Annotated in this window: 42 protein-coding genes (2 of these 42 cut by a window edge); 23 read left to right on the top strand and 19 right to left on the bottom strand. The window is 41.1% G+C overall.

The window, feature by feature from the left end; genetic code table 11:
- The 5 genes from AB1Z56_RS21295 to AB1Z56_RS21275 form a co-directional block, all read right to left on the bottom strand.
- Positions 1 to 753: the 5' portion of an NAD-dependent epimerase/dehydratase family protein gene (locus tag AB1Z56_RS21295; RefSeq protein WP_426790062.1), read on the bottom strand. The gene continues 249 nt to the left of window position 1, outside the view; 753 of the gene's 1,002 nt are visible here — the first part of the coding sequence; the start codon lies at positions 751 to 753; the stop codon falls past the left edge of the window.
- Positions 754 to 769: 16 nt separating this feature from the next.
- Positions 770 to 1,918, bottom strand: a complete 1,149-nt coding sequence (locus tag AB1Z56_RS21290; RefSeq protein WP_426790061.1) for an MraY family glycosyltransferase — start codon at positions 1,916 to 1,918, stop codon at positions 770 to 772.
- Between the two features lie 69 nt (positions 1,919 to 1,987).
- On the bottom strand, positions 1,988 to 2,494 hold the full coding sequence (locus AB1Z56_RS21285; RefSeq protein WP_426790060.1) for a thioredoxin family protein: 507 nt from the start codon (positions 2,492 to 2,494) through the stop codon (positions 1,988 to 1,990).
- A 31-nt stretch (positions 2,495 to 2,525) separates the two neighbouring features.
- Entirely contained in the window at positions 2,526 to 3,731 is a 1,206-nt protein-coding gene (locus AB1Z56_RS21280; protein ID WP_426790059.1) for an OmpA family protein, read from the bottom strand.
- Positions 3,732 to 4,384: 653 nt separating this feature from the next.
- Positions 4,385 to 4,969, bottom strand: coding sequence for a helix-turn-helix domain-containing protein (locus AB1Z56_RS21275; RefSeq protein ID WP_426790058.1), 585 nt, complete (start codon positions 4,967 to 4,969; stop codon positions 4,385 to 4,387).
- 593 nt (positions 4,970 to 5,562) lie between these two features.
- Between AB1Z56_RS21275 and AB1Z56_RS21270 the strand changes: the two genes are divergently transcribed.
- The 4 genes from AB1Z56_RS21270 to AB1Z56_RS21255 all read left to right on the top strand — a co-directional run bounded on the left by AB1Z56_RS21270 (position 5,563) and on the right by AB1Z56_RS21255 (position 9,062).
- Positions 5,563 to 5,751 (top strand): hypothetical protein, encoded by a 189-nt coding sequence (locus AB1Z56_RS21270; protein ID WP_367329681.1) that lies wholly within the window; start codon positions 5,563 to 5,565, stop codon positions 5,749 to 5,751.
- Between the two features lie 85 nt (positions 5,752 to 5,836).
- On the top strand, positions 5,837 to 7,534 hold the full coding sequence (locus AB1Z56_RS21265; RefSeq protein WP_426790057.1) for a hypothetical protein: 1,698 nt from the start codon (positions 5,837 to 5,839) through the stop codon (positions 7,532 to 7,534).
- A gap of 221 nt (positions 7,535 to 7,755) precedes the next feature.
- Positions 7,756 to 7,971, top strand: a complete 216-nt coding sequence (locus AB1Z56_RS21260) for a hypothetical protein (protein WP_172840626.1) — start codon at positions 7,756 to 7,758, stop codon at positions 7,969 to 7,971.
- Positions 7,972 to 8,147: 176 nt separating this feature from the next.
- Positions 8,148 to 9,062 (top strand): hypothetical protein, encoded by a 915-nt coding sequence (locus AB1Z56_RS21255; protein WP_426790056.1) that lies wholly within the window; start codon positions 8,148 to 8,150, stop codon positions 9,060 to 9,062.
- A 247-nt stretch (positions 9,063 to 9,309) separates the two neighbouring features.
- Here AB1Z56_RS21255 and AB1Z56_RS21250 read toward each other — a convergent pair whose 3' ends face one another.
- Entirely contained in the window at positions 9,310 to 10,812 is a 1,503-nt protein-coding gene (locus AB1Z56_RS21250) for a S41 family peptidase (RefSeq protein WP_426790055.1), read from the bottom strand.
- Positions 10,813 to 11,077: 265 nt separating this feature from the next.
- Here AB1Z56_RS21250 and AB1Z56_RS21245 point away from each other — a divergent pair, with 265 nt between their 5' ends.
- From AB1Z56_RS21245 to AB1Z56_RS21225, 5 genes are all read left to right on the top strand, one after another.
- Positions 11,078 to 13,420, top strand: coding sequence for a TonB-dependent receptor (locus AB1Z56_RS21245; RefSeq protein ID WP_426790054.1), 2,343 nt, complete (start codon positions 11,078 to 11,080; stop codon positions 13,418 to 13,420).
- A 20-nt stretch (positions 13,421 to 13,440) separates the two neighbouring features.
- Positions 13,441 to 14,700 carry a DUF4374 domain-containing protein gene (locus AB1Z56_RS21240; RefSeq protein WP_426790053.1) on the top strand — a complete coding sequence of 420 codons (1,260 nt, stop codon included), beginning with the start codon at positions 13,441 to 13,443 and terminating at the stop codon, positions 14,698 to 14,700.
- A gap of 85 nt (positions 14,701 to 14,785) precedes the next feature.
- Positions 14,786 to 15,118: a hypothetical protein gene (locus AB1Z56_RS21235; RefSeq protein WP_426790052.1), complete on the top strand. Its 333-nt coding sequence runs from the start codon at positions 14,786 to 14,788 to the stop codon at positions 15,116 to 15,118.
- 3 nt (positions 15,119 to 15,121) lie between these two features.
- Entirely contained in the window at positions 15,122 to 15,397 is a 276-nt protein-coding gene (locus AB1Z56_RS21230) for a hypothetical protein (protein WP_426790051.1), read from the top strand.
- A gap of 11 nt (positions 15,398 to 15,408) precedes the next feature.
- The gene (locus tag AB1Z56_RS21225) at positions 15,409 to 17,226 is read left to right on the top strand and encodes a PepSY-associated TM helix domain-containing protein (protein WP_426790050.1); all 1,818 of its coding nucleotides are present in this window, start codon (positions 15,409 to 15,411) and stop codon (positions 17,224 to 17,226) included.
- A 60-nt stretch (positions 17,227 to 17,286) separates the two neighbouring features.
- Here the strand turns inward: AB1Z56_RS21225 and AB1Z56_RS21220 are convergent, their stop codons facing one another.
- Positions 17,287 to 18,567 carry a replication-associated recombination protein A gene (locus tag AB1Z56_RS21220; RefSeq protein WP_426790049.1) on the bottom strand — a complete coding sequence of 427 codons (1,281 nt, stop codon included), beginning with the start codon at positions 18,565 to 18,567 and terminating at the stop codon, positions 17,287 to 17,289.
- Between the two features lie 314 nt (positions 18,568 to 18,881).
- On the opposite strand from AB1Z56_RS21220, the gene AB1Z56_RS21215 reads away from it, so the two are divergent.
- The 3 genes from AB1Z56_RS21215 (at position 18,882) to AB1Z56_RS21205 (ending at position 23,491) form a co-directional block, all read left to right on the top strand.
- Positions 18,882 to 19,985: a tetratricopeptide repeat protein gene (locus AB1Z56_RS21215; protein ID WP_426790048.1), complete on the top strand. Its 1,104-nt coding sequence runs from the start codon at positions 18,882 to 18,884 to the stop codon at positions 19,983 to 19,985.
- Between the two features lie 207 nt (positions 19,986 to 20,192).
- On the top strand, positions 20,193 to 22,319 hold the full coding sequence (locus AB1Z56_RS21210; protein WP_309367328.1) for a carboxy terminal-processing peptidase: 2,127 nt from the start codon (positions 20,193 to 20,195) through the stop codon (positions 22,317 to 22,319).
- Positions 22,320 to 22,660: 341 nt separating this feature from the next.
- The gene (locus AB1Z56_RS21205) at positions 22,661 to 23,491 is read left to right on the top strand and encodes a universal stress protein (protein ID WP_426790047.1); all 831 of its coding nucleotides are present in this window, start codon (positions 22,661 to 22,663) and stop codon (positions 23,489 to 23,491) included.
- Between the two features lie 122 nt (positions 23,492 to 23,613).
- Here AB1Z56_RS21205 and AB1Z56_RS21200 read toward each other — a convergent pair whose 3' ends face one another.
- The gene (locus AB1Z56_RS21200) at positions 23,614 to 24,021 is read right to left on the bottom strand and encodes a DoxX family protein (protein ID WP_046673771.1); all 408 of its coding nucleotides are present in this window, start codon (positions 24,019 to 24,021) and stop codon (positions 23,614 to 23,616) included.
- Positions 24,022 to 24,261: 240 nt separating this feature from the next.
- Here AB1Z56_RS21200 and AB1Z56_RS21195 point away from each other — a divergent pair, with 240 nt between their 5' ends.
- A complete protein-coding gene (locus AB1Z56_RS21195) occupies positions 24,262 to 25,092 on the top strand; it encodes a universal stress protein (protein WP_426790046.1) in 831 nt (276 codons plus the stop codon).
- Positions 25,093 to 25,146: 54 nt separating this feature from the next.
- Here AB1Z56_RS21195 and AB1Z56_RS21190 read toward each other — a convergent pair whose 3' ends face one another.
- A complete protein-coding gene (locus tag AB1Z56_RS21190; RefSeq protein ID WP_309367325.1) occupies positions 25,147 to 26,049 on the bottom strand; it encodes a S66 peptidase family protein in 903 nt (300 codons plus the stop codon).
- 378 nt (positions 26,050 to 26,427) lie between these two features.
- Here AB1Z56_RS21190 and metG point away from each other — a divergent pair, with 378 nt between their 5' ends.
- Complete coding sequence (metG, locus tag AB1Z56_RS21185) at positions 26,428 to 28,497, top strand: methionine--tRNA ligase (RefSeq protein WP_426790045.1); 2,070 nt, start codon at positions 26,428 to 26,430, stop codon at positions 28,495 to 28,497.
- Between the two features lie 107 nt (positions 28,498 to 28,604).
- On the opposite strand, the gene AB1Z56_RS21180 is transcribed toward metG, so the two are convergent.
- From AB1Z56_RS21180 to uvrA, 5 genes are all read right to left on the bottom strand, one after another.
- Positions 28,605 to 29,399 (bottom strand): GLPGLI family protein, encoded by a 795-nt coding sequence (locus AB1Z56_RS21180; RefSeq protein WP_426790044.1) that lies wholly within the window; start codon positions 29,397 to 29,399, stop codon positions 28,605 to 28,607.
- Positions 29,396 to 32,185: an outer membrane beta-barrel protein gene (locus tag AB1Z56_RS21175; protein WP_426790043.1), complete on the bottom strand. Its 2,790-nt coding sequence runs from the start codon at positions 32,183 to 32,185 to the stop codon at positions 29,396 to 29,398. The genes AB1Z56_RS21180 and AB1Z56_RS21175 overlap by 4 nt, the downstream gene beginning before the upstream one ends.
- A gap of 217 nt (positions 32,186 to 32,402) precedes the next feature.
- The gene (locus tag AB1Z56_RS21170) at positions 32,403 to 32,843 is read right to left on the bottom strand and encodes an RrF2 family transcriptional regulator (protein WP_046673766.1); all 441 of its coding nucleotides are present in this window, start codon (positions 32,841 to 32,843) and stop codon (positions 32,403 to 32,405) included.
- Between the two features lie 151 nt (positions 32,844 to 32,994).
- Positions 32,995 to 34,638, bottom strand: coding sequence for an alkaline phosphatase PafA (pafA, locus tag AB1Z56_RS21165; protein ID WP_426790042.1), 1,644 nt, complete (start codon positions 34,636 to 34,638; stop codon positions 32,995 to 32,997).
- A gap of 141 nt (positions 34,639 to 34,779) precedes the next feature.
- On the bottom strand, positions 34,780 to 37,581 hold the full coding sequence (uvrA, locus tag AB1Z56_RS21160) for an excinuclease ABC subunit UvrA (protein WP_426790041.1): 2,802 nt from the start codon (positions 37,579 to 37,581) through the stop codon (positions 34,780 to 34,782).
- 410 nt (positions 37,582 to 37,991) lie between these two features.
- On the opposite strand from uvrA, the gene AB1Z56_RS21155 reads away from it, so the two are divergent.
- Entirely contained in the window at positions 37,992 to 38,498 is a 507-nt protein-coding gene (locus AB1Z56_RS21155; RefSeq protein WP_309367319.1) for an ecotin family protein, read from the top strand.
- Between the two features lie 104 nt (positions 38,499 to 38,602).
- Here AB1Z56_RS21155 and typA read toward each other — a convergent pair whose 3' ends face one another.
- The 4 genes from typA to AB1Z56_RS21135 all read right to left on the bottom strand — a co-directional run bounded on the left by typA (position 38,603) and on the right by AB1Z56_RS21135 (position 43,844).
- Positions 38,603 to 40,408, bottom strand: coding sequence for a translational GTPase TypA (gene typA / locus AB1Z56_RS21150; protein WP_120335699.1), 1,806 nt, complete (start codon positions 40,406 to 40,408; stop codon positions 38,603 to 38,605).
- A gap of 78 nt (positions 40,409 to 40,486) precedes the next feature.
- Positions 40,487 to 41,677 (bottom strand): glycine C-acetyltransferase, encoded by a 1,191-nt coding sequence (gene kbl / locus AB1Z56_RS21145; RefSeq protein WP_309367318.1) that lies wholly within the window; start codon positions 41,675 to 41,677, stop codon positions 40,487 to 40,489.
- Positions 41,678 to 42,017: 340 nt separating this feature from the next.
- Positions 42,018 to 43,265 carry an ABC transporter permease gene (locus AB1Z56_RS21140; protein WP_313264756.1) on the bottom strand — a complete coding sequence of 416 codons (1,248 nt, stop codon included), beginning with the start codon at positions 43,263 to 43,265 and terminating at the stop codon, positions 42,018 to 42,020.
- A 153-nt stretch (positions 43,266 to 43,418) separates the two neighbouring features.
- On the bottom strand, positions 43,419 to 43,844 hold the full coding sequence (locus AB1Z56_RS21135) for a DUF2147 domain-containing protein (RefSeq protein WP_309367316.1): 426 nt from the start codon (positions 43,842 to 43,844) through the stop codon (positions 43,419 to 43,421).
- 532 nt (positions 43,845 to 44,376) lie between these two features.
- On the opposite strand from AB1Z56_RS21135, the gene AB1Z56_RS21130 reads away from it, so the two are divergent.
- Complete coding sequence (locus AB1Z56_RS21130; protein ID WP_075990513.1) at positions 44,377 to 44,718, top strand: phage holin family protein; 342 nt, start codon at positions 44,377 to 44,379, stop codon at positions 44,716 to 44,718.
- A gap of 235 nt (positions 44,719 to 44,953) precedes the next feature.
- Positions 44,954 to 46,870 carry a heavy metal translocating P-type ATPase gene (locus tag AB1Z56_RS21125; RefSeq protein WP_309367315.1) on the top strand — a complete coding sequence of 639 codons (1,917 nt, stop codon included), beginning with the start codon at positions 44,954 to 44,956 and terminating at the stop codon, positions 46,868 to 46,870.
- A 163-nt stretch (positions 46,871 to 47,033) separates the two neighbouring features.
- On the opposite strand, the gene pgi is transcribed toward AB1Z56_RS21125, so the two are convergent.
- Entirely contained in the window at positions 47,034 to 48,701 is a 1,668-nt protein-coding gene (gene pgi / locus AB1Z56_RS21120; protein ID WP_426790040.1) for a glucose-6-phosphate isomerase, read from the bottom strand.
- 218 nt (positions 48,702 to 48,919) lie between these two features.
- Here pgi and prfB point away from each other — a divergent pair.
- The 6 genes from prfB to AB1Z56_RS21090 form a co-directional block, all read left to right on the top strand.
- Positions 48,920 to 50,003, top strand: a protein-coding gene (gene prfB, locus AB1Z56_RS21115; protein WP_309367313.1) for a peptide chain release factor 2 whose coding sequence is annotated in 2 segments (ribosomal slippage) — positions 48,920 to 48,979 and positions 48,981 to 50,003 — 1,083 coding nt in all. Because the reading frame shifts where the segments join, the coding sequence is not laid out codon by codon here.
- 454 nt (positions 50,004 to 50,457) lie between these two features.
- Positions 50,458 to 51,903: a glycosyltransferase gene (locus AB1Z56_RS21110; RefSeq protein WP_426790039.1), complete on the top strand. Its 1,446-nt coding sequence runs from the start codon at positions 50,458 to 50,460 to the stop codon at positions 51,901 to 51,903.
- Positions 51,904 to 52,103: 200 nt separating this feature from the next.
- Entirely contained in the window at positions 52,104 to 52,646 is a 543-nt protein-coding gene (locus AB1Z56_RS21105) for an RNA polymerase sigma factor (RefSeq protein WP_426790038.1), read from the top strand.
- A 129-nt stretch (positions 52,647 to 52,775) separates the two neighbouring features.
- Positions 52,776 to 53,897, top strand: a complete 1,122-nt coding sequence (locus AB1Z56_RS21100) for a FecR family protein (RefSeq protein ID WP_426790037.1) — start codon at positions 52,776 to 52,778, stop codon at positions 53,895 to 53,897.
- 236 nt (positions 53,898 to 54,133) lie between these two features.
- The gene (locus AB1Z56_RS21095) at positions 54,134 to 57,532 is read left to right on the top strand and encodes a TonB-dependent receptor (protein ID WP_426790036.1); all 3,399 of its coding nucleotides are present in this window, start codon (positions 54,134 to 54,136) and stop codon (positions 57,530 to 57,532) included.
- Between the two features lie 11 nt (positions 57,533 to 57,543).
- Positions 57,544 to 57,671 carry the beginning of a RagB/SusD family nutrient uptake outer membrane protein gene (locus tag AB1Z56_RS21090; RefSeq protein ID WP_309367308.1) on the top strand. 1,678 nt of this gene lie beyond the right edge of the window, so 128 of the gene's 1,806 nt are visible here — the first part of the coding sequence; the start codon lies at positions 57,544 to 57,546; the stop codon falls past the right edge of the window.

Genomic DNA, 57,671 nt, shown 5'->3' with positions numbered 1-57,671 from the left:
AGGTATACGTAGTGTAGGAATATTTTTACCTAACACTTTACCTGTATAATACACCAAATCATTGGTGGTCAAATCGGGTTTATCGCCATAATTATACAGATTGAACCCAATGGATTCTTCCGCAATTAGATAGGCAATGAAAGCAACAATATTGCCGATGTAAGACATGGACTTTTGATTGTTCCCTTTACCGATCATCATAAATCGGCCGAAGGCGATCTGCTGCAACAGGTTATATACATTGCCACGATTGCCCTCGCCAAAAATTACCGTAGGCCGGATCACCTGGATGTTCCAATCAGCATGGGTTCCGTACCAATTTTCCAGAACTTTTTCGGCCTGTAGCTTGCTCTCGCCATAGGCATTGAAAGGAGCTACCGCCGTAGCCTCATTCGGATTTTCTTTGCCTAATCCATACACGGCAACAGAACTTGTAAATACAATGCGCGTAATGGCATTGGCTTCCATGGCGTACAGGGTATTTTCCATCCCCTTGACGTTGACCTCATAATATTTTGATAGTGGGGTAACGTCATCCCGGTGCTCTGCCGCGAGTAGTACCACCTGGTGTACCCCCTGAAGAAGACCACACAAAGCATCCCGATCCAGCACATTTCCGATTCGGGTAAGCTTGGGGTATTTTTCACTTATTACTTTATCTATAATCACGACTTCGTGATCTGTCGAATGAAGCAGTAGTTCGGTCAGTCTCGTTCCCAAGAAACCTGACCCTCCAATTAGGGCTATTTTCATCTTTAATGTTTACTTGCTATAGATTGATAAATAATTGCAGTCTGGCGATGAGCTGCCTTTTTTCCAGTAAATTGAACAGGTAATGAAAGCCTCCCCAAAAGAGCAGATCGATCAGCACAACCAGGTTGTTACTGACGTACTGTACTGCCACTGTGTTAAATAGACAGAAAAGCAGCGTCATCAGGAGGATAAAAATGAGAGCACTATGGCGACTCAATCCCGCCCGTAGCAACTTGTGGTGGAGGTGATTGCGATCGGGTTTAAAGATCGGCTTACCAGTACGCCAACGTACAAACATCACCCGAGCCACATCCAGTACCGGCACGATCAAGGTCGAAAAAGCGACCACAATGGCTCCCTCCGAAAAAGGTTTGATAAAATGATTGTTCATAGCGAAACTGACCACCAGAAAAGCAATGGAAAACCCCAGCGTCATACTTCCGGTATCCCCCATAAATATGCGCCGCCTGCGCCTTACCGTCCCAAAAACATTGAAATAGAAGAAAGGAAGTAGCACGGCAACGGTGATAAACGCAAAAATTGCATGAAGCCAAGCGCCATAATAGGAGAAAAGAATTCCCAAAACAGCCACCCCTATCGTCACCACACCGGAACATAGACCATCTATCCCATCAATCAGATTAATGGCATTGATAATCAGTACTACAACAAATACCGTAAATGGCATCCCTATCCAGGCCGGAATACTAATAATAAAGCCCAACCCATATAGGTCGTTAATCCATACACCACTTAGTGGCAGGAGGCAGCCTACCATAATCTGGGCGACAAATTTCCATTTGTAACTGACCCCGATCAGGTCGTCGCCGATACCGATCATAAATAGGATAACAAGACCACAGACTAATAAAGCCATACTTGGCAGGATGATCCAAGAAGCTACCTGTAGATCGACATTGCCGATATTGAGCTTATACAGACTGACAAAAGTGATGACAAGTATACAGCACTGAATAGGCGCAAAAGCTACCCCCCCAAGCCTGGGGATGATATGCTGGTGCAATTTTCGCGAATCTACGGGATCGAACAAACGTTTTCTGTAAGAAATCAGCAAGATATAGGGGAGCATCCCCCAGCTCAATAGCATGGCACAAAGAAAAGGCAAAAGCACAGCCCCATACTTCATCAACTCCAAACTGTTCATGTTTATCTAAATCTATTGGTATAAAAATTCTAGGTCAATGCCCGTTTATATCTACTTTTCTTTATATATCTACTTTTCAAGGAGAGCAATCAGCGAATCATGACTCACCGCCATTTTAACCAGCTCGTTCTTATCATCCAATAAGACCAGCCGAGGAAAGGAATTGATCCCAAAATAGGATTTCATACGAGTTTCCCCTTTGATATCGAATCCATTGATCCACCGAGATGGAATATGCTTCTGATATGTACTCCAAAAACTTAGATCGCCAGAGGCACAGATAGCCAGCACATTTACCTTGCCCGATGCCATTAAATGTGCCAAAGGCACAGATTGCTTCATGGCAACAATTTCCTGCTGACTTTCCACAGCAGCAGGATCATAAAATAACAGTAGCTTGTACTTTCCCCTAATATCTTTCAGCAGGTGCCTTGTACCTTCAATGTCTATAAATTCATACGCCGACGGTGAAGCTTTCAATTTTCCCTGCTGCGCATCAGGATAACGGCCATTGCCCTGACAGGCGAACAAGGAAATTGAAAGCATACAAGCGAGATATAAATAGATTGACTTCATTTGAATAGATAAAGGCTACTTTGGAAACAGATTATTTGGCTATGGTAATGACTGCGCGGCTTAGACGTGGATCATCATAGTACATATTCTCGACACCTCCTTCATGCCCCAGCTCAAGCTGCTGCGGTGACACATGAAACTCTTGCACCAATACATCATAAATAGCCTTGGCGCGCTCACGGCTCAAACGATCGTTGATAGCTTTGGTACCTGTCCCTTTATCGGCATATCCCGTCACTTTATACGTAATATTTTTATTCCCTGCCTGAATCACTTTCGCAAAAAAGCCTAAGTTGACACGGGCTTCATTGCTCACAACACTTTGATTGATCGGGAAGGTCACGAGTATAGGTGCTGCCAATATTTTTTCCTCCACCCGGATATCGGTAATGGTTTTGCCCTGCGATGATGCCAATTGTGCTTTTAACGATTCGTTGTCTTCAGAAAGCTTGCGTACCCTTTCGCGCAGACTATTTAAAAGTTCATCACTATAAGTGATCACAACAGCGCTCGGTTTTTCCCAGCCCCGCTTTTTGAATTTGTACGTAAGTCCAAGTGCAGCACTCAAATTTCCGTCTTGGCTACGGTTACCGGTTTCACCATCAAATCGATCGTTCACCATGGCTCCGCGGACGTCAAATGTTAGATCAAGGGCATCACTGAGCCTAAAACTGTTGTATATACCAATGTTGGCGCTTACTTCTTTTTGAGAAGGGGCATCGTTTGTAACCATCCAGCCCAGTCCTAGGTAAGGACTGATATTATAAAAACGATCTTCTTTGTAGCCTGAGAAGATATTGGATAAATTGAATAATACATCTCCATGGATGTGGAAATAATTAAATTCCTGATTGTATAGCCAATATCCGTCCCAAGGTTTTCCTGTATACTGAACACCGGTGGAATGGCTTCCATTTTGTGTCAGTCCCTTCACTTTAAAGCCCGTAACACCTGCCCTCACTCCAATTCCTGGGCTGAACCATTTGCCAAGGTTGAATTCAAAACTAGGTGTCAGCCGTTCGGAAAATTTCATTTGCTTATCGTGATCACCAAAATAAATTTGCGCACCAGCCCCGGCATTCATATACCAGTTGTCCCAGAAGCGGTTTGTTTCGATCTGATAGCGATCTTTAGATACGGAAACTACCGTATCTGGCTTTACATCAATTTGCTGGGACAGGGCGACCTTGGCACCTGCGACAGCTAAAAGCATTAAGAGTGTCTTTTTCAAAATCATCTTCGGTCAAAATAGTTGTTTAATAATAGTTGATAATATTGCTTTGTTATCAGCAACAAAATTGGCCAAAACAAATTTTTAATACGCTATGGTGCCTAATGTCTTTGGCTTTCCATTTTCAGAAAAAAATAAAGAGAACAAGGTTTAATTTAAAGGAAATCACGCTTTAAACATCGAATTGAAGAAATTTAAAACATATATTTACCTATTAGCAAAGACATTTTTTCCTTTAATGGAAATCAAATTTCGGCCAGTGGTAAGCCTTTAAAACAGCTATAAATCATAACACACTCACAATGTAGCGTTTAAGCCACAAAACAGAAACAAGCTCCTTGCGGAATAATTTTTTAGTTTACCAGACTGGACTAGATTAGCGAACGGATTTCCGCTCACTATAACGTATGGTTAAATAAGAGAAACTATATCATCGTTTTATCCCGTTGGTAAAATAGAATAACGACATATATTGTGATATCTGATAGTTCGGATTCCGTTTAATTGAGTCTATTAATAGGGATAATAAAAAGAATATAGTACTTAAATTGATTTCTATTTTTCACTCTTGAAAAAATAGAAATAATATGTGCTAGAGGGAATAAAACTTTAAAAGTTACAGTAAAGAAGAGAGAAGTCTTTAAATGTGCAGTGAGCCACTATAATGACATGCGCAAACGTTGAAAATATTCCGAGGGCGGAATACCCTTTACCGCTTTGAATACAGAAGAGAATTTGCTAATGCTTGAAAACCCAGCCTTTTCGGCCAAAACCGAAAATTTGACGTTAAGCAGGTCCGGATCACGCTCGACACAATGAATCAAATATTCAATGCGGGCCTGCTGTATATAATTGTTAAAATCCTGTCCAACATAACGATTTAATATATAAGATACATATCGCTGGTTGGTCCCCAACAAATCAGCCAAGTCTTGCAAACTGACGCCCTTTTTTAGGAAAAACCTGGCGGCCTGCGCTTTCTCAAACTGCTCAACCAAGCGATCTTCCGTCACCTTACTCATGAGAACTTCTGTGCGCTTGAGCTCGTCTCTCACACATGTTATCTCTGGTTCTTTGCTGTTGTCCGTAACATTTTCGTCAACCAGTGGAATAGAACTCGTATTAAGGTTTTGCCGAGATTGCTTATAGCGTAGTACAAAAAATATCAACAACATAAAGTTCACCACTGAAAGAATACAGTTAATCAGCGTAAATAAGTCGTTATAATCCATTTTCAAGTCCATTTTCTATCTTCAATTTGGGTTGTGATTAGCTTAATAGTTCGCTCTATTTGTGGCAACTTAGGGTTCCCATAATAATATAGACGATACTAATTTGCATTAAAATGGTATTACCAGTATGGTTTATTTCATTTACAAGTAGTTTTGTAGTAATCGCACGACTACTTCGTAGCCGAACAGCTACAAAAAGAAGATCCACTCCAACTTTCGACACAAGCTCAATGAATAATTTTTATTTAAACATTTTTTTCTTGTGTCTCATGCAAATAGTTTAATAAATAAAATTAATTAGACCGTCGATGTTTAATTGACCATCTCGCTAGCCTAAAGCGCCAAATTCTAATTAACTCTATCCATATTGAGGTTAACGATAATTAAATTCAAAGACGTAATTATAGTTAAAGTTGCTTATTGAACGAACAAAACACCCCCATTTCGCTGTAGCTATTTAGCTACAACTTGTAGCCGATCGATTATTTAAATAATTAAAAACATTGATTATCAACTATCCATAAAAACATATTAATACTTTCGTAAGAAATAACGGCCATTTTACTACAGAGCGATAAGCTAACGATCATTTTAAATTTTTAATAATGAAAAGAAAATTAACACGTAAACCTTACTGTGCTCCGAACCTGTCTATTTTGGCTATTGACATGGAGCAGGGTATTGCGGCAACTTCCGTAGGGACAATTAATCCTGGAAGCTCTTCCACACCTAACAACCCTAAAGTCGAGGATTGGACCGATAAAGGAAACAATAGCAAAGATTTTGATATATAATATGTTATATCGGCAAAACGATATAACATATTATCGCATCAACGATCGCGTTAAACCATATCTATTCAAACGAAAAATAACACTTATGTCATTACAGAAAATATTTAAAACATGTAAACCGCTGCTCATGCTTGGCATAGCGGTGGCATTTGTTTCCTGCTCTTCAAAGGAAGAGCAGACCCCATCAGTTAAAGGAGCCATATTAAATGTAGGCGTCAAAGGTATTGAAGAGGTTGTTTCGAGCAACCTGGCTGTGGCTGCGACAAAAGCTGCTGCGAATGGCAATGCAGGCAAGTCTGCACAGTCCATTGTCTCGCTGGGTGACGTGGACGCACTGATCGATACAGAAGAGGGAAGCGTATCCGCACAGCAAGCATCAACTGCGATTCAGGCGGTAGGAAATGCGGCCAGCAAGGCTGCTACAAGTGGATTAAAGGCTGCAGCTTCTACTATGGATACAGGCGTAAAATTTCGCTTAGTAATATACGACAATACAAATACAATAGTCTATAATCAGGAAGTTACTTCTGGCGTAAATCCGCAGATCGAGCTGGTCGCATACAAGCCCTACACCTGGTATGCCGTATCCTTGAATCAAAAAAATAGCAGTATGCCTAATGTTCCGAGCTCGGGTATCATCGCACGTTCGAGTCTTGAAAATAAAGATGTTTTGTATGCATCAGGCAGTTTCAACGCACTCGATGGCGCAAACTACCTTGACATCATATTCAAACGGATGACTTCACGTATTCAAGCAAAATTGAACGTCCGTGGACTTTTTGGCACGATTGAGAACAGCACAAGTATGTCATTGGTAAAAGGAAGCAGCAATACGACAGTCTTGCAAATGGGCGACTTTAATATATTAACAGGACAATTTACAAATGTGGTTGACGTTAATAGTGCAGTCTTGGCTTCAGCGATGGTCGAAGATATAGGCAACCCCACGGGAACTGTAAAAATTGCCAATTTTTTCACCTTAAATACCAATGCAATCGCAGCTAATACCTTAAAGATTAAATTTAACACCTTAAAAGTCACCTTAGACGATGCTCGCATACGTACATTCAATGCAAATACTTACACTTTCCCAAATGCCTATACCCCAACGATTGGATCCACTTACTCGGTAAATATCCGACTGATCGAATCGCCTGTTAAAGTAAAGGGCGTATTATGGGCCCGATCAAACTTGATCTATGATGCATCGCACACAGACAGCTACCGGTTAAAATCGAACCCCGGTGGATCAACCGCTGCTACGAAAGATACAGAATTTTGGAACTGGAAATCTTCTACCCCGACAGGTGCTTCCGGAAGCACAGATCCTTGTCTTTCTGTCTATCCAGCTGGCACCTGGCGAATGTCTACGAAACAAGAATGGGAATCCATCGGTCAACCTGATGATAAAAAAGAAATTTTGGGGCTTCTTTGGGGTGCACAATATGCATATTTATGGAACCGTGACAGTGATAATCCAGCAAATGCAGCATATGACGACAACAATCTCACGCTGTCCTTCGGAGGGTACCGTACCAAAGCATCCTCTCTAGGTGGTAGCTCTGTATCTGGAAGCCCTGCTGGTATTTTACTGGGTGCGTTGGCTGCTGGTGAATGCCATTATTGGACTTCAAATAATTACGATACAAACACAGCCTATGCCGTTAAATCTTCCTTTACTCGACTGGCTTGGCTTTTCTCCTGGGGAAATGTAACTTATCCTAACTTGGATAAAATGGAGGGAAGAAATATTCGCTGTGTAAGACAAGTTGTCAATAATTAAAAACGAAATCAAAAGACTGGGTAGCCAAAAGCTTAGTGGCTATCCAGTCTATTATATCCAAATTAATATTCCTCTCATCAAGAAGTCATAACAATCTAAACGTAACAATACAAATTCACTCGAACTATTTTTTTGTTGCCATATTTTCTTTAAAAGAAACTTTAAGACTTTTTAAAAAAAATAATAAAACATAAGATACATGTTATCCTAAAATTATCAATATGCAGAGTAAACGCAAAAAAGAAGATCATAACGCTGCGAAGCCCCCTTTCAAAGAAAGGCTTCAAATGGCAGTGGCCAGTATATTAGAAGGTAGGTTATTTATTGAAGAAGCTGTAGAAAAATACGAAATACTCCCTTCTAGTATCATTCAAGAATTAAGAAGAATACAGAAGCTCAAAAAAAGCACCACTTTATCTGATAAGAAAAGTAAATGATTCCATTAGTTTAGAAAATCTGTCACAATCTATGGCGGAACAAATTGATCAGACGATCTTTTTATGAAACTTTTGATTTTGTTTTGTAATTTGCCCGTAGGCTGAATTTGTTGTGCCTTCATACAGCCGATTTTATCAATATACTTAACGAGGAATTTCATTTTTACATTGCATTTATGGAGATACCAGAATTATTAACATTATCCCAGACACGCTACCGCATCGCGGAATTGGTATTGGAATTTAATCATCCCACAGGCTATCCCCTGGCACAGCTTCTGCCTTCATTCCGGGACTTCCAATGGCTAGACCCCGCAGAGAAAACGGACATCAGCATCACGATCAGTTTAGCAAAAGCACCGATACCTGAGGAGATGGGGATACTTCGCACAGACGAATCTATTGCATGGGGAGACCGGTTTCGCTTTTATGAAAAAGAGGATACTTTTATCACGACAATTATCAACGAGCAGGGCAATGCGGCCTGGTATCTCCAAAGTGACCGAAACTTTGAACAGTCTGTACTGTATGTTCCGGAAAGCACAGCGGATGAACAGAGCGGTGTCATTACCTGGATGGCGATGATGATCTTTGGACAGGCCAGTCTACTACACCAAACCATCATGATCCATGCTTCTGTCGCAAACCATAACGGCAAAGCTGTCGCCTTTTTAGGCAAGAGCGGTACGGGTAAAAGCACACATAGCCGCCTTTGGTTAAAGCATATTCCAAATACCGTCCTACTTAATGACGATAATCCCGCCATTCGAATAAGCGATAAAGGGGTGTTAATTTATGGAACTCCATGGAGCGGTAAGACCCCATGTTATAAAAACGAACAGCTGCCCTTACAGGGATTTGTTCGCCTACAGCAGGCTCCAATGAACGAGTTCGAATGGCAGACTGGTCTCAAAGGCTTCATCGCAGTATTGCCTAGCTGTACCTCCATACGATGGAACAAGGAGTTATTCTCAACTATGAATACCATCCTGGAAAAAATCGTCGTTCAGGTTCCTGTAGGTTATCTAAAATGCTTACCGGATGCTGCTGCAGCAGAACTGTCCCATTCATTTCTATTTCCAAACGAATAAAAGGGATCAGCTTCGTACTTTGTTCGTACCTGCTTCGAATACGGACAGACGTTGACCCAATATGCAACAGACCTTGACCAGACCCCGAACAGGAATTATCTGGTCAGTATATGTACAACGTTTCTAAACGCACCGACCAGCCCCGAACGTTGTCCGAAGCAAGTACGAACACAAGGCGAAAAAGGGATAAAAAAATGCCCCAAGTTCTCCGTAGATGACTTGGGGCATTTGCGTTGAGCTTGCTTGTTTAGCGTCTCTTAAACATGCCACGCTCGGGGCGGGTGTTGACCTGCCCTTGGCTAATACTTCGACGGCTTTTGCTGCTCACGGTACTTAAAGCGGCCTTCGCTGTGATACCGGGTAAAGCATCATTCAATGCCGTAGCCAGCATCGTCTCCTTCTTATCACCGAAGTCAACAAAAACATAATCATCGACATTGCTTTTATCTGGAGTAAGCCCATCCCAATACTCAGATACCCCTTTGGAATTACGCAGCATAAAGGATACCGGCCAAAAGGAGACTTTATTTCGAATCACTTCTTCAAAGAAACCAACGGGCTTACCATACGTTCGGGTGCCCGAAGCGATCACCTGTACGGTCAGATGTGGTTTGAGCACATTGATCAGCATCTCTGCTGCCGAGGCGGTACCTTCGCTCACTAGAAAGTAAACTTTAGTCAGATTGAGACCACTGCTCCCGCTGAAGTAAGTATTTGCAAATTCTTTGCTGAGCTTTGCATCATTTTTAATATAATCGTTTACGTCATAGGTCAACATCAATCGCTTATCCGCGCCGATGGTGCCTGCGATTTTATCGGCAACATAGGCGGAAGATTCGACGTAGCCACCACCATTGTAACGCAGGTCGACAATCAGGCTTTTGATATTCGAATTTTGGAACTTCGTAAAGGCATCGTCCATATTTTTTTTGTTGGTCGCACTGCTGCTAATCTCTTCAAACGAAGACAGGGCCAAATAGCCTACACTACTGCCATTGTAGGTGTAGACCTCATCTTTATAAATTGGGTTAATGGTGTAACCATTAGCGTATGTAAGATCTTCAGTCGCCGTTGTTCCGTCCTGATGTTTAACTTGCAGCTTGAGCGTGCCTGCGTCTAGCGCTGTATTCAGTTTGTTCATCATTTTATCCCGTGCACTTGCATCATTGATGGTACAACCGGTATTTGTACAAGTGACAGCGATCGAGTAATCGGAATCCCCGTTGACAGCTGTAATAAAATCAGACCGTTTGAGACCAGCCTTTTGAGCAGGAGAACCGCCTTCTACAAAATAAATAATGGGCTGTGCCGTTTTTCCATCTTCTGTACCCAGTTGCACATAGATGCCATAACCATCATTGCTGTCCATCTTAAGCCTACCAGAAGCCGTTGCTCCGGTGTTATAGCCATCGAGCCCCAACATATAGGAAAACCGATCCAATACACCACTTGAATAGACAGCATGTGCTGGTGTCATCTTCTTCAGCGCATCGAGCACCAAATCGGCTGAACCATATTTATCGGTAAATTGAGCAGGATCACTGGTATAATCAGGGATGGATTTGTCCCAGAGTGAATATAGTTTATAATACTTGTAGATATCATCCTTGATCAGCTGCGCTTCGGTACGCTCCACTGGTTCGGGTTCGGGCTCTGGTTTAGGGGTATCCTTTTTACAAGAGAAGACAAAAAGTCCGGTCAGTGCTATAGTAGCCAAACGTCCTGTTTGTTTTAAAGGCTTTAAGTTCATAGTTGAAACATTTGTAAAACAAACATAAATAATTTAAGCCGATCTACAATAAAAAAAACACGCTGGCCTTGGGGAAGTGCCAGCGTATTTACTACTTATTGAAAAACATGAATAAAACAGCAAAAAGAACAAAAAGGTTTTAAGAAAATAACATTTTTTAACAAATGATTTGTCAGGGAAAAGATTATTCTTACATTTGCACTGTTTATAATTAATCTAAATAAACATTTAACAAGCATATAAACGATCATCTGATCAATCTATCATGAAAAACATAAAGTTCAATAGTATTTTATTTCTCCTCTTTATTCATTGTACAGTAAACGCACAGCAGTTCACGGCATCGCTTACAGGATTTGTAAAAACCCAGACCCAACAGGGTATCGCAGGATCAACCGTACGCATAGGGAAAGTCAACCTATCAACTGATGAAAATGGATATTATGAAATCAAAAATATCAAAGAGAGAAGCATTACGATCAGCGCTTCGGCGGTAGGCTTCCAAAGCTTATCAAAAACCATTGTTCTTAAAACGGGCGAGAACACCTTAAATCTTGAATTGATATCGGATCAAAAAGAGATTGATCAGGTAGAGGTATTTGGCCGCACGAAAGCGCAGGAAGTCAACCGACAAGCCTTCAATGTAACCGCCATTGATGCGACCAAGCTCTACAATACAACATTAAACATCTCAAGCGCGCTCGACCAAGTTGCAGGTGTACGGGTACGTGAATCGGGGGGCGTGGGATCAAACTTTAATCTAATGCTAAATGGTTTCAATGGAAGTCAAGTACGTTATTTTATCGATGGTATCCCCATGGAGAATTTTGGATCTGCATTTCAAATCAACAATATTCCGATAAATATCGCCGAACGTATCGAAGTTTATAAAGGTGTAGTGCCTGTATGGCTGGGTTCCGACGCACTGGGCGGGGCTGTCAACATCGTCACTGGCGATCGCTTTAAAAGCTATGTAGATGCGTCTTACTCCTACGGATCATTCAATACGCATCGCACAGTAATCAATGCAGCACATACCACTAAAAATGGGCTGTTTTTCCAGTTGAATGCATTCCAAAACTATTCGGACAATAATTATAAGATCACTGTCGATGTCGCTGACATTAATACCGGGGCTTATAAAGAGGGAGTAAGATTAAAACGGTTTCATGACACCTACCATAATGAGTCGTTAATTGCCAACATCGGCGTGGTCAATAAATCTTATGCGGATAAATTACTTTTTGGAATCATATTGGGCAAAAGCTACAAAGAAATCCAGACAGGCGCACGTATGGAGACTCGATTCGGTGGATGGCACAATAGAGGTAACACTGTTATGCCAACGCTGAAATACAAAAAGTCAAGCTTATTTATTAAAGGATTGGATGTAACCTTGAACGGAAATATCAACCTAGGCACAGAACAAAATATCGATACCGTACATGCACGATTTGACTGGTATGGTAATCGGAAGGACATACCGGGTGTCGGCGGAGAAAGTTCTTATTCCATGTATAAGTACAAGAATAATCTGGCCGTGGCCAATGCCATTTTAAACTATAGAATCTCTGAGCATCATAGTATATCTATAACGGATGTCTTCAATTCTTTCAAACGGAAGGGAAGCGATGAAGTAAATCCGCAAAATGCTTCATTAGAAAGAGCAAAATTGAGTCAAAAAAATGTATTGACTTTTGGCTATCAATATGATGTAAAAGATCGCTATAGTCTAAATGCATTCTTAAAAAATTATCACCAACATAATGTTCAGGGAGCCAGCGAGATCACAAAGGATCTCTCAAAATGGGGCTATGGCACAGCATTAGCTTACTATTTTACACCCTCATTGCAAATAAAGGGATCCTATGAATTGACTGTCCGGATGCCTACGCCAGAGGAGCTCTTTGGCGATGTGACAACATATGAAGGGAATTTCAATCTAACACCCGAATATAGTAACAATTTTAATCTTGGTCTGAATTATGACTTGGCTTTAAATAGCTTGAATAGGTTTGCTATAATGGCAAATGGATTTTATCGAAATGCCGATAATTTTATTTACCAAAGGCTAAACAATAACCAAACCAAATATATCTCCGACAATAGAGATGGTGTGCGCTCCATCGGTGGCGATTTGGATATCCACTATTCGCATAGCAATTGGTTCACTGCCGGTGTGAATATGACGTATCAATCGGTCGTTAATACGCAAATGTACGAGCCTGATTATACAGGTGTAAGTCCTCTTTACAAAAAAGCAATGCCTAACATCCCGTACTTTTTCGGGAACCTCAATGCAGCAGTAACCTTGTATGACTTTGGCGGCAAAGACAACAAGTTAACTTTCGGAAGCAGCCTACAATATGTACATCGCTTTTGGCTCTACTGGCCTCTTTTGGGAGGTACGGATGAGGACTCCGCAAAACGTCAGATTCCAATGCAACTGGCACTGGACGGAAATGTGGTCTACTCTATTGCAAACGGACGCTATAATATTGCCTTCGAAGGCAAAAATCTCACAGACAATCTTCTTGTGGATAATTTCAGCTTACAGAAACCAAGCCGTGGATTCTATTTGAACCTACGTTATTTTTTCAATAAATAATAATTTTTAATATTCAAAACATGAAAACAAAATCGTTATTATCAATCCTAGCAGCAGCTATCTTAATAACATCTTGCTCTAAAAGTGAGTCTAATGTCGCTCCAGAGCCCGAACCTACACCTGGTGAAAATACAACAGGAAAATATATTGTAGCGGTAACACCTATTGCCAGCACGGGGGTAGCCGATTACCTCGTAACATCTAGCTCGCTCGACGAAGGTAAAGTTTCTATTATTGGGAATGGTGTGGAACAAGACGGAACTTACCGCTATTATTTGACAACTAACAACAAATTCTTCAGCTTCTTATACGGACAAGGTAATCCAGGAGCAGTGACAGCCTATAATTTAACCGAAGGCAAGTTAAAAAAATTGACAAATTTTCAGTCGGAGACTGTAGCCGCATTCGCAGCGGTCAATGACGATGTATTGATGGCCAAAATGTCTAGAAACCTAGCGACACCAACGCATACTTGGTATCGTGTGAATACCAATAGTCTTACGATAGTGGGTGAAAGTTCCATGAATGCCCTAGAATTAGCTAACAATGGTGAAATTGGATATTTTAGCTGGTTGACACAAGTAGGCAATAAAGTATATGCGCCATTCTTTTGTATTGAGAACTCTTCTTTTACAACAAAATATCCAAACAAAGCTTGGGTTGCCGTATTCTCTTATCCGGACATGAAGCTTGAAAAAGTTTTTACAGATGAGCGTACAAGCTATGTAGGTCAATACTTTACCAACGGCCTAGGTACAGTGGAAAATGGTGATATCTACGCGTTTTCAGCTGCTAATGCTAAAAAATTAATAAGTTCAACACCTACAGTTGTAACGGAAATCTCTACAACTAATCCCTCTGCAATCTTACGTATACCTTCAGGCGCCACCGAATTTGACAAAAACTATTTCTTCAATGTCGCTGAGATTTCTGGCGGCTACAACATCGTTAACTGGACCTATGTTGGCGGAAACAATTTCATCGTCAGTTCAAAGAAAAAACAATCCGACGGCACTTATAGCGCAGCGACAACAATTGCAGCTGTAAATGTCGTAGACAAAACATTTAAAATTGTGTCGGGTTTACCAAAAGCAGATGAAGTAAAATCATTTACGCAGCGAAATAATTATACAACAAAAGATGGCAAAACAGGCTACATTGGCGTAAACCTAACTTCTGGCGAAAGCTATGTGTATAAGATCGACGCTTCGGCTGCAACGGCGACCAAAGGCTTAAAAGTTGAAGGTGGTGCGATTACCGCAATTGAACATTTGGACTAGTCTTTTTTATACTGATAGATAATTACATACCCAATATGCGAATACACAGCATATTGGGTATATGTATAAATCAACAGACCTCATTATGTACACATTTTTATTGCTGCTTATTTTCGCCGGTAGCTTTTTCTGGTACTGTTCATCAGAGAAGGTCAAAATAGCTCAAGGCCCCAACCTCTTGTTGAATCTTGCAAAAGATAAAAACCGATCAAGGATACTAGCTATAGTCCTGCTCGGCCTTTCCTGGATATGGACCATGTACTTACAGGGTATTCTTTCCGGCACATTGGCTTTTGGCGCCTATACCATGGGATTCTTCAGCCTAATTGTACTTTTATGGCCCTATCGGTATTTTCAGTGGAAACAACTGACGGTTATCTTTTTGATCGCTCTTTTTTTTGAATTTTTTATTTTTTAAAATATGCCGGCAAATAAAAAATATCTAAGCAGCCCATTCCAGCGTTTTCTCAAATTGACCGCCGGATTCTTTGGTGGTTATTTCGTGATGTTATACCTCCACCTTTGCCTAACCAAAGTATTTGATAAAACAGACATTTTGATCACAGCCTATGTAACGGGTTTTATCGCTTGGGGAATATTATTGCTTGTCGCCTTTCTTTCAAGAAACGGTTGGCTGATATGGGGTATCTATTTAATCTTGATTGCTGTATTCTACAGCATCTTTATGTACCTATAACTACCTAAACCATGAATCTAAGACGTTATAACATCTATTTCAATACCCATACGATCTCAGGTATAATCATCTGCGCCATCTTGTATGTGATTTTCTTTGCTGGATCCTTTTCATTTTTTAAAAATGAAATCAATGCCTGGCAAAAAAATGAGTCTGACAAAGGCGGAACCTACCGAAATGTTGTTTTTGATCACCTTTTGGACTCTATTGGCCAGATCAAAGAACTCAAAGGCCGGGATATTGCGTTCTATATGCAACACAATGGCCACGCAAGCTATGTCAATATAGGAACCTCACAGGATACCATTGTCGTCAACAAAGCGAAAGAATTAGCAGCAAAAAAAGAACTGGAGGCAAAAAAGAACAAGAAGGCCAACGTAGAGGAAGGAAAAAAGAAAAAAAGAGGCCGTGGCAGACGTGGGGCTGAGGATTCAATGTATTTCACCTACGACCTGACGACAAAAAAACCTTCGGACTACAGCGATGGCTATACCATGGGAGAGTTTCTCTATCGTCTCCATTTCCTTGCTCCGCTCAACCAGATCGGAATAAATATCGGAAGACCTTTTGGTTATACCTTGGCTGGACTAGTCTCGTTTATCTTCCTATTCGCATTGATCTCCGGTCTAATGCTTCACTGGGATAAAATCAAATCCAACTTCTTTGTATTTAGACCCGGAAACAAATGGAAAACGGTATGGACTGATATGCACACCGCTCTTGGTGTAATCGGATTCCCTTACCAGTTTATGTATGCGCTAACGGGGATCGTACTGATTGTGAACTCGGTACTGATTATTCCCTTTAGCAAGTACCTGTACGACGGCAAGGAGGATGAGGTCTATGCTGCGCTCGGTTACAACGACAATACAAAATATACTTATTTGTATGAACCGCTCACCATAACCTTCAACATGGGCGATTTTTTGGATAAGCTGGAAAAAAAATGGCCAAACAGCCATATGAACCGCATCTTTATCAAAAACTATGGTGACAAAAGCATGCATGTCGTAGCACTATATGATGCCAATATCGATAAAAACTTTGCCGGTTCCGGAAGACTGATCTATCGCGTAACCGATGATAAGATTCTCTTTGAAAAATCTGCCGCAGAAAACGGTTCCTATCTAGATTATATGAAGGGTTTCATTTACCGTTTGCATCTTGCGGATTTTGGCGGCTACCCTGTCAAAATCATTTATTTTGTGCTGGGTATCATGGGTTGTTTTGTCATCATCTCGGGCATACTGATCTGGCTGGTCGCACGGGATAAAAATAATATCCCAAAGCGCAAACGTATCTTTAATTTCTGGGCTGCCAATGTATTTATGGCCAGCTGCCTAACGATGTTCCCAGTCACCGCAATGACCTTTATCGCGGTCAAGCTGGCGACGAAAGTGGACCAGCCTTTTATATTTCATGTTTATTTCTATAGCTGGCTGGCATTAGGTGTTTTTTACATCATCCGACGTAACATAGGGAAAACAAACTTAGAAACACTCCTGCTTGGCTCGATATTGTCCCTAGCAGTACCTATTGTGAATGGAATAAAAACGAGGAACTGGATATGGGAAACGTATCGTTCAGGAGCAAAAGACATTTTATTGGTAGACCTACTCTGGCTATGCCTGGGTATAATCGGACTGTTAATCTTTAAAAAAATGCTACATGCCGCTAAAAAAGAAAGTAAAAAAAATAAAAAAGTAGCGCGGGGAGACGCTAAAGATAGCATAGATGCTGAAACTGAGAAGCGGGAAAATGCCCCTGAGAGATCCTTACCTCCTAAGCGTGCGTTTTCCCTAAAAAACAAACCTGCGACAGAGATCTAAAATTCGTTGTTCATATCTGCACTGGGCGAGCATTAGCGCTCGCCTTTTGCTATACACACATTAATATTTATATTTTTCCTTCCATTTGTCCCTTAAACTTTGCCTCAATTTTTCCTCCTGCGAATTCTGTCCAGGCTCATACAATTTGACGCCGCTGATTTCTTTGGGAAGAAATTCTTGGACGACAAAGTTCCCCGGATAGGCATGTGCATACTTGTATTCAGCACCATAATTTAAGTCCTTCATCAATTTGGTCGGTGCATTACGGATATGCAACGGGACGGATAGATCTCCGGTTTGCTTCACCAAGGCCTGTGCCTTATTGATTGCCTCGTAGGAAGCATTGCTTTTGACTGAGGTAGCCAAGTAGATCACCGTTTGCGAAAGAATAATACGTGATTCGGGCCATCCAATAACATTCACCGCCTGAAAACAATTGTTTGCCAACAACAAGGCATTCGGATTGGCATTGCCAATGTCTTCGGAAGCCAAAATCAAAAGCCGCCGTGCAATAAAGGATGGATCCTCTCCCCCTTCGATCATCCGCGCGAGCCAATATACTGCTGCGTTCGGATCAGACCCGCGAATCGATTTAATAAAAGCGGATATAATATCATAATGCTGCTCCCCTGTCTTGTCATAAATGGCCATATTTTGCTGCACCTGTTTCAGAACAAAGGCATTGGTAATCGGCTCTTTATGTAAAACAGACGCGTTGATAACCAGCTCGAGCACATTCAATAGCTTACGCGCATCGCCACCCGACAACCGCAACAGAGCCTCATATTCTTCTACAACAATAGCCTGTTTCTGCAGGTATTCATCCTCATGTAATGCTTTTTGAATCAATCCAATAAGATCTTCTTCCGAAAGATGTTCCAATACATACACTTGGCAACGCGAGAGCAATGCCGAGATGACCTCAAACGACGGGTTTTCCGTTGTCGCGCCAATAAGAGTCACCAGCCCCCGCTCGACTGCCCCTAAAAGCGAATCTTGCTGTGACTTGGAAAAACGGTGAATCTCATCAATAAATAAAATAGGCTGATCCTGATTGAAGTTCATCAGCCGTTCGGCTTTTTCGATGACCTCACGAATATCTTTCACACCCGCTTGAATCGCACTCAATGAAAAGAAAGGCCGATCGAGTTCTCGAGCTATCAACAAAGCTAAACTTGTTTTCCCAACCCCTGGAGGGCCCCACAGAATCATGGAAGGAATATTCTTTTGCTGGATTGCATGATAAAGTACTGCGTCTGGCCCAACAATATGCTGCTGTCCCACATAATCGCTCAATTGTCGAGGTCTAAGTCGTTCTGCTAATGGAATTCGTGTCGCCATAACACAAAGTTAAACATTAAAACAGCACGACGACTAAATATTTTAGCTTTAATCAGCAAAACTCTCCCATTTAATTTTCGCAAAGCGATAAACCGCATGCTTTCACTAACTCAGTTTCAAGGCCCATCATTCGTCGTCCGATATTACTTTAACATTTTTTCACACAATTTTTCGTCATATTTGCTCTTTGATATATGTAAATTGCTTTTGGTAGAGCATAACCGAGCGCGCAAGTTTATCGGAGAAAGCAGTACATTGCTCGAATATGCCACATAGCTAAGTTTATGTAGACGTTAATTCTAACGTAATCTTTTATGAGAATGACAAAATACTGGATCTCTATATTTACCATCCTGACAATGTACATGAATATACCTGGTCGGGTTATGGCACAAAGCGCAGACAAAGATTACACTGGCGCGATAAAACAATACGATGCTTCGTTTAAGGGTATCGGTCCCGAGGTCTATTTTTTACCACCGCCGAAAACAGCCAATGAAATACTGGCAGAAAATTATGCGGACAAAAAACCTTTCAGCAAAGAAATCGCAAGACAGCTCCTGCTCCAGCGATTGCTATTGCAACTCCGGAGCACCAATAACTTGGGACATTTTCAATATTTGATGAATCCCATGCCACCGACAGCGAATGCTTGGAATGATGCAATTGAAGCCCAGAAAAAGACTCAAAATTGGATGGCGGCTTATGCCTTATCGAATGAAGCGGCCTTATTTTCCATTAAAAATAACGACAGTAGCAATACATCAAAATTTCTATATCAAGCACTTTCCTTAGCAAATCGTACCGATAACAGGGATGATATAGCCACCATAAATATGAACATCAGCAACTTCCAGCTGTATAGTGGAGATTTTGTACGTGCCGAGGAGAGCGCACAAAATTATCATACCTATGCAATGACAAGCAAAAGTTATGCGGAGCAAGCCAATGCTTGGCTTTTAATTGCCATGGCCCGAGCTGGTCAGGGAAATTATAAAACTGCCGAAAATAATATTATCCGCAGTGCGATCCCACTATTCAATAAGGCAAAAGCGTATGAAGGGAAAATATTTGCCTGGGAAATGCTTGCCGAAATTTATTTTAAACAGAATAAATTTACCGAGGCCCAGTGGTTTCTGCTACAAGCCCGCGACTTGGCCAATGCAAAAAAATTAAGTAGTGAGCTCGCCGAAATTGAATACTTGCTGGCTTCCTCCAAACAAAAAGACGGCAATTATAAAGTGGCGATCAAAGAGTTTGTGCAGGCGGCAGAATTGGCCTCCGATGAAAATAATAAACAGCTGTCGCTCGCGATATTGGACAAACTTGGCGAGGTATACCTTGTTTTAAAAGACTACCCATCGGCTGATCAGACCTATAAAGCCTATACACAGTTAAAGAATGAACTGTACAATTGAAACAGTTAAAACAATCTGCCTCTTCTATTGGTCTGTTGAAAGAGCAGTTCACAAAGAGATTTTAAGCTTTTTGTAAATATTGAAGGATAAATCAAATAAATTTTTAGATTCTGCGATAATGTGCTATGAATTTCACTAAATTTAGCACGCTTATCAATAAGAGCTGAATATTTTTTAAAAAGAATGATTATTAAAACCGTCGAAAATATGTTTAGGAAACTCATATTTGCACTTTTTGTTGTATCCATTGTTTCTTGTGGTTCAAAACCACGGGTAGCGCTTCCTGATGATGGAGGGCTTAAACCAAGCACACAACATCAAATCATCGCTAAGGAAGTCTCTGGATTATTGGAAAATGCGAGCTACAAAAAGGTCAAAATGAATGATTCGATATCGGGCATCATATACGATAATCTAATCAAAAGTCTGGATCAAGGTAAAAATTACTTGCTTCAATCGGATATTGATGAATTTCAAGCGTACAGAAACAACCTTGCGCAAGACATCAAAAATGGAGATCTTTCTGCGGCATTCCATATTTTTAATGTCTATTCAAAGAGATACCTGGACAGAATGCAATATGCACTTTCAGAAATCGATAAAAAACAGGATTATACAAAGGATGAGTATTACCAACCTAACCGTGAAAAATTAGGCTGGTTCAAAACAGCTGATGAGGCCAACGACCAATGGCGTAAACGTGTAAAATACGATCTGCTTAACTTGGAAACTGCGAGTGGTAAATCGACCGACAGTGCGAGGACCAAACAGGTGGAAACATTGAAAAAACGCTATGTTAATTTGATCTCGCAGGCGAAAAAAACCAATGCGAACGATGCTTTTCAGGTGGTCATGCAAGCGCTGACAGATGCTGTTGACCCACATACATCCTACTTTAACCCTTCTTTTGCTCAGGCCTTCAATGAGGGAATGGCCAATACGTTTGAAGGAATCGGAGCAAGACTTGTCGTCGACAACGAGGCCGTAAGCATCTTTGAAATTATTCCGGGCGGACCAATATTCAAAGACAAGAGCATTCACGTCAATGACAAGATCATTGCGGTTGCCCAAGGAAAAGATGGTGAATTTGAAGACATAATTGGCTGGAGACTTGATGCTGCTGTAGCAAAAATCAAAGGGCCAAAAGGAACGATCGTTCGCCTTAAAATTATACCTGCTGGTCAGCCAATGAACTCCCATCCGCGCATTGTCTCTTTGGTACGTGAGAAAATCGTCGTTGAAGAAGAGTCTGCGAAAAAAGAGATTATGAACGTCAAAGGTGCCGACGGAAAAATGTACAAAGTGGGTATCATCAATATTCCGAAGTTCTACATGGATTTTGACGCTTACAGAAGACGTGATCCAAACTATAAGAGCACAACGAGAGACGTTAGGTTAATCCTAGATACGTTGAAACAACAAAAAGTAGATGCTGTGGTTATCGACTTGCGATTCAATGGTGGTGGCTCCTTACCGGAAGCAATTGATTTAACAGGTTTATTTATCGATAAAGGTCCTGTTGTACAAGTAAGAGACACGAAAAATAACATCGATGTTGAAGAAGATAAAAACGCAGGCGTATCTTGGGATGGTCCATTGGGCATCATGATCAACCGCTTCTCGGCTTCGGCTTCTGAAATCTTTGCCGGAGCTATTCAGGATTACGGAAGAGGTATTATCTTAGGATCTCAAAGTTATGGTAAAGGGACGGTGCAATCGGCAATTGACATGTCGCGCGTCATCAGCCCGACTAGCCGATTATTGTTGAAAGCATCAGGAGAAAAAGACCCAGATACCCCGGAAGGCGCACCTCAATATGGACAGATCAATATCACATTGGGTAAATTCTATCGTGTAAACGGTAGCAGTACACAACATAAGGGGGTTACACCAGATATCGTGTTCCCTTCTCAATTCTCGGCAGAGAAATTTGGCGAGAGCTCAGAAAAATCAGCACTCCCTTGGGATCAAATCCAATCGAGCAACTTCAAAAAAGTAGCTGATCTAAGTGCTGTTGACAAAAAATTAGAAGCGATGCACGAGGCACGCATTAAAAACTCATTGGAATACAAGTATCTGAAAGAGGATATCGAAGAAGCTCAAAAAGATGAGGATGTTAAAATTCCATTGGAATTCAACAAATTCAAAAAAGAGAAAGATGACAATCTCAAGAAAAATAGAGAACGCATCAACGCTTTATTGAAATTGCAGGGCAAACCAGCTTGGGAAGAAGGAAAATCCCAGCCTAAAATTGACCTGGACTTTGTGAAAGATGAAAGCGCCAAAGTGATGACCGATTATATCATCAACTTTGGAACAAAAAAACCTTTATAATTTCACAAGTAACAAAAGCTATCACTGAACTGAGGAAAAGGCAACCGTAATCACGGTTGCCTTTTTTTTTCTGAAAGTGTCTGATCTTATTGGCCAGAAAGAACCTTCAGTTCGCTTTTATCGCTGTTCGTGTCTTACGAAGACATGAAGGTTTTATGATACTCATCACAATACGAAGGGTTTAACATTAAATTCACGTTTTCTTTGTAACTTATCGCTACATTAATTGTTTTAGTCTTAGAGCTCCTCAGCGCAAGGTTTTCATCGTTCGTGTGGATCATATCTATTTTGGACGATGCCGCGAGGCAGATGATAGAAATTAACATATAAAAAAGAACATCATGAAACGTATTCTCCTATTAACCGACTTTTCAGAAAATGCTCTTCTTGCAGCAAAACAAGTTGCCCTCTGTACGGAGGCCTGGAAGACTGAAAAAGTTATTGTCTACCATACTTACAATAGCGTTACCATTGTCAATAACGAACCGATTGTCATTGTTAATGATGAGGTGAAAGAAGCCAAAGAAAAGGAACTTACACAATGGTTTGATCAAATTAGATTGTTGTTCCCGCCACAAGTAGAATTATCCCATCAGATGGAAGATATTGACTTGCCTATGGGGGTCAATGACATGTGCAAATCGCACAATATTGATCTTGTCGCATTGGGTATTACCGGACAAACAGGTTTTGCAAAAATCCTGGTAGGAAGTAATGCCATTACCTTGATGGATATCTGCGATAAGCCGATGCTAATCGTTTCCCACAAGGTAGATCCTGCTGTTCCCAAAAATGTATTGGCGACAACCGATCTGAAAGAGGTCGACCGAAAATTGGATTTATTCAACTTGGATCAGGTTTTAGATACCTTCAATGCACAATTGTATGTTTTGAATGTCGCTAAAAAAGAAGGTTCTGCCGCAGATCTGGCACAGGAATTAAAGCATCTACACGAGCGCTTAGACAAATATCAGCCCATTTACGACTATATAAGCCATGATGATATTGCCACAGGTATCGAGGAATATGCCAAAGAGAAACATATTGATCTCATCCTTTCATTCCATAAAAAGCAGGGGCTATTGGCGAGTCTCTTCAAAGCCAGCATATCGAAAAAAATAGCCTGGAATGGCGCGGCCAACTTACTGGTTATCCCGATGGACAGATCATAAAAACTGTATGATTTCGCAGACGCGCATCTATCGCTGTTGGTGAAAGAAAGATCAAAATAGCAAAGCCGCAATCTATGATAGATTGCGGCTTTTGTCCTATAGTTCGTCCACGGGGAACTGTCTTATTTTTTATCAACAGAGTGTTTACCCGGTCCAATAAGGATAAGTCCTAAAAACACAAAGCAGAGCTCAATCGCATGCGATGCTCCGGAGATTCCATCCCCTTTGGAGAGATGCATTAATCCAGCGATGACCATCGTAAAGGCAAGCAACAATGCTGCTGGTCTGAAAAAGAGCCCCAGCAATAAAAATAGACCACCGACAGTTTCGGTTGCCGCAGCCATAAACCCCCAAAAAGTAGGCATAAAATGAATACCGATATTTCCCATTGATTTACCTACACCAGCCCACAGTTCGGGACCGCCCTGTAATTTAGGCAAACCGTGCATGATCATCATTACCCCCAGTCCAACACGCAAGATCAACAGTCCTGTATCCCTATATTTACCCAATGAATTCCAAATTGCCATAAAAAACGTTTAAATTATTAGATCTTATTTACCAATCTCTCTAAATTAATGAAATTATTTAAATTGAGCCCCCTACAGCACCTGTCATATTCATAAAACTATTGGATTTATAATACTTAATGTGTAATTTAATGGCTATAGACCCGATTATAAAAAGATGAATTAGGCATCACAAATACCATCTAAGGCTGTGTACAACACCTTAGTCACGGATTATAGACAAACAAATAACGAATAAGGATGAAAAACCTACTCTTGCTAACAGACTTTTCGGACAACGCCTATGCGGCCGCTCGATATGCCGCACAATTAGCTCCACTCTGGGGTATTGAAAAGGTCGTCTTATACCATACATATGAAGTAATCCCTACTGTGGGTACTGAACCTGTTGTCATAAGCAACTCAGAAATACTGGAAGAAAAACAAAAAGATCTGAATACCTGGCAGCAGGAGCTGATGCTGCTTTTCCCTGAAGGGGTCGCCTGGAAATCCGTACTCGAAGAATATGAGCTTAGCTACGGCGTAAACCGGACCTGTGCCGAAGAGGATATTGACATTGTCATCGTCGGAACAGCAGGTAAGAGTGGCTTAAAGAAGCTGCTCCTTGGAAGCAATACCCTCAAGCTGATTGAAAATTGTCACACCCCCTTACTGGTTGTCCCAGCACGAGCAGAATTTAGGGTTCCCAAAAAGATGTTGATCGCAACCAACCTCAAAGAGGTAAAGCTAAAATTAAACCGTCTTTTGGTTAATGCGTCAGAAGTATTACGCAAAAGTGAGGTCTATGTCGTCCATGTGACCAAAGAAGATCCCGCCAATAAAGCTGTAAATGCCGAAATAACAACCATGCAGGATTTACTGGCTCCTTATCATCCCATATATAGCTATATTCTCAATGCGGATATTGCTTCGGGGATCAACCAATACATCAACGAAAATCATATCGACATGATGGTCACCTTCCATCGGGACAAAGGCTTATTAAGCCGAATTTTCAATACGAGTATAGCGCAGAAAATGGCCTGGAAGAGTCATGCTGCCATGATGGTCATCCCCGTACATTCGGGTTAACCAACATTCGGGTTAATCAAGATATATCATCTGGAAAATTCTGTTCAGCTAGACTTACAAATAGGTTAACTGAACAGAATTTTCTGTCGTCTCCAATGTTACTTTTCGCCCAAATATCAGCGCGTGATTATCATCAATATGCCCTGCAGGATAGGCAAATGCTACCGGAAAATCGTATTCTTTCACTTTATCCCACACAATTTCCTCTACACTTTGTCCAAAAGCAGGATCGTTGTCTTTCATGGCAGAAAAGCCCCCTACAATTAGCCCATTTAATTTTTTGAGTTTCCCAGCACGCTTCAATGCCCACAGCATTCTGTCGATGGAGTAATAGGCTTCACCAACATCCTCTATAAATAAAATTTTATTCTTGTAATTGACATCCGAATCGGACGCAAGAACAGACAGTAAGATAGCCAGATTTCCACCCACCAGTTTTCCTTCCCCCTTGCCTGCACGGTTGGGAAATAAGGTCTGCTCATAGGAAAAATCCATATTGTGGCCAAACAATGCATTTTTTAAGGTTTCCAAAGAAGCTTTTGTTCCCGTTTCAAAAGACTTGGGCATCTGTCCATGTATTGTCGCAATTTTATAGTTCCGTTGAATATGGCTATGCAATACGGTAATATCGCTAAAACCCACCAACCACTTGGGATTCTTTTCAAAGCTTGAAAAATCTATTTCATCGACGATACGAACACAACCGTAACCTCCGCGCGCGGCAAAAACCGCTTTAATCGACGGATCGTCCAGCGCCCATTGCAGATCCGCTGCGCGCAAATTGTCATCCCCGGCAAATTGATGAAACGATGTCCCGACGGTCTTTCCTACCAAAACTTCTAGCCCCCAGCTCTCTAATGTTTTTATGCCAACATCAATAGATCCACGTATAAAACTAGCAGGACAAACGATAGCGACTTTATCGCCTTCTTTCAGAAAATCAGGTATTTTGGACATATTTTTTATCGCTAATAATCAAACAAAACATTCATGACTCCGTAGCCACCAACAGCTATGCAAGCGAACTGAAGGTTGTTTCTGGACTTTTTCACTGCAGCGTCCGAGTATAAATTTACTTGATATATGATGCTTATATGTACAAATAAACGTAAATTTATCTAAGTTTTCTACCACTATTTTGAATAATATTTCGACAACAACAAGCAAGTAAATAGCAGCGCATTTTGGTCAGGCTGAAACAATCAAAGGGAGCTGTCAGAACAAGAATTCAAGAATAAATTGTTAGATATGGCACGCATTTATATTGCATATAAACAGCAATTTATCTAAGTTTGCCAAAGGAAACAAGTACACACTTTAATATACTTTCAAGCATTGAGTATTCTAGATAAAAAACGTTATACCATCACATCGGCATTACCTTATGCCAATGGTCCTTTACATATTGGACACCTTGCCGGAGCCTATATCCCGGGAGACATCTTTGTTCGTTATCTGCGTCTAAATCAAAAAGATGTAGTCTATGTATGTGGTTCAGATGAGCATGGTGCGGCGATTACAATCCGTGCAAAAAAAGAGGGCATTACCCCACAACAAATCATTGATAAATACAACAAACAAATCAAAGAAAGCTTTGAAGAGTTTGGCATTTCTTTCGATATCTATCACCGTACATCGGAACCTATCCATCACCAGCTATCGCAGGACTTCTTCTTGAACCTTTATAACAAAGGTGAATTTGTCGAGAAATTTTCCGAACAATACTATGATGAAGAATACCACCAGTTTTTGGCTGACCGCTACATTACAGGAACTTGTCCAAATTGTAAGTCTGAAGGCGCTTATGGTGACCAATGTGAAAAATGCGGTACATCCCTTAGTCCGACAGATCTGATTAATCCGATTTCCACATTAAGCGGAAAGACGCCAGTGTTGAAAGAAACAAAACATTGGTATCTTCCTCTGGATAAATACCAGCCCTGGCTTGAAAAATGGTTAATCGAAGGAAAGAAAAATATTCTGAAATCCAACGTTTTTGGCCAATGTCAATCTTGGCTTAAATCTGGCTTACAACCGCGTTCAATGACAAGGGATCTGGACTGGGGTGTTGACGTACCCTTGGCTGAAGCAGAGGGCAAGAAACTATATGTCTGGTTAGATGCGCCTATCGGTTATATCTCAGCAACGAAACAATGGGCTTTGGATCATGGTAAAAACTGGGAAGACTATTGGAAAACCCATGAAAACCCAGCAGACGATTCTACGCTGATCCATTTTATCGGAAAAGATAATATTGTCTTTCACTGCATTATCTTTCCGGCAATTCTTCATGCACACGGAGACTATATTTTACCAGAAAACATTCCAGCCAACGAATTCCTTAACCTGGAAGGCGACAAGCTGTCTACTTCTAGAAACCATGCAGTTTGGTTACATGAGTACCTACAGGAATTCCCCGAAAAACAGGATGAATTGCGTTATGTCTTAACGTCAATACTACCGGAGACATCGGATGCGGAGTTTACCTGGAAAGATTTCCAGGCTCGGATCAACAATGAACTTGTTGCTATCTTCGGAAACTTTGTCAACCGGGTAATGGTACTTTCCCACAAATATTTTGATGGCCAAGTATTGAATGGCTCTCCGCTAACAGCTGTAGATCAAGCGGTATTGAATGAACTAAAATCATACCCTGCTTCAATCAAATCATCTTTGGAGCAATTCCGTTTCCGTGAGGCTTTGGCAGAATTTATGAATGTAGCTCGCCTCGGCAACAAATATCTTGCAGATGAAGAACCATGGAAAATCATCAAAACAGATGAGGAACGCGTCAAAACAATCCTAAATGTAGCTGCTCAAATCGTTGCCAATCTGGCTGTCCTTGCTCAGCCGTTTTTGCCAAAAACAGCGATCAAATTATTTGAAATGCTCAATTTCCCACAAGGAAACTGGAACGACGCCGGATCGGATGCTTTGATCCAAGCTGGACACCAATTGGGTGAAGTGCAGTTGTTATTTGACAAAATAACCGATGAACAAGTCGACTTCCAGCTAAACAAACTTGCTGAAGCAAAAGCAAAAAACCTAGCCGATAATGCCAAGGTTGCTCCTGCAAAAGAAAACATCAGCTTCGATGATTTTGTTAAAATGGATATCCGTGTCGGAACCATTGCAGCCGCTGAAAAAGTTGCCAAAACCAAGAAATTGTTAAAATTGACGATAGACACCGGCTTAGATACACGCACTGTCGTTTCGGGTATCGCAGAGTTCTTCAGTCCTGAGGAAATCGTAGGTCGTCAAGTATCCATTTTGGTCAATCTTGAGCCTCGTGAAATCAAAGGAATTATGTCACAGGGAATGATCCTCATGGCAGAAGACGCTGACGGTCGATTGGATTTTGTCAAACCGGACACAGCAATTAAAGTAGGAAGTACAGTACGTTAATATAAATCGTACATTCCTTTTATACAAAAAGCCTGTTCATACGAACAGGCTTTTTTTCGCTTTCATTACTGTTGGTGTCTGCGAAGTCATGAAAGTTTTATTACCCCTTAAAAGAGTATACTCTGCAGTCGCTTTTTAAATTCCTTCTCATCCAGATAGTCATAAACAGTATCTTTCAGCTTTTTAATAATCTCTATTCTGGATTCCGCAACAACTTTTTTCTTTTTGGTCAGCACATTGGAAAATGCTGTATTGGTAATCTCCACCTTTGTTGCAAACATATTGACATTCATACTTGGGATGGATATCCCCATTACTAGCCCCGGGAGCCCATGAATAAGCTCTGGACCGCCCGAGATAGGAATTTGTCCTGCAAAAAAGGCCACAACATAGACCGAATCCTGAATAATACCATTGGCTCTCCGGCAATCGTACCCAGCAATATTACGGTATTCATCGGTATACTTCCATTTAACCACAGGCAAAGAATCTTTGAGCAACAATTGGTCATCTCCAAAAGGGAGCAACTTTAAAAACTCCTGATTCTGGAAATTAATGTATGTTTTTGAATCGGGAAGAATAGAATTATATCTGGTCACATTACGATAATTCGCAGGATAATCTTCCTGCACTGTTTCAAACAGGGTTTCATTATCGTAGAATTTCAGAATATGGTGGGTCACAACCTCCGTCGGACCATTTTTCACCGCATTGTCGACCATCAGCTTATCCCAGGTATCTAAATCCGGCTTGCTGAGATAATTACGTTTTAAAAAATTCTGCACATGGAACTTCCGTTCATACGTCACCGTTCCGCTGCTCGGAAAATAAGCATGTTGTGCATGGGCTGTACCCGTGCAGAGCAAAAGCATCCAAACCATCAACTTGATATACTTTATCATTTGGCATCTCCTTTCATTGTTGTAAAATTGTAGATCACTTTTAGCATTCCATAACGACGCAATACGTTGTCGCTGGTCTGGATAAATGAAGTTCCGTTCTGGTAACGGTACACCCCATTATTTCTATTTAAAATATCATTGACAAATACCTGAACTTCCAGGGACTTATCTTTCAATAATTTTTTGGAAACATACCCATTCATATTAATAATATTAATGGATTCAAGCGTTTTCGTCGCGGCCTGATAATTTTGGTTTGTCGACAGGGATATTTTAAAGTCTTTTGGCAGATAATAAGTAAACTGCGAATAAGAACGGAATTTAAAGGTTGTGCGGTTCAATTCGGGCTGTAAAAAAGAGCTCATTTGTTCGACCCCCGGCATCAACGAAATATAAAAGTCCATCTTATTTGCCTTATATCTATTAAAGCCTATTTCAGGTGTTATACTCTTTGTCTGATTTCTATTGAGCTTTGGCTCTTCATTATACGATGATAAATAACTAAATTGGCTATTGTACTGACCGTTGATACCAATATTCATCTTCAATCCCCATTTCTTTTGTAGCACAAAACTGTAAGACCCGCTACCATAAATACGCCAATTATCCTTATCAATATTGACGTAGGAAATTTGTTGCGTACCCTCATCCAGGTTATAGCGCACATTGGTATTAATATTCTTCTTACCCTGATCTGCACTCGCATAAAAATAGAATCCCTGGTCTTTCAACTGCTTATAACTATTGTAATTAATCGAATAAGAATTGTTAAAACCTGCTTTTAAGTTTGGATTGTCCAAATATTCTACGAGCGGTTGTGAATTTTGCTTTAATGGTTCGATCTGTGTCAACGAAGGTTGTGCCGTACGTCCTCTATAACCGAAACCCAGATTTTTGCTTTTCGAGATTTTGTAGTTGACGGAAAGAACCGGAGCAACCGACGTCTGATTCCGCTGCAACGTCGTATTCAAGTTGTTGTAGGTTCTTTTGACCTGCTCAAAATCAACTCTATTGCTCACATTTACGGTTAATGTGTTCGACTTGTAATTCAAAGAGGCATTAACACCATTTTTCAAGCTGGAGAAATCGAAATCATTTAATAGATTTTGATCCAAGACAGTGTATTTACCTGTAACAGGATCTTTATCGAATGACTGATTAAGGGTCTCCGATGTATTGCTATTGAATGAGTAGCCAACTGCGGCAGTCAGTCGTTTCGACAGAGGCTCTGAATAAGTTACTGAAGCCCCGTACGCATTGTTTCCCAGCTTATCATTTTTATATTGATCGATCAGGGTTGTGTTACCCGAACTTTGGAAAAAGTTCTCAGAAAAATATTGGGTTTTGGACCTATTCTGATCGGTATTTGCATTGACATTAAATGTAACAGAGCGACGTTCTTTTTTGAAACGACGTGTTAACATCGCATTGACATTAAATCGATCCTGATCGCCATTCAAATCGGTTTTCGAGGTCGTCTTTGTGATCAGGGTTCCGTCCAACGTGCGTTGATCAGCATCAGAATTGGAGGAGTTATCACGACTTGACTTGGTGAAGCCCATATTAACGGTCAAATCGGAAAATGAATCTAACTTCAGATCATACCTCAAATTTGCAACATTGGATTTGTTTTCGTTCTCGGATTTAGTCACATTATTATCTACCTGTGCGCGTTCAGGAAGGTTATTCTGCGCGTTGTATGTACTTGTATTGTTGACATTGATCTGATTCCGCTTGAAGTTGACATTGATCTTATGCTTATCATCTTTGGATTTATCCGAATAACTTGCTCCCATGTTGACAGCCTTAGGCACGCCGCCACCATAGTATTTACCATCCCATCCCCCATCAGAACCATCACCACCAGAAATCATAATACCACCGCCGTCCATCATCTGTACATTGCTACTTCCGCCCACACCATATTTTTGGCTGTCTTCAAACCCTAGTCCTACCATTCCATCATTGGCCAGAATGCCATAAGCAGCAATTTTCTGCGAACCCTTAAACTTATTGAGCATGACTTTTCCGCCATAATATTTATCGGTACCAGCTCCCGCAACAGCCTGCCCAAACAGCCCCTTTTTCTTATCTTCTTTGAGTTTGATATCAATCGTCTGCGTGCGCTCTCCGTCATCCACGCCGGTACGTACGGCAAGATCAGATTTCTTTTCATAAACCTGTACTTTGCTGACCATATCTGAACGGATGTTTTTGGTGATCAAGGTTGGATCGTCGCCAAAAAACTCCTCGCCGTCAAGCAATACCTTTTTCACTTCCCTTCCCTGCGCGATAATCTTACCTGATCCATCCATTGTAATACCCGGCAATACCTTCAACAGGTCTTCCACTTTAGCATCTTTCTCTACTTTAAAACTACCCGCATCATATTCTATCGTATCGCCTTTGATCACTACAGGAATTTTACCATTCACTTGAACCTCTTCCAAGAGCAACGCTGCTTTAGACAGTTTTATCATGCCAAGATCCAAGTCCTGGGTAGTCATATGAATATCCTTGACCAAGTCTGCATATTGGGGATAGGAAACAACTATTTTATAGGTACCGGTATCGAGATTGGCAATCTGGAATGATCCATTTTCCTTTGTTCGACCAAATTTGACCAAAATCGAGTCTTTGGGACTGAGCAGCGCGACTGAAGCTTGATGTAGTTTTGCAAGATCTTTGACATCGACCACCGAGCCCACCAACTTATGCTGTGCATAGGACTTGGAACTCAGGACAGACAGTAAAAGAAACAAAACTAGGGAATAGGTTAGTTTCATAAATTTTCGTTTATATATTGTCGAAGTAAATATATAAATGTTGCTACGGAAAATTCGTAAAATAATGTTAAATAATTGTGTGATTAATAAAGAAAATTAAAACCGACTAAACAGAAAACACTAACCCACTTTATAACAATGACTTCTTTATAAAAAAAAGAGGCGTAACTTATTTGTTACGCCTCCAATCTAAATAGAAAAATATATTTTATTTCCTTTAATCTACATTTAAGTTCAATTCTTTTTCCTTATTGATTAAATGGGCAATACTTGTATCGTTCAAAATCTGCAGCATGGCATTTCTCACCTCTACAAAAGTATCGCGTATGCCACAGGCGTGTTCCTGTGTACACTCTTCACATGAGCGGTAGAAGTTTAAACTCACGCAGGGTAGCAAGGCTATTGGCCCATCGATTAGGCGCATCACCTGAGATAAAAACACATCTTCAGGAGCCTTATTGAGGCTATAACCACCACCAGCACCTTTCTTGCTATAGAGAATTCCCGCATTTCGCATCTCCAGCAGAATTTGTTCCAAGAACTTTTTTGGAATATTCTCCTCCTGTGCAATCTTCACGATTTGCATAGGCTCATTCCCGTAGTTACGACCAAGCACCATCAGTGCCTTTATTGCATATTTTGTCTTTTTGGAAAGCATAATTGTTAACCCCCTGTTGAATTGCAAATTTACGTTTTTTATTCAATAGAATAAAACACGCAAAGTCCGCTGATAAAAAAGAGCCCTTAGCACAACTTCATCCAATCGGATAATATTATGCTAAGGGCGAATCGTATTAAGAATTTAATTGTTATTGACCCAGTACCGCCGTGATCGGTTTCCCGATGCTACCATTGGGCTCAGTGATGTGCAATAGCGAAGAAATTGTCGGCGCAATATCCACAATATGCACCTCTGTATTAGATACACCCGGTTTAATTCCCCAACCCATAAATACTAAAGGAATATGGGAATCATAGCCAGACCAGGTACCGTGTGTCGTACCGGTTGAACGTGGCGTACCATCGTACCATTGCGGTTCACAAACAATCTGAATAGCACCGCTACGTTTAAAGTTGTAACCATTGATCATTTTTTCGCGAATAGGCGCCGGAATCATTAGGCTTTCTCCCTTCTCCATATCAGCGACATAAGCGACACCTTCTGTGTGGCGAAGTTCCCGAATAATCGTCTCTTTTATTTTATCACGATCCAGATTCAAAGAATCGATCAATTGATTGTTTAAATGAACCTGATAATTCATCATGCTTTTCACCAGTTTTTCTTGTCCAAATTTCTCTTTAAGGGTTTTGTTAAGTCCTGTGATAATCTGACGGGAATAGAAATAACCACCATTTCCTTTCATATCCATAAAGAACCGAGAGTTATAAGAAGCACCATGATCTGCTGTCAGGAAGAACGTATAGTTCCCTTTGCCGACTGTGTTATCCAGATACTTGAAAAAATCAGCAAGCTGTTTATCGAGTTGCAGATAGATATCTTCGATCTCTACAGCAGTCAATGAGTAACGGTGTCCAACATAATCTGTTGCGGAAAGACTCACACAAAGGAAATCGGTGTTTTTAGTTGGGTTATTTCCCATCTGCTCATTTTTGATTGCTTCCATAGCAAGATCCAGGGTAAACTGATTTCCCATCGGGGTAGTTTTGATCAGTTCATAACCCTCATCTTTCATCAGCTTAGAAGTCGCGCGTGGCAATGTCGGTTTTTCTTCACCCGGATACTTGCCCTCATAGATGTTATCATCTGCAATACTGTTGGCAGCATACGTGCTGATATCGTACATCGGTTTCCAGTCTCCTTTTAGATACTTTTCAGCTAATTTACGCTTATTGAAGTCCACCACCCATTTTGGCAATTTATCCATGTAGAAATTAGATGTGATCCAATCACCGGATTTTGCTTCGAACCAATACGCCGCATCAGCAAAATGTCCTGCCGGCAAAATACCCCCGCGATCTTTGATCGCGATACCGATTACTTTAGACTTAAAGTTAGAAGCAAGCTTCAATTGGTCCGTTACAGTAGATGCCAGCAAATTGCGTGGAGACTGCTGTCCTTCCTTAGCGGTAGTACCTACACCGACAACATTGTCGTCCTGCGTACAATACATGTTCTTACCAGTCTGTTCTTCAATCCAGTCATTCCCTGCGATACCATGTATGGAGGGAACCGAACCTGTATATACCGAACTGTGTCCAATGGCCGTATACGTCGGAATATAATTAATCAATGTGTTTTCACAGGAGAACCCTTCTTTCAAAAGTCGTTTGAAACCATCATTTCCATAGCGATCCGCAAAGCGATATAGATAATCCCAGCGCATCTGGTCCACCATCAGGCCGACAACCAATTTTGGTCTTTCCGGTTGCTGCGCCATGGACGAAAGCGCTGCCATTCCAAGGACGACACTTAAAAAAAATCTTTTAATCATAATCGTATTAAGTATTGAAATATTAGTTTTTATTTACAGTATATTGATTCTTCAACCATTTTAACAAAGGATAGAAAGACCTCCTTAATTCACAAGCTTACACAGCTGATATGAGGTCGTTTCTCATTGCTAAAGTAGGATTTAATCTTTTAAATGTGCTTTTAAAAATTGGCCTGTATAAGAATCTTTACAATGAATGAGTTCTTCGGGAAGACCTGCAAAGACTAGTTTCCCCCCTTTATTTCCACCTTCAGGACCAATATCAATCACCCAGTCCGCCGATTTGATCATATCCATATTATGCTCTATAACCAATATGCTATTACCCAAGGCAATGAGCGCGTCAAATGACTTCAGAAGCTTTTTAATATCTTGGAAGTGCAAACCTGTTGTAGGTTCATCAAAGATAAATAGCGTCTTCTTGCTGTTATTTCCCTTAATCAGGAAAGAGGCCAATTTAATGCGCTGTGCTTCACCGCCAGACAAAGTACTTGAAGATTGTCCAAGCTTTACATAGCCCAACCCAACGTCCTGTAAAGGCTGTAACTTAGCCAATATCTTCGGCTGGTCTGCAAAAAATGTAATCGCTTCATCCACACTCAGCTCAAGAACATCCGCAACCGACTTATTTTTGTAATGTACATCAAGTACAAATTGCTTAAATCTTTTTCCACCACAAGCCTCACATGGCAAGATAATATCGGCCATAAATTGCATTTCAATCTTAACCTCACCTTCACCCTGACAGACATCACAACGTCCACCTTCCACATTAAATGAAAAGGCTGCCGGTTTCAATCCCGCTGCTTTGGCCGGTGTCTGGTTGGCATATAAAGCCCTGATCTCATCCCAAGCTTTCACGTAAGTCACCGGATTTGACCGTGAAGAACGACCGATTGGATTTTGATCGACCATTTCAACTTGTTCTACCTGTGCAATATCCCCTTCAATCGCATCATAAACACCTGTTTGTTCACCCGAATAATTACCGATTGATTTTTGTAAAGCCGGATAAAGAATACGTTTGACCAAAGAAGTCTTTCCGGATCCTGAAACCCCAGTGACCACGGTAAACGTATTTAAGGGAAACTGAACGTCAATCCCTTTCAGATTATTCTCGTGGGCGCCTTTAATGGTCACACTATTGGACCATGAACGGCGCTTCTTAGGTACTTCTATCCGGCTTTCACCACTTAGGTAGTGGCCAGTCAAGCTTTTAGCATCTTTCAGGATCTCCTTGTAAGTCCCCGCGAAGACCATCTCACCACCATTGATCCCCGCTTCAGGACCGATATCGATCAAATAATCCGCTGCCTCCATCATCTCCTGTTCATGTTCGACCACAACCACTGTATTCCCAACATCGCGCAGGGATTTCAGCACGGAGATCAAACGCTGTGTATCACGGGGATGGAGTCCAATACTTGGTTCGTCCAGTACGTAAATAGAACCTACGAGCGAACTCCCCAATGAAGTAGCCAGGTTGATCCGCTGTGACTCTCCTCCCGAAAGTGTATTTGATAAGCGATTCAGTGTCAGATAGCTTAACCCTACATCACATAGAAACTGTAACCTATTATTGATTTCAGCCAGCAGCCGCTTTGCAATGACCCACTCATTACCGACCAGCGGTAAATTTTTAAAGAATTCCAGGGCCTCTTCCAAGGGCATCAACACGATGTCGGTAATAGATTTTCCACCCACCTTCACATAAGTGGCATCCTTACGCAATCTGGTTCCACGGCAGTCTGGGCAGTCGGTTTTCCCGCGATAGCGGGACAACATCACACGATATTGAATTTTATAAGTCTGAGCTTCGAGCTCTTCAAAGAACTGCGTAAGGCCCGCAAAATATTTATTTCCGGTCCACAACAGCTCTTTCTGTTCTGTAGTCAGATCCATATAAGCACGATGTATCGGGAAATCAAATTTCAGTGAGTTTTTTACAAGCACCTGCAGCCACTCGCCCATTTTCTCTCCACGCCAAGGTGCAATTGCTCCATCGTAGACCGAACGGCTCTTGTCCGGAATAACAAGGTCAGGGTCAATACCAATGATTTTTCCATAACCTTCACATCGGCGACAGGCACCATAGGGGTTATTGAAACTGAAGAAGTTTGGTGTAGGTTCCTCAAAGGTTATCCCATCAAGCTCAAATTTATGGGAGAAATGATGCCGCTGACCATTTTCCTCCATATAGAGCTCACCTTTGCCCTCGAAAAAACCTGTCTGGACAGAATCAGAAAGTCGATTAATGGTATCATCATCCTGTTCAATGCGAACCCGGTCGACGACAATAAGCACTTCACCATCCTGGAGGTCTTTATTGGCGATCGCCTTATCGTCAACAATAGCTTCTATTTTCTGCATGTTATCCTGATAGACAACGCGCACAAAACCTTTCTGCAGCAATAGTGACAATTCTTCCTTGAGTTTTCGCCCATGAGAAGGCACCAGCGGGGCTAGAAGTGTCAGCGTTGTCCCTTCTTCCAATTTTAGGGCAAAATCGACCACAGAACTCACACTGTCTTTGGTCACTTCGCGACCCGATATAGGAGAAATTGTCTTTCCGATACGGGCATATAACAATTTCAGATAGTCATAGATCTCGGTCGATGTCCCTACTGTCGAACGGGGATTGGAAGTAATGACACGTTGCTCTATCGCAATTGCCGGAGCGATACCTTTAATGTAATCCACCTCAGGCTTGTTCATACGTCCCATAAATTGCCTCGCATAGGACGATAAACTCTCCACATAACGGCGTTGACCTTCTGCATAAAGTGTATCGAAAGCTAAGGATGATTTTCCTGAGCCCGACATTCCAGTGATAACAACTAATTTATTTTTAGGGATATCAACGTCAATATTCTTTAAGTTATTAACTCTTGCTCCCTTTATCTGAATATATTCTTTTGGAGTATGCTCCACTTGTTTACTCATAATAATCCTTATCTCACACAAAGTTACGTATTCTTGGCTGATTATATTCCTGCGAATTAAAAAGCAATTCGGCTTTCTATCACCTGAATTTCAAAAAACTTGCATGATTTCACAAACACCAACAGCTATGATCGCAGATGGAGGAGCCGAACGCCCACATCCTGAAATCAAATGCCACAGAGTTTACCTTTTAGTTTCCCAAACAATTATTTTTCATTTTTTTTGTTTTACAATTAATCCTTCCGAAAACAATACAGTCCTATAAATGTTAATTATCTATAAGAATGTAGCATTTTTTGTAGAAATAGCGTTTAAAGAACAAATTACTAAAGGCATATTTGGCATTTTTGCTGAAAAAACAATTAACAGTTGAAAAGCAAATAGGTCTTTAAAAATCAAATAATAGCAATATGAGAAAAAATGTATTTAACGTAATGATGCTTTTAATGATTGCATTAGTATCCTCAACAACTATAAGCAAAGCGCAAATGGTTATCGACAAAATGGACTTAAGCATTTTTCCTACCCCGGAAAAAGGTTATAAAAAGATGGTAATTGAAGTCCCCTACTCCGAAAGTGACAAGAACAAAAAAATTGAATTTTCAGTCGGTAAATGGATGGAAGTAGATGGATGTAATTCCTTTAACCTATCGGGCACGCTGGAGAAAAAGGATCTTCAAGGCTGGGGTTATGATTACTACGTCTTCAAAACAAATGGCAATGTGGCGAGCACGTTGATGGCTTGTCCAAACAAAGAGAAAAGAAACCTTTTTGTTTCGGCACAACCGGAGACTGTACGTTACAATGGAAGAATGCCGATTGTGATTTATGTGCCGGAAGCTTATGATGTACAATTCAAAATTTACACCACTGATGGCGATACCTACCGCGCTGCAGAGGTAAGAACAAAGAAGTAACACCTAACATAAGCGGTTGCTAAGGCAACGCTTTAAATTATCAATAAAGAAAAAAGCCATCGAATCAGATTCGATGGCTTTTTTATATCGTATTCAACTATTGACTATTGGAATTTTTTCGCGTTAACTTTACGCTCATTTTCAGTCAAATAGATTTTACGTAGACGCATAGATTGTGGTGTTACCTCAATGTACTCGTCAGCTTGAATATATTCCATACATTCTTCCAATGAGAATTTGATTGCAGGTGCAATACGTGTATTATCATCAGAACCAGAAGCACGCATATTTGTCAGCTGTTTTCCTTTTGTCACGTTGATTGTTAAATCGTTGTCACGGATATGCTCACCTAAGATCTGTCCTTCATATACATCCACACCTGGATCTACGAAGAAACGACCACGGTCTTGTAATTTATCAATTGAGTATGCAGTTGTTGAACCTGTATCCAAAGAGATCAATACACCTGCCAAACGACCAGGGATTGTACCTTTCCAAGGCTCGTAACCTTTCAGACGGTGTGCCATTACAGCTTCACCGGCTGTTGCTGTCAATACGTTGTTACGTAAACCGATAATACCACGAGAAGGGATAGAGAACTCAAGATGTTGCATATCTCCTCTAGCTTCCATAATCAACAACTCACCTTTACGTTGTGTAACCAACTCAATTACTTTTCCTGATACATCAGAAGGTACGTCAACAACAAGTTCTTCAATTGGTTCACATTTTTGACCATCGATTTCTTTGATGATAACTTGTGGCTGGCCTACTTGCAACTCATAACCCTCACGACGCATTGTTTCGATCAATACGGATAAGTGAAGGATACCACGTCCGTATACCAACCAAGCATCTGGAGATTCAGTAGGAACTACGCGTAGTGCTAAGTTTTTCTCCAACTCTTTTTGTAAGCGATCGTAGATGTTACGTGATGTTACCAATTTACCTTCTTTACCGAAGAAAGGAGAGTTATTGATGGTGAACAACATGTTCATTGTTGGTTCATCAATGCTGATAACTTCCAATTGCTCTGGATTTTCGAAATCTGCGATTGTATCACCGATATCGAAACCTTCGATACCTACTACAGCACAGATATCACCTGCATGTACTTCAGATACTTTGATACGGCCAAGACCCTCGAATACCTGAAGTTCTTTCACTCTTGATTTCACAACTTTTCCATCGCGTTTTACCAAAGAAACCGGTTGGTTTTCTTTGATCGTACCACGGGCAACACGACCGATAGCGATACGTCCTACGAAAGTTGAGTAATCCAACGATGTTACCTGCATTTGCAAAGTACCTTCAGATACTTCTGGTGCAGGGATATATTTGATGATAGCTTCCAATAAGTCAGTGAAGTCTTCAGTACGGTTTTTCCAATCTGTAGACATCCATCCTTGTTTTGAAGAACCGTACAATACTGGGAAGTCCAATTGTTCTTCTGTAGCGCCTAAGTTGAAGAATAAGTCAAAAACATGTTCGTAAACCTCGTCTGGACGACAGTTTTCTTTATCGACTTTATTGACAACAACAATCGGTTTGATACCTAATCCTAAAGCTTTACCTGTAACGAAACGTGTTTGAGGCATTGGACCTTCAAAGGCATCTACCAATAGCACTACACCATCAGCCATCTTCAATACACGCTCTACTTCACCACCGAAATCGGCGTGACCTGGGGTATCGATGATATTGATTTTAACACCTTTATATGTTACTGAAACGTTCTTAGATACAATAGTGATCCCGCGCTCACGCTCTAAATCATTATTGTCTAGGATTAATTCACCAGCATTTTCATTTTCTCTGAATTGATTGGTAAAATATAAAATTTTGTCTACAAGCGTAGTTTTACCGTGGTCGACGTGAGCGATGATCGCAATGTTTCTAATGTTTTGCATTGAGCAAGAATATTTTTATAAAATTTTAGGGTGCAAAGATAAACATTTTGCACCACAAAATTTATAACTATGTGTATTTTATTTAATTACACCTAATTCTTTACCAACTTTGGTAAAGGCGGCGATTGCTTTATCCAAGTGAGCAACTTCGTGTCCGGCCGAAATCTGAACGCGAATACGAGCTTTTCCCTGAGGTACAACAGGATAGTAAAAACCGATGACATAGATTCCCTCGTCCAGCATCTTGGCTGCAAACTCTTGTGCCAATTTCGCATCATACAGCATCACAGGCACGATTGGATGGAAACCTGGTTTGATATCAAATCCAGCAGCTGTCATTTTTTCACGGAAGTATTTTGTGTTTGCTTCCAGTTTGTCGCGCAATTCAGTTGTCTCACTGAGCATATCCAATACCGCAACAGAAGCCCCTGCGATTGCCGGTGCTAAGGTATTCGAAAATAAATAGGGGCGTGAACGCTGACGTAACAAATCGATAATTTCTTTTTTACCGGAAGTAAAACCTCCAGAAGCACCGCCTAAGGCTTTACCTAAAGTCCCTGTAATGATGTCAACGCGATCGATTACATTAAACAGTTCGTGTGTACCACGACCTGTTGCACCAATAAATCCAGTACAGTGCGACTCATCGATCATTACCAAGGCTTGGTATTTATCCGCAAGATCGCAGATCTGATCCAATGGCGCCACAGAGCCGTCCATCGAAAATGCACCATCTGTAACAATGATTTTATGTCTAGCTCCAGATGCGGCCTGCAATTGTGCTTCCAAATCAGCCATATCTGCATTTTTATAACGGAAACGTTGTGCTTTACACAAACGAACACCGTCGATAATTGATGCATGATTCAACTCGTCTGAAATGATGGCGTCTTCTGCACCAAATAATGGTTCAAATACACCACCGTTAGCGTCAAATGCTGCCGCATATAAAATAGTATCTTCAGTTCCCAGGAACTTAGAAATTTTTGCTTCTAATTCTTTATGCACATCTTGGGTACCACAGATAAAACGTACCGAAGACATTCCATAACCGTGTGTATCAATCGCTTTCTTAGCAGCCTCGATTACTTTTGGGTGGGAAGACAGGCCCAAATAATTGTTCGCACAAAAATTGACAACTTCCTGTCCTGTACTTACTTTGATGTCTGCTCCCTGAGGAGTAACGATCACTCGCTCTTGTTTATACAATCCCGCTTCTTTGATTGCTTCCAATTCCTTTTCTAAAACTGGTTGTAATGTATTGTACATAATTCGAATTTATTTTTTTATACAATATTACAGTTTTTTCATTGGAATAAGTTGTTTTGCCTTTCGAGAAAAGGGCTATTCACGGAGAATTCACCCCAAATCAATGATTTGGTAACATTAAAACGATTGCATAAAATTCCTTTTTTCCGGCTGTTTTGATTTTCTGCTACCATCGCTCTATAGCCATGTCCCGACGCTGGCCCGCAGCATCACAGATTAAAAACGCACGAATTTACGCGGGCGAATATTAGCCTGAAACTAGATCGTTTAAAGCTATTGTCGTAAGAAAAGGTATTAACTTCAATAAGAAGCGTTTAGAAAGCAGAAATATACGGAAGGCTTACTCGTAACGAAGTGCATCCACTGGATCCAGTTTAGAGGCTTTTGAGGCAGGATAATAGCCCGATAGCATGCCAACGAGCCCACATACCGCAAAACCCAAGATAATCGCACCCCAAGGTATGATAAAAGAGGTCCCCAGCTGCAGCGCCAGGAGATTACCGATCAGGATACCAATAAAGATTCCTGCGACACCGCCGATCATACAAATCACAATTGCTTCCATCAAAAATTGCTTACGTATCACGCTCGGGGTCGCACCGATAGCCTTACGTATGCCGATCTCTCGTGTACGTTCAGTAACCGATACCAGCATAATGTTCATCAATCCGATTGAAGCGCCCACAAGGGTTATAAAAGCGATGACCACGGCGCCCAAAGTAACCATCGCCATATTTTGCATGAGCATCTGCGCAACAGCATCAGATTTGGTGATTTCGAAATCATTTGATTGCCTGGATGACAGGCCGCGGATATTTCTAAATACGATTGTTGCTTCGCCTATTGCTGCTTCCAATCGCATTGGATCATTGGAAGAGACGGTAATCACATAAGAGGGCTCGGTACCCTGCATCACTGCCCGGGCCTTAATCAGCGGAATAAAGCATGCTCTATCACCGCCCATACCTGAAGAAGACCCTTTGCTTTTTAGCACTCCAATGACCAAATAGCGGATATTGTTGACAGTAATAAACTGCCCTATCGGATCAATAATTTCGTTGAACAGCATTTTACTCACTTCACTGCCAATGATAATGACACCACTGCCTGTTTCAACCTCCCGAGTGGAAAAATTGCGGCCTTCGCTGACAACGTAACCCGATGTCTGAAGATAATTTTCATCAGTTCCGATCAAGCCTATATTGGGGTTTGTCTTCTTAGATTGAAATTTTGCGGTTGTATTCCAGCTGACATTGGCACTAATGGATGTCAATGCATTAAAGTGAAAATCCTGTCTAAATCTCGCTGATTGCGCATACGTAATATTGGCATAGACTTTTGAGCGTGTCCCCTCATTACCGATCCGAACATTCAGTCCCCGGTTACGAATATTGAAAGAATTTGAGCCCATCGATGAGAAGGAATCTGTCAATGAATTTTTCATGGCATCGATGGAGGTCAATACGCCGATCAATGCCATCATTCCTATGGCGATAATCAGCGCTGTTAAAAATGTCCTGAGCTTGTTCCCGACAATGGACTGCAGCGCAAGCTTAACATTTTCAACATAAGACATTTTTACGGCCATAAAGCTGGGTATTTATAATTTGTAGGGATGAAAATACTGTAAATCCTGCACAAAACCAAAAGGCAATTTATTTCCATGAAATAAACTGCCTTTTTGATGTAAACGGATCTATCCATGCAAATGGGTGATCTTAGTTTCGAACCGTTTTCTGTCTTAATTAATTCTTTTCCATGTCTCCGTACGTCCAAGCAGGCTCACACCGACATAGCCCCTGATATCAAGCTTATCTCCTTTTAAGGTCATCTTGCAGCTATACGTTTTGCCCGACTTTGGATCATAAATCTTTCCGTCCACATAGGTATTGCCATCTTTTTCAAAATTGGTCAAGATTTCGAGCCCCTGTACATTTCTGCTCTGTTGAGCTTTATCTGGATTTTTTATATCTTTCTTTGGCTGACCGGCTTCATTATTTGGAAATTTCAGCCAAAAGAGCTTACCAAAAAACCTGTCTCCTTTTTTGTAAATTTCAACACGGCCCTCACCGCTTGGGTTTTCCCACTTTCCGATGATGGGATCTGTTTGCGCAAATAATGCTGCTGTCGTAAGCAACATTATGAATGACATCATAATTTTCTTCATGGTCTATTTTTTTATGAACTTAATTCTTTCAATTGCTGCAACATGGCCAATTCGGATTACTCGCTCAAACTGCCCTGGTACCTTCTCCTATTTCCTCTCCAGCGCTAGCCGCAACATGCCTACTGAACAAGCCTAGTAGCTGACGACCAAAAGCTTGCATGCATCGACTATGAAATAAATATACAAAATATTTACTATGCTTGCATATATTTATTTCATAGACGCTTAATTTTCGACCGAACATAGAATCCGTTGGCGAACAACTTCACCCCTTGTTCGCTCTTTGTTCGCCCCAGCTTCGGAAATCCTCTTATGTTTCTTGACAGATTCCCTACCGGTTGTCTACCGATCAGTAGAGAGCCGCTAGAAAATGGATAGGGAATTTCCGAACAGGGTCCGCAGCAGGTCCGAATGAGCTTCAGGTCCGAACGAGCTTAGAAAAACAGACGAAGAGCCGTAAAGTTTGGCATCGGGTTTGCACGAAACTCATTATATTATTACTTTATTTACTCTTTATAAATTAGCACATATTATGAAATTTATTATTAGTCTTTTACTTACTGGAGTTGTCGTCGCGATTGCGTGCTGGATTGTACCCGGTGCTCATGTTGCTGGATTCGGCTGGGCTATTGTTACCGGACTTGTCATTGGTTTTGTCAATGCGACTGTGGGATCGATTTTAAGGTTATTTACTTTCCCGTTGAATTGGCTGACGCTTGGCTTGGTTTCCTTTATTATTACGGTATTGATGGTTTTATTGTCAGATTCGCTACTCGGCTCCAAATTTGATGTAGACGGTTTTTGGACCGCTGCGCTATTTGCCATTGTCGTCGCCATATTGGAAATGATTATTGGTAGCACTTCAAAAGATTAAGAATAAATTTACTGTAGCTATTACACATGAAAAGGCTGTTTCACACTGGAGTGAAACAGCCTTTTTGCTTGAACGCTTCTATTGCATCCTTTAAGGCGCTTTCCTAATTTCGAATCCGTTGGCAGCGATTTATTACCTTCCTATAAAACTGGTTTTACGATGGATTTTATCGCCACTTCCCTCTTTTTTTACGCCTGAATTCGCTAAATTTAATTATTCAAAAGAACCCTGATATATGTGCGAACACAACCACGAGCATAGCCATACAGCACAAGAACATAGTCACACGATGCAGGAACATCCCTGGTGGATCTCCCAGTGCAAGCTTCTTATTGCTCTTTTCATTCTGCTTACTTTACTGCTATTGAAATATGCTTTTAAGATCAACCTCCCCTTTGGACTCCTGTTAGTCTTAAATGGCATCGCGTATCTTCTTGCAGGAATACCTGTTATCCAGATGGCATTCCGTAAGGCAAGCCGTGGCGATTTTTTTAATGAATTCTTTTTGATGACTGTAGCGACTTTGGGGGCATTTGCGATCGGAGAATTTGAAGAAGGTGTTGCCGTCATGGTATTCTACCAAATCGGAGAATGGTTTCAGGACACTGCTGTTGACAATGCAAAAAAATCAATCAAATCACTCCTGGATATCCGTCCCGATAAAGTCACGGTGCTGCGAGGGGGGCAACAACAACAGGTAAACCCTAAAACTGTTGCAATTGGCGAGACTATCCTTGTAAAAGCGGGAGAGAAAGTCGCGCTTGATGGTAAATTGGCAACAGAGAAGGCAGCATTTAATACGGCTGCATTGACGGGGGAGAGCAAACCAGATACAAAATATGCAGGTGACGCTGTTTTTGCGGGTATGATTAACTTGGAAACGGTTGTTGAAATCGATGTATCAAGCGCCTTTGAAGACAGCAAATTGAGCAAAATACTCGAAATGGTACAGGATGCCACTGCACGCAAATCGAAAACTCAGTTGTTTATTTCTCGATTTGCTAAAATATATGTCCCCATTATCTTTGGTCTTGCACTCTTGGTTCTTATTACCCCCTTGTTATTTGTCGACGACTATAATTTTAAGGACTGGTTCTACCGTAGTTTGGTCTTCTTGGTGATCAGCTGTCCCTGTGCCTTGGTTGTCTCTATTCCGCTGGGTTATTTTGGAGGCATTGGTTTGGCATCCCGAAATGGCATCTTATTTAAAGGCGGAAACTTCCTTGATGCCATCACCACAGTAGATACCATTGTCATGGATAAAACAGGCACATTGACGGCTGGTGTATTTGAAGTCAGAGAAGTTTTTGCTGTCAATGGAAACCAAGAGGAATTGCTGAATTATGCCAAAGCTATTGAGGCACACTCCACACATCCCATTGCGAAGGCAATCGTCGGCTACCACCAAGGCAAGCCAGCCTTACAGGCCGAGGAAATTCAGGAAATAGCAGGGCATGGCCTCCGGGCTACTGTCAATGGAAAACTCATGCTTGCAGGTAACAGCAAGTTATTGGACAAATTCAATATTAGCTATCCGGCAGATCTAAAGCAAATGGTATACTCCATTGTACTGTTTGCCATCGAAGGTCAGTATGCGGGTTATATTACTGTGGCGGACCGGAATAAACCAGACGCCCAGGAAGTTATCAGCGCGATGCATGCCCAAGGGCTCTATACCGTCATGTTATCCGGAGACAAAACAGCTGTTGTCAACGAAGTGTCCAAAGAACTTGGGCTCGACAAAGCCTATGGTGATCTCCTTCCGGAGGATAAGGTCAGTCATGTACAGCAACTGATTGATCAAGGACGCCGTGTTGCCTTTGCCGGCGATGGTGTCAATGATGCACCGGTGGTTGCCTTGGCACAGGTTGGCATTGCAATGGGCGGACTCGGGGCAGATGCAACCATCGAAACTGCCGATGTTGTGATTCAGAACGATGAGCCCCGTAAAATCTTGTCGGCTATCAAAATCGGCAAAATCACCCGGAGCATTGTCTGGCAGAACGTCATTCTCGCGATGGGGATCAAAATCATTGTGCTGATTCTCGGCGCAGGCGGTATTGCAACACTTTGGGAAGCAGTGATTGCGGATGTAGGGGTGGCTCTTCTAGCTATTTTAAATGCCATTCGTATCCAGCATAAAACGGTATAAAACCTTAATGACTTCGCAGACACCAATAGCAATGAAAGCGCACTGAAGGTCCTTCCTGACCGGAATAACATCAGATACTTTCAGAAAAAAGACCGATTATTCCTATTAATCGGTCTTTTCTTACTATTACAGTCAGGATCTAATTCGTATCCTTTTTAGAATCTTAGTTGCGCCAAGCTTTATACGTATTGATCAATCCGTTTGTTGAAGAATCATGGCTTGTAACAGCCTCCTCACCGCTTAGTTCCGGAAGAATTTGATTAGCCAATTGTTTACCCAGCTCAACACCCCATTGGTCAAAACTATAGATATTCCAAATCACCCCCTGTACAAAGATCTTATGCTCATAGCATGCAATAAGACGTCCCAGCGTACGTGGAGTCATTTTTTTCAATAAGATGGAGTTCGTTGGGCGATTGCCTTCAAAGACTTTATAGGCTTTCAGTGCTTCAATTTCCTGATCCGACTTTCCGGCTTTCTTAAATTCAGCAACCACTTCTGCCTCCGTTTTGCCATTCATCAAAGCCTCTGTCTGCGCGAAAAAGTTGGACAATAGCAACTGGTGATGGTTTCCGATAGGATTAAGACTATTGGCCGGTGCAATGAAATCACATGGGATCAACTTGGTCCCCTGATGGATCAACTGATAAAAGGCATGCTGTCCGTTCGTACCGGGTTCGCCCCAGATGATAGGTCCGGTCTGATATTGTACCTGTTCACCATTACGGTCAACATATTTGCCGTTACTTTCCATATCCCCTTGCTGGAAATACGCTGCAAAGCGGTGCAGATATTGATCATATGGAAGGATTGCATGACTTTCAGCCTGGAAGAAGTTATTATACCATACCCCAAGCAAAGCCAATATCACCGGAATATTGGATTCAAAAGAAGTTTCTTTAAAATGAAGATCCGCATCGTAAGCGCCTTTTAAAAGTTCCTCGAAATTATCAAACCCAATTGCAAGACTGATCGAAAGACCTATTGCGGACCAAAGTGAATAACGCCCGCCAACCCAATCCCAAAACTCAAACATATTTTGGGTATCTATTCCAAAAGCACGTACTGCTTCTGTATTGGTGCTCAGTGCAGCAAAATGCTTGGCAACGTCTGCCTGAAGAGCACCGCTTGCCAGAAACCAGTCTTTCGCTGTATGTGCATTGGCCATGGTCTCCTGCGTTGTAAATGTTTTTGAAGCGATCAAAAACAAGGTCGTTTCAGGGTCCACAGCTTTCAATGTTTCAGCAATATGCGTCCCGTCTACATTAGACACAAAATGTACATTTAAGCGTGTTTTATATGCTTTCAATGCTTCTGTCACCATAACTGGACCAAGATCAGAACCACCGATGCCGATATTAACTACATCCGTAATTTCTTTGCCCGTATATCCTTTCCATTCGCCAGATATGATCTTTTCCGTAAAGGCTTTCATCTGTGCCAGCACACGTTTAACATCAGGCATGACATCCTTGCCATCGACATAAACAGGTTGATCAGATTGATTTCTCAACGCAGTATGTAAAACCGGTCTATTTTCTGTCACATTGATCCGTTCGCCCGAGAACATCGCCTCTATAGCTTCAGCAAGACCACATTCTTTGGCCAGCTGTACCAAAAGTGCTTTTGTCTCTTCGGTAATCCGATTCTTGGAGTAATCCAAAAGTATATCTTCGAAAGCGATCGAAAATTTTTCAAAACGTGCGGGATCTGCGGCAAAAAGTTGACGTAAATCCTTCAAGTTATTGCTATATGGGCCAAATAACGATCCAAAATGCTGGTTTAGATCTCTATAAGCCTGTGTCTTTGTAAAATTAATTTTTGGAAACATACTGTTTTTACTGAAATTATTTGTTTTATCTGTCACTAAGAATCTTCCGTATTTTGTTATTACACATCATGTAGATCCTTATATGAAGGTTTATTCCGTTGACAATACCAAAACTAAAAAAAAAAGGTCACATATCCGGTATTTGGTAATTGATATTGAGCGCTAAGTTATTCGGCATAAACAGGGATTTATTAATTAAAATTTCTACTTTAGCGGATATGACAAAAGAACAAATTCAAGACTTGAGGGATCGTGTTACTTCCCTGAGGAGGCATCTTTGACATCGATGCACGCAAAGAAGAAATAGAAAGAGACCAGGCAATTACGCTTGAAGCAAGCTTTTGGGATGATTCCAAAGCTGCGGAGAAAATACTCTTGGCCATAAAAAACCAAAAGGTGTGGACAGACCATTTCGACGAAGTCGCCGCGGCGGTTGAAGACGCCTATGTGATGTATGAATTCTTCCAGTCTGGCGACGCCAGTGAAAAGGAAGTAGACGACCAATATAAACTCGCTCTCGCTAAAGTCGAGGAACTCGAATTCAAAAATATGCTTAGCGCTGAGGAAGATCAATTGGATGCGATCTTACAGATTACAGCAGGTGCCGGCGGAACTGAAAGCTGTGACTGGGCTGCCATGCTGATGCGTATGTATATCATGTGGGGTGAGAAAAATGGATATCGAGTAACCGAACAGGATTCACAGGAAGGTGATGTCGCTGGTATCAAGAGCGTCACTTTACAGATATCGGGTGATTTTGCTTATGGCTACCTTAAGGGAGAGAACGGTGTACACAGGCTCGTTCGGATTTCTCCTTTCGATTCCAATGCAAAGCGCCACACCTCTTTCGCTTCTGTCTACGTATATCCGTTGATCGATGATAATATAGAGATTGACGTTAAGGATTCTGAAATCGAATGGGATACTTTCCGCTCAGGCGGTGCCGGAGGCCAAAACGTGAATAAGGTGGAAACAGCCGTTCGATTACACCACAAACCAACAGGCATTATTATTAAAAACCAGGAATCCAGATCGCAGTTACAAAATAAAGAAAATGCGATGCGCCTATTGAAATCTCAATTGTATGAGATCGAGATGCGTAAGCGCCAGGAAGCTACCGCCGCTATTGAAGGTAATAAAAAGAAAATTGAATGGGGGTCCCAAATTCGAAACTATGTCCTACATCCGTATAAGCTTATTAAGGATTTAAGGACCAATTACGAAACCTCCAATACCCAAGCTGTATTGGATGGCGATCTAAATGATTTCCTTAAAAACTATCTGATGGAATTTGGCGGATAAATGTGATCCAGAATCTTCATAACATAGAAGACGCTCTCTTTTGGGAGCGTCTTTTTTCTTGCCCTATGCATGGATTTCCTGACCAGTCTAAACTTATTTTCTTCCACCGACCTATTGCCCCCTTTCCTAAACAGTTTGTCACACAAACTGTCAATTTCTCTTAAGAATAAGGTATCAAATGTTAAAAAATCTTAAAAGTCAATTGAACATATCGTTGATATATTTTAACCAATTTCAGTCGAAACAGAATAACAAACGACTGACATACAACCACTTACAATACTACACAATGTATCAAGAACGTTACAATTTAAGCAAACTGATCATTTTTGGCACAAAATAAAGGCATGTCTTTTGCGTTTATGGAATCGTAATATTTTCATTACAAATGATTCGATTCAACGATCGAACTAAATATTGAATGAACGAAATGTATATCTAAAATAGAACGGTTATGAATTACATGAAAGAAAACTCGATCGTATCCAAGCAGATGACCAAACAATGGCAGCCTGCTGTATACGATGTAAATGCAGCGGAAAAGCGATCTGAGAATACAGTTAGCAAAAAGGAAGAAAGCAACTTTGGCCCGAAGGAATACGTTATTTTTGGAGCAACTTTTTTCATCCTATTTGCGTCAGTTTTTGGCGTATATATGCTTCAACCCGATTTTGATGCTTTACGTTTCCAACGTTTGGACAGTATCGGTGGGACATTCTTAATTGTCTTGGGTATATTTTTAGCCGTTGTCGCTATCAGCTTTTTGATTTTTTTGATTGTACTGCATCGCAGATATAAACCCATAGCATCTGTATCGGATGAAGAGTTACCAACGTGTACGATTATTGTCCCAGCTTACAATGAAGGACAGCTTGTTTATGATACCTTATATAGTTTGGCAAGCAGCGATTATCCGGAGAAAAAGCTTCAGATCATTGCAATAGATGATGGTAGCAAGGACAACACTTTTGCCTGGATACAACGTGCCAAAATGGAATTAGGCGATCGTGTTGAGATTTATCAGCAGCCCAAGAATATGGGTAAAAGACATGCCTTGTATCGTGGATTTAAGTTAGGTACGGGAGAGATCTTTATCACAGTTGATAGTGATTCAATTGTTAAAAAAGATACCATACGCAACATGGCCAGTCCTTTTGTAACAAACAAGGAATGTGGGGCTGTGGCGGGAAATGTTCGCGTGTTAAACAACAAAAAGGCGATTATACCACGTATGTTGAATGTCAGCTTTGTATTTAGTTTTGAATTTGTACGTTCAGCGCAAAGTATGTTGGGTACTGTCATGTGTACTCCAGGAGCTCTATCGGGTTACCGTAAAGAGGCTGTCATGAACTGTTTAGAGGATTGGATCAATCAGACATTTATGGGACAGCCATCTGACATCGGTGAAGATCGTGCGATGACGAATATGATCCTAAAACAAGGTTATCATGTGCTATTTCAATCAAATGCATATGTGTATACTGACACACCTGTACGTTATAAAAACCTGTACAAGATGTTTATCCGTTGGGAACGAAGCAATGTACGTGAAAACATTGCGATGAGTCAATTTGCTTTTAAGAATTTTCGCCAAGGACCTAAATGGGGCGCACGTATCTTATTGCTCATGCAATGGAAAAAAGTATTGTTATCGTATCCAATGATGCTGTTGATGTTGTGGACCGTATTTCATTACCCATTGATGTTTTTAAGTTCTACATTGGTAGGTATCTTAATATTCTCAAGTATTCAGGCTTATTTCTTTGCCTCCAAAAACTCAGATGCCAAAGAAGCTTTCTGGGCCTATAGTTACAGTATATTCTATGCCTTCAGTTTATTCTGGATTACCCCCTATGCCATAGCAACAGCTGGACGCAGAGGTTGGTTGACAAGAGGTTAAATTATAGACTACGAAGCGGTTTTTCTGTTATTTCATATCGTTAATAACAGAAAAACCTCTTCCTTTTAAATAAAAGAAGCCAGTGCAATCGTTTGATTGAAAAAAACATTATCATATTTTTTGTTTTTAATACTAACTTAACACCACAATTATAAATTTGGCCTAATTAAACTAAGGGAGTTACACAAATTTCGGTAATTATGGAACAGTTAGATGACACCGAACTATTCGCTGGGATTCAAGCAAATGACCGTCATGCTTTTTCGGAATTAGTCAATCGCTATTCGGCTATACTTTTTCGATTTATACAGCGTCGTGTTTCCTGTATCGAAGACAGTGAAGACATCCTACAGGAAGTATTTGTGTCCCTCTGGAACAACAGGCACAAAATCAACATTGAATACTCCCTTTACCCATATCTTTTTAAAGCAGCCAAGTACAAAATAATTGACTGGACCATCCAAGAGCAGCGGAAGGTAGCCCGTGCTGAAGCCCTCTTACAAACCTATCAGACACAGTCTACAACAGCAACATCTGAAGAAGAACTCTTGGCTAAGGAACTCTCGGCACTTATCGAACAGGAGATAGACAAGATGCCTACCACAATGAAATCCGCATTCTCGCTCAGTCGAAAGGAATCCATGTCCATTAAAGATATTGCAACTGAACTTGCATTATCCGAACAAACCGTAAAAAATAATATCTCCCTGGCTCTGGGCTGGCTTAAACTTCGCTTTAAATAGCTACACTCTGCTGATATTTTCCTGAACACTTAGCAATCCTTAAAATTTATACAGCTAAAAATCAGCCCATTGTATTTTATTTCATATTTCTTCGGTACTTTCTATCCCCTAGAGAGATTATAGATCTGTATGAAGGAACAAGAATCATCAGATCAAGCGAAAGCGTTGCTCAAAAAATATTTGGCTGGCCAGTGTACAGCGGCGGAAGAACAACAAGTGCTCCGCTGGTTTTATACATTGGATCAATCCGATAAAGAGCAATCTCAGGAAGAGCTAACGAACGAAACTCCGCCCCACCTGGCGTCGCGTATCAATGCAAGATTGGATGCCCAGCTATTTGATGAGCCAACCCCTATCAAACGGCTGACTTGGATGCGGTCCAAATGGATGGTGGCCGCCCTGATGATGGCAGTCTCGGGATTTAGTTTTTGGCTTTATCAAAGAATGTCTTTGACTGCCCCCACAACCATGACACTGGCGGCCGAGATTCCTTCTCAAAGCAAGACATTTCACAACGACATCCTTCCGGGAGGACATTATGCAAAAATTATAACCCCAACAGGAAAAGAGCAGCAGCTCGCAGATCCATTTGTTCAGCAACATAATCCAGCAACAGAAATAGCGGGGAAAAATTTCCGTGTTGATGTACCAAAGGCCGGTACATATATGGTCATTTTAGAAGATGGTACAAAGGTATGGCTCAATTCGCTTACGCAGCTTTCTTACCCAACACATTTTGAAGCAGATCAACGACAGGTTACCTTAACCGGAGAAGCTTATTTTAAGGTTGCCAAGGATGCCAGTCGACCTTTCCGAATCAATGCCAATGGGACAACGATTGAAGTCCTGGGAACCACATTCAACGTAAATGCCTACGAAAAGGAGGTGTCAACATCTCTTGTCGAAGGAAGTGTAAAAATTGTTAAAGAGGGGAAACAGACAATTATTAAACCCGGTGAGCAAGCAACAACACTGGCTAACGATATTCAGGTCAAACTTAGTGACCTTACTAAAAATACAGCATGGCAACGCGAAGAGTTTTATTTTGATGGCAATAATTTCAACGATATCACACAGCAAATTGCAAGGTGGTATAATGTTGAATTTGAAAATATCGAGGCCATGAATAACAGTTCGACATATAAAGGCTCTATAAGCAGAAATAGCAAACTTTCGGAAGTATTACAAATCCTCGCTTTAGCAACAGGACGAAAATTTGACATCAACGGAAGGAAAGTCCTCGTGCAATGAAATTGATTATCTACCTTAAAAATACATCTATGGCATAAACACCGACTTATCGCCTGGATATAACAAAAAAGGGGATGTTGACGCATCCCCGGTTAAATCCAAGGCTTATTTTACTGATTACCAACAGAAATTTAAAACCTCAAAAATCATTCTAATTTATGAATTTTTTTTCTCCAATGAAAAGGCAGGAGAAAACACGGGAATTTCGGGTCCCTCCAGCCTTTAAAACTTTATGTATGATAAAGTTAAGCACTATTTCTTTGCTTTCCCTTGCTTTGGGAGCACATGCCTCGGGAACTGCGCAAACAGTCAATCTCTCCCTAAAAAAGGTAAAGGTTGAGAAAGTCTTGCAAGAAATTTCCAAACAGACAGCTTTACGATTTTTTTATGATGAAAAACTGCTGGATAATCTGCAGCCCATCAGTGTGGATGCAAACCATGCGTCTATTTCACAAGTACTGTCAAAAGCACTAAAAGGGCAGAATCTAAGCTATCAGATTCTCAACAACACCATCGTCATTTCCGAAAAACAACGTACTGATATCGAAATAACAGGTACTGTTCGCGATTCGCAATCAGCACTTGCCGGTGTGACGGTATCTGTCGAGGGAAATTCCTCCATATCTACAAGGACTGATGCCAAAGGACAGTTCACTCTTAGAGTACCGGAGAAAGCAGTATTGGTATTTCAATATATGGGGTATACGACCGAACGTATACAAGTAGGGAATCAGCATTCCTTCAATGTAACATTACAAACAAGCAACTCTCAGTTGGATGAGGTGGTTGTTGTCGGTTATGGTACACAACGAAAAATCAATTTAACGGGAGCTGTTGACCAAATTTCTGCCAAGGAAATTGAAAATAGACCGGTTACCAATCTAGGTGCAGCCCTACAAGGTTTGATTCCAAATTTAAACATTACCAATGCCAGTGGAAATCCGTCGGAAAGTGCCAAATTCAATATCCGGGGTATCACTTCAATCAATGGCGGTGAACCACTTATTTTGGTGGATAACATTCCTGTTACTGGCGATGAATTAGCGAGACTCAATCCAAATGACTTTGAAAATGTATCGGTCTTAAAAGATGCGGCCTCAGCGGCAATCTATGGAGCACGTGGTGCTTTCGGCGTTGTTCTGATAACAACTAAATCTGCCAAATCCGAAAAACTTCAAGTAAATGTAGGAATGAGCACCCAATGGCGCACCACAGGTAAATTGCCTGATATTGTCACAGACCCGCTTACCGTGATGCAATATAAGCACGATGCTGCTTACCCATTATATGATTTATATCCAGATGCAGTACGTGAATATGCGAAAAAGCTTCAGCAGGATCCTAGTTTACCCAACACGATCTTAGACCCAACAAACCCAGAAAAATGGGCTTATTATGGGCAAACAGACTGGATGAATGAAGCCTATAAAAAAATGGCTCCAACCAATACGCTCAATTTGAGCTTGGGAAAAAAAACAGACAAATTAAATTACTTGTTCTCAGGAGAATATTATCAATTAGACGGTGCACTAAAATATGGTAATGACAAGCTAAATCGTTACAATGTTCGTAATAAAGTAGATTTTCAAGTCACTCCATGGTTGAACTTCGGAAATAATACAGTATTGACCAGCCGGCAATATGAAGCACCGGTGTTCATGGGTGGTGATTTCTTCTGGAATGTTAACCGGACCGCATCGTTAGATGTTCCAAAAAATCCGGATGGGAGCTGGACCCAAGCAGGTGCTAGTCTTTTAGGACTATTACAAGAAGGAGGACGAAAAAAAGAAAACATCAACGAGTTCCAAACGACATTCAATGCCAAAGCAGATTTGATCAAAAACGTATGGACAGCTAATGCAGACGTGACTTTCCGTCGTTCTTTTGATGTAATAGATGGTTTTAATCGGCCCGTACAGTATAAGACCGGCCCCAATGCTACGCCTCAATATGCAGGAGGAACTGTACCTTCCGCTTACAAACAGCAGGAAAATACGCGATATGATGTAATCAACGTGTATACGCAATATACACAACAATTTAATGACCACCATGTCAGCGCCTTAGTCGGTTATAACCAAGAATATAGGAATACCGAAAGGAATTACGCGCTTAAAAATGGTCTTTATTCGGCTGATATACCATCCATCGGCTTAGGTAGCGGAGCAACAACTGTTACCCATAATATCGATGATTATGCACTACAAGGTGTATTTTATCGATTGAACTATGATTATAAAGGGCGTTACCTAGTGGAGTCTAACGGCCGTCTGGATGGTTCTTCACGCTTTCCAAAGGGAGACCGTTGGGGATTTTTCCCATCGGTATCTGCGGGATGGGTACTTTCTGAAGAACAATTCTTTAGTCCGCTCAAATCTGCAATCAACTTTTTGAAACTTAGGGGCTCTTATGGACAATTGGGCAACCAAACCGTCTATGACCAGAATATGAATCCACTAAGTTATCCTTACTTGCCGTCTATGGCAGTAGATAATGGCATTCCTAGAGTTATTGAAGGTAATCGTCCAATATCCCTGTATCCACCACTAGTGGTGGCCAAATCCCTAACATGGGAGCGTATTTCAACCATCAACGGAGGTATTGACTTTAATCTACTCAACAACCGCTTAAATACAACATTTGATATTTACAAACGTACCAATGAGGGTATGCTTATCCCAGGAAGAACTCTTCCCGGGGCTTTTGGTGCTGACGCGCCGAACTTCAATGCTGCCGATATGAAAACGAATGGTTGGGACCTACGCATTAGCTGGAAAGATCAATTCGAGCTGAATGGGTCTCCATTCCACTATAATGCGACATTTACATTAGCAAACAGCAAAGCTACAATCACCAAATTTGACAACCCAACGGGCGATATTAGACAACATTACGCCGGACAGCGCATCGGTGAAATATGGGGCCTTCAAGCAGATGGCTTCTTCCAAAATGAAGATGAGCTAGCCAAATTGGATCAAACCGACGTGGGAACGGACGATCAGCAATACAAATTCTATGTTGGCGACATCAAGTTCAAGGATATCGCGGGAGGGCCAGATGGAGGACCTGATGGTAAGATCACCAAAGGAAAACAAACGCTTGCTGACCATGGCGACCTCAAGATTCTAGGTAATTCCGAAATTCAATATCCATATAGTTTAGACCTTTCAGGTTCATGGAAAGGTTTTGACCTACGTGTATTTCTTCAAGGTGTTGGAAAAAGAGACTGGTATCCACCGGGAAGCCAAATCTATTTCTGGGGAATTTATGCACAACCCTGGACTAACGTGACCAAACAAAACTTAGACCATTGGTCTCCTGATAACAGAGATGGGTATTTTCCACGGATAAAATCGTACAGTGCAGAAGATACCGGCCAAGAACTCGGGTTGCCTAATACACGTTACCTGCAGAATGCAGCTTATTTAAGGGTAAAAAACATCACTTTCGGCTATAGTCTTTCTCAGAATTTCACAAAACGAATTGGCTTACAGGCCGTACGCTTTTATGTAAGTGGCGAAAATCTGTTTGAACGTTCAGGGCTCAAAGTAAGCATAGATCCAGAAGCCTTAGGCAGTACAAAAGTATACCCTTTCCAACGCACTTATGCCTTTGGATTAAATGTTAAGTTTTAATACGCATATTCATGAAAATATTTCATTATACTACTCTAGCATTGTCTTTATCACTATTGACAATAAGCTGTAATAAAGACTTTTTGGACCGCAGCAACAAAACTGCTGTCACAGATCAAAATTTCTTTAAAACTCCGGA

It is taken from the genome of Sphingobacterium sp. WOUb80 (genome assembly GCF_050058145.1).
Classification (GTDB): Bacteria; Bacteroidota; Bacteroidia; order Sphingobacteriales; family Sphingobacteriaceae; genus Sphingobacterium.
This window is presented reverse-complemented; position numbering and strand designations above follow the sequence as displayed.

What these genes read in the sequence shown, in the direction of transcription:
- AB1Z56_RS21290 (WP_426790061.1), bottom strand. Translation starts at nt 1,918, where the DNA reads ATGAACAGTTTGGAGTTGATGAAGTATGGGGCTGTGCTTTTGCCTTTT.
- AB1Z56_RS21285 (WP_426790060.1), bottom strand. Translation starts at nt 2,494, where the DNA reads ATGAAGTCAATCTATTTATATCTCGCTTGTATGCTTTCAATTTCCTTG.
- AB1Z56_RS21280 (WP_426790059.1), bottom strand. Translation starts at nt 3,731, where the DNA reads ATGATTTTGAAAAAGACACTCTTAATGCTTTTAGCTGTCGCAGGTGCC.
- AB1Z56_RS21275 (WP_426790058.1), bottom strand. Translation starts at nt 4,969, where the DNA reads ATGGACTTGAAAATGGATTATAACGACTTATTTACGCTGATTAACTGT.
- AB1Z56_RS21270 (WP_367329681.1), top strand. Translation starts at nt 5,563, where the DNA reads ATGAAAAGAAAATTAACACGTAAACCTTACTGTGCTCCGAACCTGTCT.
- AB1Z56_RS21265 (WP_426790057.1), top strand. Translation starts at nt 5,837, where the DNA reads ATGTCATTACAGAAAATATTTAAAACATGTAAACCGCTGCTCATGCTT.
- AB1Z56_RS21260 (WP_172840626.1), top strand. Translation starts at nt 7,756, where the DNA reads ATGCAGAGTAAACGCAAAAAAGAAGATCATAACGCTGCGAAGCCCCCT.
- AB1Z56_RS21255 (WP_426790056.1), top strand. Translation starts at nt 8,148, where the DNA reads ATGGAGATACCAGAATTATTAACATTATCCCAGACACGCTACCGCATC.
- AB1Z56_RS21250 (WP_426790055.1), bottom strand. Translation starts at nt 10,812, where the DNA reads ATGAACTTAAAGCCTTTAAAACAAACAGGACGTTTGGCTACTATAGCA.
- AB1Z56_RS21245 (WP_426790054.1), top strand. Translation starts at nt 11,078, where the DNA reads ATGAAAAACATAAAGTTCAATAGTATTTTATTTCTCCTCTTTATTCAT.
- AB1Z56_RS21240 (WP_426790053.1), top strand. Translation starts at nt 13,441, where the DNA reads ATGAAAACAAAATCGTTATTATCAATCCTAGCAGCAGCTATCTTAATA.
- AB1Z56_RS21235 (WP_426790052.1), top strand. Translation starts at nt 14,786, where the DNA reads ATGTACACATTTTTATTGCTGCTTATTTTCGCCGGTAGCTTTTTCTGG.
- AB1Z56_RS21230 (WP_426790051.1), top strand. Translation starts at nt 15,122, where the DNA reads ATGCCGGCAAATAAAAAATATCTAAGCAGCCCATTCCAGCGTTTTCTC.
- AB1Z56_RS21225 (WP_426790050.1), top strand. Translation starts at nt 15,409, where the DNA reads ATGAATCTAAGACGTTATAACATCTATTTCAATACCCATACGATCTCA.
- AB1Z56_RS21220 (WP_426790049.1), bottom strand. Translation starts at nt 18,567, where the DNA reads ATGGCGACACGAATTCCATTAGCAGAACGACTTAGACCTCGACAATTG.
- AB1Z56_RS21215 (WP_426790048.1), top strand. Translation starts at nt 18,882, where the DNA reads ATGAGAATGACAAAATACTGGATCTCTATATTTACCATCCTGACAATG.
- AB1Z56_RS21210 (WP_309367328.1), top strand. Translation starts at nt 20,193, where the DNA reads ATGTTTAGGAAACTCATATTTGCACTTTTTGTTGTATCCATTGTTTCT.
- AB1Z56_RS21205 (WP_426790047.1), top strand. Translation starts at nt 22,661, where the DNA reads ATGAAACGTATTCTCCTATTAACCGACTTTTCAGAAAATGCTCTTCTT.
- AB1Z56_RS21200 (WP_046673771.1), bottom strand. Translation starts at nt 24,021, where the DNA reads ATGGCAATTTGGAATTCATTGGGTAAATATAGGGATACAGGACTGTTG.
- AB1Z56_RS21195 (WP_426790046.1), top strand. Translation starts at nt 24,262, where the DNA reads ATGAAAAACCTACTCTTGCTAACAGACTTTTCGGACAACGCCTATGCG.
- AB1Z56_RS21190 (WP_309367325.1), bottom strand. Translation starts at nt 26,049, where the DNA reads ATGTCCAAAATACCTGATTTTCTGAAAGAAGGCGATAAAGTCGCTATC.
- AB1Z56_RS21180 (WP_426790044.1), bottom strand. Translation starts at nt 29,399, where the DNA reads ATGATAAAGTATATCAAGTTGATGGTTTGGATGCTTTTGCTCTGCACG.
- AB1Z56_RS21175 (WP_426790043.1), bottom strand. Translation starts at nt 32,185, where the DNA reads ATGAAACTAACCTATTCCCTAGTTTTGTTTCTTTTACTGTCTGTCCTG.
- AB1Z56_RS21170 (WP_046673766.1), bottom strand. Translation starts at nt 32,843, where the DNA reads ATGCTTTCCAAAAAGACAAAATATGCAATAAAGGCACTGATGGTGCTT.
- pafA (WP_426790042.1), bottom strand. Translation starts at nt 34,638, where the DNA reads ATGATTAAAAGATTTTTTTTAAGTGTCGTCCTTGGAATGGCAGCGCTT.
- uvrA (WP_426790041.1), bottom strand. Translation starts at nt 37,581, where the DNA reads ATGAGTAAACAAGTGGAGCATACTCCAAAAGAATATATTCAGATAAAG.
- AB1Z56_RS21155 (WP_309367319.1), top strand. Translation starts at nt 37,992, where the DNA reads ATGAGAAAAAATGTATTTAACGTAATGATGCTTTTAATGATTGCATTA.
- typA (WP_120335699.1), bottom strand. Translation starts at nt 40,408, where the DNA reads ATGCAAAACATTAGAAACATTGCGATCATCGCTCACGTCGACCACGGT.
- kbl (WP_309367318.1), bottom strand. Translation starts at nt 41,677, where the DNA reads ATGTACAATACATTACAACCAGTTTTAGAAAAGGAATTGGAAGCAATC.
- AB1Z56_RS21140 (WP_313264756.1), bottom strand. Translation starts at nt 43,265, where the DNA reads ATGGCCGTAAAAATGTCTTATGTTGAAAATGTTAAGCTTGCGCTGCAG.
- AB1Z56_RS21135 (WP_309367316.1), bottom strand. Translation starts at nt 43,844, where the DNA reads ATGAAGAAAATTATGATGTCATTCATAATGTTGCTTACGACAGCAGCA.
- AB1Z56_RS21130 (WP_075990513.1), top strand. Translation starts at nt 44,377, where the DNA reads ATGAAATTTATTATTAGTCTTTTACTTACTGGAGTTGTCGTCGCGATT.
- AB1Z56_RS21125 (WP_309367315.1), top strand. Translation starts at nt 44,954, where the DNA reads ATGTGCGAACACAACCACGAGCATAGCCATACAGCACAAGAACATAGT.
- pgi (WP_426790040.1), bottom strand. Translation starts at nt 48,701, where the DNA reads ATGTTTCCAAAAATTAATTTTACAAAGACACAGGCTTATAGAGATCTA.
- AB1Z56_RS21110 (WP_426790039.1), top strand. Translation starts at nt 50,458, where the DNA reads ATGAATTACATGAAAGAAAACTCGATCGTATCCAAGCAGATGACCAAA.
- AB1Z56_RS21105 (WP_426790038.1), top strand. Translation starts at nt 52,104, where the DNA reads ATGGAACAGTTAGATGACACCGAACTATTCGCTGGGATTCAAGCAAAT.
- AB1Z56_RS21100 (WP_426790037.1), top strand. Translation starts at nt 52,776, where the DNA reads ATGAAGGAACAAGAATCATCAGATCAAGCGAAAGCGTTGCTCAAAAAA.
- AB1Z56_RS21095 (WP_426790036.1), top strand. Translation starts at nt 54,134, where the DNA reads ATGATAAAGTTAAGCACTATTTCTTTGCTTTCCCTTGCTTTGGGAGCA.